At 62.5% G+C, this 56,352-nt stretch carries 48 protein-coding genes; 23 read left to right on the forward strand and 25 right to left on the reverse strand.

The window, feature by feature from the left end; genetic code table 11:
- Positions 1 to 128: 128 nt before the first annotated feature.
- Positions 129 to 956 (reverse strand): phosphonoacetaldehyde hydrolase, encoded by an 828-nt coding sequence (gene phnX / locus QYE47_RS13020; RefSeq protein WP_003250077.1) that lies wholly within the window; start codon positions 954 to 956, stop codon positions 129 to 131.
- A 34-nt stretch (positions 957 to 990) separates the two neighbouring features.
- Positions 991 to 2,097: a 2-aminoethylphosphonate--pyruvate transaminase gene (locus tag QYE47_RS13025; protein WP_070384146.1), complete on the reverse strand. Its 1,107-nt coding sequence runs from the start codon at positions 2,095 to 2,097 to the stop codon at positions 991 to 993.
- Between the two features lie 112 nt (positions 2,098 to 2,209).
- On the opposite strand from QYE47_RS13025, the gene QYE47_RS13030 reads away from it, so the two are divergent.
- The 9 genes from QYE47_RS13030 (at position 2,210) to QYE47_RS13070 (ending at position 16,134) form a co-directional block, all read left to right on the forward strand.
- Positions 2,210 to 3,073: a LysR substrate-binding domain-containing protein gene (locus QYE47_RS13030; RefSeq protein WP_070384145.1), complete on the forward strand. Its 864-nt coding sequence runs from the start codon at positions 2,210 to 2,212 to the stop codon at positions 3,071 to 3,073.
- A 200-nt stretch (positions 3,074 to 3,273) separates the two neighbouring features.
- Positions 3,274 to 4,296 carry an AraC family transcriptional regulator gene (locus QYE47_RS13035; RefSeq protein ID WP_070384144.1) on the forward strand — a complete coding sequence of 341 codons (1,023 nt, stop codon included), beginning with the start codon at positions 3,274 to 3,276 and terminating at the stop codon, positions 4,294 to 4,296.
- Positions 4,297 to 4,441: 145 nt separating this feature from the next.
- Positions 4,442 to 8,887 carry an NEL-type E3 ubiquitin ligase domain-containing protein gene (locus QYE47_RS13040; RefSeq protein WP_241792123.1) on the forward strand — a complete coding sequence of 1,482 codons (4,446 nt, stop codon included), beginning with the start codon at positions 4,442 to 4,444 and terminating at the stop codon, positions 8,885 to 8,887.
- Positions 8,888 to 9,009: 122 nt separating this feature from the next.
- Positions 9,010 to 10,656: an acyl-CoA synthetase gene (locus QYE47_RS13045; protein WP_020192116.1), complete on the forward strand. Its 1,647-nt coding sequence runs from the start codon at positions 9,010 to 9,012 to the stop codon at positions 10,654 to 10,656.
- A 13-nt stretch (positions 10,657 to 10,669) separates the two neighbouring features.
- Positions 10,670 to 11,437 carry an SDR family NAD(P)-dependent oxidoreductase gene (locus QYE47_RS13050; RefSeq protein WP_014591723.1) on the forward strand — a complete coding sequence of 256 codons (768 nt, stop codon included), beginning with the start codon at positions 10,670 to 10,672 and terminating at the stop codon, positions 11,435 to 11,437.
- 11 nt (positions 11,438 to 11,448) lie between these two features.
- Positions 11,449 to 12,642 carry an acetyl-CoA C-acyltransferase gene (locus tag QYE47_RS13055; RefSeq protein ID WP_019437598.1) on the forward strand — a complete coding sequence of 398 codons (1,194 nt, stop codon included), beginning with the start codon at positions 11,449 to 11,451 and terminating at the stop codon, positions 12,640 to 12,642.
- A gap of 8 nt (positions 12,643 to 12,650) precedes the next feature.
- Positions 12,651 to 13,778 carry an acyl-CoA dehydrogenase gene (locus tag QYE47_RS13060; RefSeq protein ID WP_070384142.1) on the forward strand — a complete coding sequence of 376 codons (1,128 nt, stop codon included), beginning with the start codon at positions 12,651 to 12,653 and terminating at the stop codon, positions 13,776 to 13,778.
- A gap of 13 nt (positions 13,779 to 13,791) precedes the next feature.
- Positions 13,792 to 14,565 carry an enoyl-CoA hydratase gene (locus QYE47_RS13065; protein WP_014591720.1) on the forward strand — a complete coding sequence of 258 codons (774 nt, stop codon included), beginning with the start codon at positions 13,792 to 13,794 and terminating at the stop codon, positions 14,563 to 14,565.
- 822 nt (positions 14,566 to 15,387) lie between these two features.
- Entirely contained in the window at positions 15,388 to 16,134 is a 747-nt protein-coding gene (locus QYE47_RS13070; protein WP_041167155.1) for an SDR family oxidoreductase, read from the forward strand.
- A 7-nt stretch (positions 16,135 to 16,141) separates the two neighbouring features.
- Here the strand turns inward: QYE47_RS13070 and QYE47_RS13075 are convergent, their stop codons facing one another.
- The 5 genes from QYE47_RS13075 to QYE47_RS13095 all read right to left on the reverse strand — a co-directional run bounded on the left by QYE47_RS13075 (position 16,142) and on the right by QYE47_RS13095 (position 23,213).
- The gene (locus QYE47_RS13075) at positions 16,142 to 18,208 is read right to left on the reverse strand and encodes a PAS domain-containing protein (RefSeq protein WP_019436977.1); all 2,067 of its coding nucleotides are present in this window, start codon (positions 18,206 to 18,208) and stop codon (positions 16,142 to 16,144) included.
- A gap of 61 nt (positions 18,209 to 18,269) precedes the next feature.
- Positions 18,270 to 19,931, reverse strand: coding sequence for a PAS domain-containing sensor histidine kinase (locus QYE47_RS13080; protein ID WP_070383974.1), 1,662 nt, complete (start codon positions 19,929 to 19,931; stop codon positions 18,270 to 18,272).
- 57 nt (positions 19,932 to 19,988) lie between these two features.
- Positions 19,989 to 21,398, reverse strand: a complete 1,410-nt coding sequence (gene mapR, locus QYE47_RS13085; RefSeq protein ID WP_003247831.1) for a GntR family transcriptional regulator MpaR — start codon at positions 21,396 to 21,398, stop codon at positions 19,989 to 19,991.
- Positions 21,399 to 21,448: 50 nt separating this feature from the next.
- A complete protein-coding gene (ccoG, locus tag QYE47_RS13090) occupies positions 21,449 to 22,852 on the reverse strand; it encodes a cytochrome c oxidase accessory protein CcoG (RefSeq protein WP_070383973.1) in 1,404 nt (467 codons plus the stop codon).
- Between the two features lie 121 nt (positions 22,853 to 22,973).
- Complete coding sequence (locus tag QYE47_RS13095) at positions 22,974 to 23,213, reverse strand: DUF3203 family protein (protein ID WP_014590732.1); 240 nt, start codon at positions 23,211 to 23,213, stop codon at positions 22,974 to 22,976.
- Positions 23,214 to 23,382: 169 nt separating this feature from the next.
- Between QYE47_RS13095 and QYE47_RS13100 the strand changes: the two genes are divergently transcribed.
- Positions 23,383 to 23,901, forward strand: coding sequence for an MgtC/SapB family protein (locus tag QYE47_RS13100; protein ID WP_014590733.1), 519 nt, complete (start codon positions 23,383 to 23,385; stop codon positions 23,899 to 23,901).
- Positions 23,902 to 24,434: 533 nt separating this feature from the next.
- On the opposite strand, the gene QYE47_RS13105 is transcribed toward QYE47_RS13100, so the two are convergent.
- From QYE47_RS13105 to QYE47_RS13115, 3 genes are all read right to left on the reverse strand, one after another.
- On the reverse strand, positions 24,435 to 25,334 hold the full coding sequence (locus QYE47_RS13105) for a hydroxymethylglutaryl-CoA lyase (protein ID WP_070383972.1): 900 nt from the start codon (positions 25,332 to 25,334) through the stop codon (positions 24,435 to 24,437).
- A gap of 19 nt (positions 25,335 to 25,353) precedes the next feature.
- A complete protein-coding gene (locus tag QYE47_RS13110; RefSeq protein ID WP_003247847.1) occupies positions 25,354 to 25,752 on the reverse strand; it encodes a MerR family DNA-binding transcriptional regulator in 399 nt (132 codons plus the stop codon).
- A gap of 75 nt (positions 25,753 to 25,827) precedes the next feature.
- A complete protein-coding gene (locus tag QYE47_RS13115) occupies positions 25,828 to 26,706 on the reverse strand; it encodes a helix-turn-helix domain-containing protein (protein ID WP_014590735.1) in 879 nt (292 codons plus the stop codon).
- A 172-nt stretch (positions 26,707 to 26,878) separates the two neighbouring features.
- Here QYE47_RS13115 and pobA point away from each other — a divergent pair, with 172 nt between their 5' ends.
- From pobA to QYE47_RS13130, 3 genes are all read left to right on the forward strand, one after another.
- Positions 26,879 to 28,066 carry a 4-hydroxybenzoate 3-monooxygenase gene (gene pobA / locus QYE47_RS13120; protein WP_019436982.1) on the forward strand — a complete coding sequence of 396 codons (1,188 nt, stop codon included), beginning with the start codon at positions 26,879 to 26,881 and terminating at the stop codon, positions 28,064 to 28,066.
- 150 nt (positions 28,067 to 28,216) lie between these two features.
- Positions 28,217 to 30,007: a gamma-glutamyltransferase gene (ggt, locus tag QYE47_RS13125; protein WP_070383971.1), complete on the forward strand. Its 1,791-nt coding sequence runs from the start codon at positions 28,217 to 28,219 to the stop codon at positions 30,005 to 30,007.
- A gap of 44 nt (positions 30,008 to 30,051) precedes the next feature.
- The gene (locus tag QYE47_RS13130; protein ID WP_014590738.1) at positions 30,052 to 30,933 is read left to right on the forward strand and encodes a LysR substrate-binding domain-containing protein; all 882 of its coding nucleotides are present in this window, start codon (positions 30,052 to 30,054) and stop codon (positions 30,931 to 30,933) included.
- 67 nt (positions 30,934 to 31,000) lie between these two features.
- Here the strand turns inward: QYE47_RS13130 and QYE47_RS13135 are convergent, their stop codons facing one another.
- Complete coding sequence (locus QYE47_RS13135; protein ID WP_070383970.1) at positions 31,001 to 32,053, reverse strand: ornithine cyclodeaminase; 1,053 nt, start codon at positions 32,051 to 32,053, stop codon at positions 31,001 to 31,003.
- Positions 32,054 to 32,240: 187 nt separating this feature from the next.
- Between QYE47_RS13135 and QYE47_RS13140 the strand changes: the two genes are divergently transcribed.
- Positions 32,241 to 32,663 carry an Lrp/AsnC family transcriptional regulator gene (locus QYE47_RS13140; RefSeq protein WP_010954389.1) on the forward strand — a complete coding sequence of 141 codons (423 nt, stop codon included), beginning with the start codon at positions 32,241 to 32,243 and terminating at the stop codon, positions 32,661 to 32,663.
- 82 nt (positions 32,664 to 32,745) lie between these two features.
- Here QYE47_RS13140 and QYE47_RS13145 read toward each other — a convergent pair whose 3' ends face one another.
- From QYE47_RS13145 to QYE47_RS13160, 4 genes are all read right to left on the reverse strand, one after another.
- On the reverse strand, positions 32,746 to 33,345 hold the full coding sequence (locus QYE47_RS13145; protein WP_014590740.1) for an START domain-containing protein: 600 nt from the start codon (positions 33,343 to 33,345) through the stop codon (positions 32,746 to 32,748).
- A gap of 89 nt (positions 33,346 to 33,434) precedes the next feature.
- Complete coding sequence (locus tag QYE47_RS13150; protein ID WP_003247865.1) at positions 33,435 to 34,271, reverse strand: bifunctional allantoicase/(S)-ureidoglycine aminohydrolase; 837 nt, start codon at positions 34,269 to 34,271, stop codon at positions 33,435 to 33,437.
- A 133-nt stretch (positions 34,272 to 34,404) separates the two neighbouring features.
- Positions 34,405 to 35,769 carry an LLM class flavin-dependent oxidoreductase gene (locus tag QYE47_RS13155; protein ID WP_070383969.1) on the reverse strand — a complete coding sequence of 455 codons (1,365 nt, stop codon included), beginning with the start codon at positions 35,767 to 35,769 and terminating at the stop codon, positions 34,405 to 34,407.
- A 16-nt stretch (positions 35,770 to 35,785) separates the two neighbouring features.
- Entirely contained in the window at positions 35,786 to 36,766 is a 981-nt protein-coding gene (locus tag QYE47_RS13160; RefSeq protein ID WP_019436987.1) for an aliphatic sulfonate ABC transporter substrate-binding protein, read from the reverse strand.
- 278 nt (positions 36,767 to 37,044) lie between these two features.
- Between QYE47_RS13160 and QYE47_RS13165 the strand changes: the two genes are divergently transcribed.
- Complete coding sequence (locus QYE47_RS13165) at positions 37,045 to 37,728, forward strand: TetR/AcrR family transcriptional regulator (protein ID WP_014590743.1); 684 nt, start codon at positions 37,045 to 37,047, stop codon at positions 37,726 to 37,728.
- A 36-nt stretch (positions 37,729 to 37,764) separates the two neighbouring features.
- Here the strand turns inward: QYE47_RS13165 and QYE47_RS13170 are convergent, their stop codons facing one another.
- The gene (locus QYE47_RS13170; RefSeq protein ID WP_014590744.1) at positions 37,765 to 38,772 is read right to left on the reverse strand and encodes a GlxA family transcriptional regulator; all 1,008 of its coding nucleotides are present in this window, start codon (positions 38,770 to 38,772) and stop codon (positions 37,765 to 37,767) included.
- 161 nt (positions 38,773 to 38,933) lie between these two features.
- Between QYE47_RS13170 and QYE47_RS13175 the strand changes: the two genes are divergently transcribed.
- Positions 38,934 to 39,404: a hypothetical protein gene (locus QYE47_RS13175; RefSeq protein WP_012052122.1), complete on the forward strand. Its 471-nt coding sequence runs from the start codon at positions 38,934 to 38,936 to the stop codon at positions 39,402 to 39,404.
- Positions 39,405 to 39,506: 102 nt separating this feature from the next.
- The gene (locus QYE47_RS13180) at positions 39,507 to 39,719 is read left to right on the forward strand and encodes a PLDc N-terminal domain-containing protein (protein ID WP_003247877.1); all 213 of its coding nucleotides are present in this window, start codon (positions 39,507 to 39,509) and stop codon (positions 39,717 to 39,719) included.
- Between the two features lie 44 nt (positions 39,720 to 39,763).
- On the opposite strand, the gene QYE47_RS13185 is transcribed toward QYE47_RS13180, so the two are convergent.
- Positions 39,764 to 40,090, reverse strand: coding sequence for a hypothetical protein (locus QYE47_RS13185; RefSeq protein ID WP_014590746.1), 327 nt, complete (start codon positions 40,088 to 40,090; stop codon positions 39,764 to 39,766).
- Positions 40,091 to 40,278: 188 nt separating this feature from the next.
- On the opposite strand from QYE47_RS13185, the gene QYE47_RS13190 reads away from it, so the two are divergent.
- The 3 genes from QYE47_RS13190 to QYE47_RS13200 all read left to right on the forward strand — a co-directional run bounded on the left by QYE47_RS13190 (position 40,279) and on the right by QYE47_RS13200 (position 43,081).
- Positions 40,279 to 40,701 (forward strand): RidA family protein, encoded by a 423-nt coding sequence (locus QYE47_RS13190; protein WP_014590747.1) that lies wholly within the window; start codon positions 40,279 to 40,281, stop codon positions 40,699 to 40,701.
- A gap of 144 nt (positions 40,702 to 40,845) precedes the next feature.
- Positions 40,846 to 41,880, forward strand: coding sequence for an RHS repeat-associated core domain-containing protein (locus QYE47_RS13195; RefSeq protein ID WP_080557789.1), 1,035 nt, complete (start codon positions 40,846 to 40,848; stop codon positions 41,878 to 41,880).
- A 328-nt stretch (positions 41,881 to 42,208) separates the two neighbouring features.
- Positions 42,209 to 43,081, forward strand: a complete 873-nt coding sequence (locus QYE47_RS13200) for a DMT family transporter (RefSeq protein ID WP_070383968.1) — start codon at positions 42,209 to 42,211, stop codon at positions 43,079 to 43,081.
- Here QYE47_RS13200 and QYE47_RS13205 read toward each other — a convergent pair.
- Both QYE47_RS13205 and QYE47_RS13210 read right to left on the reverse strand, forming a co-directional pair.
- Positions 43,078 to 43,797 carry a TorF family putative porin gene (locus tag QYE47_RS13205; protein WP_070383967.1) on the reverse strand — a complete coding sequence of 240 codons (720 nt, stop codon included), beginning with the start codon at positions 43,795 to 43,797 and terminating at the stop codon, positions 43,078 to 43,080. The two genes, QYE47_RS13200 and QYE47_RS13205, sit on opposite strands and share 4 nt — an antisense overlap.
- 81 nt (positions 43,798 to 43,878) lie before the next feature.
- Complete coding sequence (locus QYE47_RS13210) at positions 43,879 to 44,130, reverse strand: hypothetical protein (protein ID WP_014590750.1); 252 nt, start codon at positions 44,128 to 44,130, stop codon at positions 43,879 to 43,881.
- A 243-nt stretch (positions 44,131 to 44,373) separates the two neighbouring features.
- Between QYE47_RS13210 and QYE47_RS13215 the strand changes: the two genes are divergently transcribed.
- Both QYE47_RS13215 and QYE47_RS13220 read left to right on the forward strand, forming a co-directional pair.
- Positions 44,374 to 45,834, forward strand: coding sequence for a DUF3300 domain-containing protein (locus tag QYE47_RS13215; RefSeq protein ID WP_019436990.1), 1,461 nt, complete (start codon positions 44,374 to 44,376; stop codon positions 45,832 to 45,834).
- Positions 45,831 to 46,724, forward strand: a complete 894-nt coding sequence (locus QYE47_RS13220) for a DUF2950 domain-containing protein (protein ID WP_014590752.1) — start codon at positions 45,831 to 45,833, stop codon at positions 46,722 to 46,724. The genes QYE47_RS13215 and QYE47_RS13220 overlap by 4 nt, the downstream gene beginning before the upstream one ends.
- Before the next feature lie 60 nt (positions 46,725 to 46,784).
- Here the strand turns inward: QYE47_RS13220 and QYE47_RS13225 are convergent, their stop codons facing one another.
- The 4 genes from QYE47_RS13225 to QYE47_RS13240 all read right to left on the reverse strand — a co-directional run bounded on the left by QYE47_RS13225 (position 46,785) and on the right by QYE47_RS13240 (position 52,743).
- On the reverse strand, positions 46,785 to 47,741 hold the full coding sequence (locus QYE47_RS13225) for a helix-turn-helix domain-containing protein (RefSeq protein WP_014590753.1): 957 nt from the start codon (positions 47,739 to 47,741) through the stop codon (positions 46,785 to 46,787).
- Positions 47,742 to 47,889: 148 nt separating this feature from the next.
- Positions 47,890 to 49,974: a hydantoinase/oxoprolinase family protein gene (locus tag QYE47_RS13230; RefSeq protein WP_070383966.1), complete on the reverse strand. Its 2,085-nt coding sequence runs from the start codon at positions 49,972 to 49,974 to the stop codon at positions 47,890 to 47,892.
- Positions 49,975 to 49,987: 13 nt separating this feature from the next.
- Positions 49,988 to 51,733 (reverse strand): hydantoinase B/oxoprolinase family protein, encoded by a 1,746-nt coding sequence (locus tag QYE47_RS13235; RefSeq protein ID WP_070383965.1) that lies wholly within the window; start codon positions 51,731 to 51,733, stop codon positions 49,988 to 49,990.
- Positions 51,734 to 51,888: 155 nt separating this feature from the next.
- A complete protein-coding gene (locus tag QYE47_RS13240) occupies positions 51,889 to 52,743 on the reverse strand; it encodes a LysR family transcriptional regulator (protein WP_019436995.1) in 855 nt (284 codons plus the stop codon).
- A gap of 92 nt (positions 52,744 to 52,835) precedes the next feature.
- On the opposite strand from QYE47_RS13240, the gene QYE47_RS13245 reads away from it, so the two are divergent.
- Entirely contained in the window at positions 52,836 to 53,264 is a 429-nt protein-coding gene (locus QYE47_RS13245; protein WP_014590757.1) for a multidrug/biocide efflux PACE transporter, read from the forward strand.
- Between the two features lie 194 nt (positions 53,265 to 53,458).
- Here the strand turns inward: QYE47_RS13245 and QYE47_RS13250 are convergent, their stop codons facing one another.
- The gene (locus tag QYE47_RS13250; RefSeq protein ID WP_014590758.1) at positions 53,459 to 54,478 is read right to left on the reverse strand and encodes a branched-chain amino acid aminotransferase; all 1,020 of its coding nucleotides are present in this window, start codon (positions 54,476 to 54,478) and stop codon (positions 53,459 to 53,461) included.
- 136 nt (positions 54,479 to 54,614) lie between these two features.
- On the reverse strand, positions 54,615 to 56,192 hold the full coding sequence (locus QYE47_RS13255; RefSeq protein WP_070383964.1) for an ATP-binding cassette domain-containing protein: 1,578 nt from the start codon (positions 56,190 to 56,192) through the stop codon (positions 54,615 to 54,617).
- Between the last annotated feature and the right edge of the window lie 160 nt (positions 56,193 to 56,352).

A 56,352-nucleotide genomic window follows, 5' to 3' on the forward strand; every position in this document is an offset into this window, starting at 1 on the left:
CGCGAAGAGGCCGGCCCTGCTGGCCAATTTCCACCCGCCGTTCACCGTTGCTGCCGCCACCGTATTCGCGGGTAAACCCGCTCCTACACAGATTGGTGGCGGACACACATACAGCGCAACCGCAGGGGTCAGAAGGCTTGCGGCATCTCGCCCTTGGCCAGGCGCCGGTTGATGTCGGCAATTACTTCGGGCAGGTCGTTGATGGTGTCGATCAGGTAGTGCGGGCGGGAGCCGGCAAACAGTGCATGGATGCGCTGGCGCTCGCTTTCCAGTTTCTCGGCACTCAACGCCCGGAAGCCTTCCCAGGTCAGGCCCAAGGCATTACCCGAGCAGACCAGCGCCACGGTCCACATGCCGGCACGGCGGCCTTCAAGAATGCCAGGCACGGTGTCGTCCACCTTCACGCAGGCCGCTACATCGTCAATCCCCAGCGCAATCACGTTGGCCAAGGCCTGGGCCGGCCATGGGCGGCCGTTCGGGGTTTCATCGGTGGCCACTACATGGTCGGCTACGTAGCCGTTCTGCGCCGCCAGTTCCACCACCTTGTCCATCACCACTTTCGGGTAGCCCGAGCACGAGCCGATCTTCAGGCCGTCCTGGCGTAGACCGGTGAGGGTGTCCAGCGCACCGGGGATCAGTGCCGAGTGCACGGCGATCTTCTCGATCTGCAGCGGCATGAAGCGGTTGTAGATGGCGGTGACGTCATCATCGGTCGGGGTACGGCCGAACACCTTGCGGTAGCGCTCGGCAATTTCCGGTACGTCGCACAGGGTGCGGATATGGTCCCATTTGCCCATGCCCATCGGGCCTCGGGCTTCCTCGATCGACACCTGCACGTCGAACTCGGCAAAGGCCTCGACAAAGATCTGGGTGGGAGCGAATGAGCCGAAATCGACCACGGTGCCAGCCCAGTCGAGGATGGCGGCTTGCAATTGGGTGGGGTTGTTGTAGTTCATGTGCGCAAATTCCTGAGTTCGGGTGGGCAAAGCGTCAGATGTCCAGCACTTCCATTTCCCGCAGCACGTCGGCCACGGCATTCACGGCGGCCTGCATGCCGTCCGCCCCGACCACACCGATACAGCCGACGCGGAAGGTTTCGACCTGGGTCAACTTGCCCGGGTAGAGAATGAAACCCTTGGCCTTGACCCGCTCGTAGAAGTCCTTGAACTGGTAGCGGGCATCGGTGGGGGCGTGGAAGGTGACGATGATCGGCGCCTGGATCTCGGCAGGCAGGAAACTGCGCAGGCCGATGGCTGCCATGCCGTCGAGCAGCGTCTTGCAGTTGTCTGCGTAGCGCTGGTGGCGGGCGGGAAGGCCACCTTCCTCGTTGTATTGCTGCAGTGCTTCGTGCAGGGCCGCGACCACGTGGGTAGGCGGGGTGAAGCGCCATTGCCCGGTCTTGGCCATGTAGGCGTGCTGGTCGTGCAGGTCCATGGCCAGCGAGTGGGCATTGCCTTCGGCGGCCGCCAGGGCGCTTTTTTCGGCGAAGACGAAGCCCATGCCGGGTACGCCTTCCAGGCACTTTCCGGAGGCCGCGATCAGTGCTTCAAAGGGGATTTCGCGGGCATCGATCGGCAGCGCACCGAACGAGCTCATGGCATCGATGATCAGGCGCTTGCCATGGCGTTTGATCACCTGGGCGATCTCGGGCAGCGGGTTGAGGATGCCGGTGCTGGTTTCGCAGTGGATCAGCGCCACATGGGTGATGGCCGGGTCTTCGGCCAGCAGCCGGTCGACGTCGGCGGCGGTGGTCGGCTGGTCTTCGGCCGTTTCGAAGGTGCTGTAGGTGCGACCCAGCACTTTGCAGATCTTCGCCAGGCGCTGGCCGTACGCGCCGTTGATCAGTACCAGAACCTTGCCATCGCGTGGCACCAAGGTGCCGATGGCCGCTTCCACGGCGAAGGTACCGCTGCCTTGCAGGGGCACGCAGTGGTGGCTGCTGGCGCCGTCGATGATGGCCAGCAGTTGTTCGCAGACGCTGGCAGTCAATTGGTTGAAGTCACGGTCCCAGGAGCCCCAGTCCACCAGCATGGCTTGGCGGGTGCGGATTGATGTGGTCAGGGGACCTGGGGTCAGCAGAATCGGGGCATTGCTCATTCCGTTATTCCTCACAAGCGGTGGGCTGAAACTACGGGGCCTAGGTTGCAATTCGCGCTGCCATCAATCAAATTGTTTGTTGTTATCCCAGCTATAAGTCAGGCCGATGAATATGAATCTGTTCCAGCTACGCGCCTTCGACGCCGTGGCCCGTGAGGGCAGCTTTACCCGTGCTGCCGAGCGCCTGTTCATCAGCCAGCCGGCGGTGACCGGGCACGTCAAGGCCCTGGAGGAGCACTACCAGATCACCTTGTTGCGGCGTACTGCACGGCGCGTGGAATTGACCGAAGAGGGCACGCGCCTGGCGGCCATCACGCGCGCCATGTTCGGCCTGGCCGAAGAAGCGCAGGCCATGCTCGAGGCCAACCGTCAGTTGCTGACCGGGCGCCTGGAGGTAGCTGCCGACGGACCGCACCGGGTCATGCCGATGCTGGCGCTGCTGCGTGAACGATACCCAGGCGTCACCGTCAACTTGCGTCTGGGCAACGCACAGGAGACGTTGGCTGCGCTGCTCGGCGAGCATGCCGACGTGGCGGTGCTGACTGAAATCGAGCCGCGCAAAGGGCTGCATCTGCAAAATCTCTGTGAGTCGCGCCTGTGTGCGTTGTTACCCGTGGGGCACGCCTGGGCCAGCGCGCGGGAGGACTTGCCGTTGGCCGAGCTGCACCAGCAGATCATGGTGCTGCGCGAACCCAGCTCCACCACCCGGCGCACCTTCGACAAGGCCTGCATCAAGGCGGGCGTGCAACCGCGTGTATTGCTGGAGCTGGACAGCCGGGAGGCGGTAACCGAGGCAGTGGCCTCGCAGCTGGGGATTGGCGTTGTTTCTTCCACTGAAGTGGCCAATGATCCACGTGTGGTGGCACGCCCATTGGCCGGCGAGGGCCTTGTCAACCAACACGTAATCGGCTGCCTGGAGCGTCGTCGCGAACTGCGCCTGATTCAGGCATTCCTGAGCCTGGCAGCGGGGCTATGATGGCTGTTTGCTGCGGGGCACCCTAGGCTCTGTATGAAAAGCCTTGATACTCGGTGATGCTGCGTTGAAAACAGCCTCGGAATGCTCATTTACAACCCGTAAACTCCGCTTCCTCGGCTGTTTTCGCCTTGCCTGACCTTCGTCTCAAGGCTTTTCATACAGACCCTAATATGGCCGGCAATCAGCCGACAGGACCGTCGATGAGCGACAAAGACACCATTTCCATGCAGCTGGTGCGCGAAGCGCTGTTGCAGACCTGCCCTGCCGGTGAGCCTGACAGTGGCTTGCTGGCCAGGGCGGGCATCGCCGTTGAACAACTGCACCTGCCAGAGGCAAGGGTCAGTGCCGAGTCCTATGCCCGCCTGTGGCGCTTGCTGGCCCGGCGCTGCAACGACGAATTCTTCGCGATGGACCCGCGCGGTCTGTGCAGTGGCAGCCTGGCGTTCATGTGCCGTGCCAGCATGGGCCAACCGACCCTGGGCGCAGGCCTGGAAACCTCGCTGGCCTTTCTGTCGTTGATGCTTCAAGACATGCAGCCCAGCCTGGTGCGCCAGCAAGGGCTGGCCGAAATTGTCATCAATGAGCCGCGTGACGAACCGCGCCGCGCGTTCACCTATTTCACCTTCTGGATGATCGTGCATGGCGTGACCTGCTGGCTGGCCGGGCGGCGTATCCCGATTCTGAGCATTGATCTGCGTTGTGCCGAACCCCCCTTTTGCGACGACTACCGGGTCATGTTTTCGGAAAACCTGCATTTTGAGCGTCCACGCACACGCATGATCATTGCTTCGCAATGCCTCGACTTGCCTCTTCGGCGCAGCGAGGAGGAACTGCAGCGTTTTCTTGCCGAAGCGCCGGGCAATATCCTGGTCAAGTACCGTGACCCGGCCAGTCTCGGGCGGCGTATCCGCACCGACCTGTTGCGCCTGGCCCCTGCGCAATGGCCCGATGCTGACCGCCTGGCCCGACAGTTGTGCCTGTCGCCATCGACCCTGCGGCGGCGCCTGGCAGAAGAGGGGCAGAACTACCAGGGCTTGAAGGACAGCGTACGACGGGAGCTGGCGATCGCCTGGCTCAGCCAGGAAGACGTGGCCATGGGCGAGCTTGCCGAGCGTTTGGGGTTCGCCGACAGCAGCTCGTTCTATAAGGCATTTCGCAAGTGGTTCGGCTGCAACCCGGGGCATTATCGGGCATTGATCCAGGCGCGAGGGGCAGGGCACTGAAGGGCGAACGCTTCCCGCCGTAGTGCGTTACCGCGCGGGCCCAGAAGGCTTTCCGAGCAGGCGCCGATCGAACCCGTTCCCTCTGCATCCTGGTCCGGCATTTGAACAACATGGTTGGCTTCGTCAAATAGCTAGGGAACCCACCATGATCATCAACGCGACGGGCCATGACCCATTCATCGGTGCCCGATTACCTGAATGGCTCAAACGCGCGTCAAGGGGCCAGATCAACACTCTGCGCACCAGCCTGAACGCGCACCACGCCAGCCAGGCACGCTTGAGTGGCCTGACACTTGAGTTACTGCCGCTCCAGCAGTTTGCCGAGAAGCACCTGGCGGCTTTGCTGGATGCACCGTTGCCGGACGGGCAGGTATTTACCCAGCTCGAGTGGCTGCGGGTGGCGCCACACTTCGGCACACTGCCCGGTACCTTGCAACAGACATACGGGTACAGCCAGACGCGTGAGAACGGGTTACTGCGGCTGATGCGCAACTTTGCTGCGAATACCCGCTACTACGAGGGCACGGGGCTGGTTTTGCCAGGCAGCGACAAACCATTGAATGCATCGCTGGAAGCATTGATTACGGCCTGTCGCAATCTGGACGTTGGTCAGCGTTATCAGGACGCGTTGCAAAGGATCTTCCCGCCAGCTACCCAGGCGGTGCTGGCTGAAGACAAACGTTCGGGGTTGAAGCTGGCGACCGAGCTTGCGGCTTTGCAGGGAAGCATAAGCGTCGATGTGCAGCTTGCCTTGCGTGAAGTGCTGGACCCCGCTCAGGAGCGGCGACAACAAGGGCTCGAAGGCAAAGCCATGCTGTTGAGGGCAATAGGGAAACCTGTGGTCGATGGCTTGCTGATTCACCTGCATGACAAGGCGGGAAATGAACGGGGCATCGTACTTTACCTGCCTGGTGATCCCCGGCAGGCATTGCGGTTCTTCGACAATGCCGCCTCCATGAACAGTACCGTGGCGAGGTTGTTGCAAGATCCCGGTTACTGGCAGTACTTCACACAGCTCATCAGCCTTGAGCACCGTGCAGGTTTTGTCAGTACCCTCGGCAAGCGCCTGAAAGACAAGCTGCCGGACCTGGAGCTTGAGGGTGAAACACCTGGAGGAGGGGTTTTCACGCAACTGGCGACTCGGCAAGTGCAACGGGTCAAGGAAGATGCCCGGTTGCTGCTGGTACCGACCGCTGACGCTGATAGCCGGGCGGTAAGCGCCAGACACGCTGAGTGGAAAGCGGCAGGTCTGGATTTGGTAAACCTCGCCGGCTTGTTCATCCCGGCTGTGGGCGGCGTGCTGCTGGGTCAGGTGGTTGCACAGACGTGTGCTGACGTGTTCGAAGGGACACGGGATTGGTCGAGAGGGCACCAACACGAAGCGCTGCAGCATCTGCTGGGGGTTGCCGAAACCTTGGCGGCCACCGCGGCGACGGTGGCGGGTGTCAGTTTTGTGCGCAGTGCGTTTGTCGGGGGCCTGGAGCCGGTAAGCCTTGGGAATGGGCGCGGTCGCCTGTGGCAGTTCAACGCCAGGAATTATCGATCATTGTCGGGCCCTATCAATCTGCTCGAGGAGGAACGCAGTGGCGAGGCGGGCCGCCGATGGGTCCGTATCGATGGACGTTACTTCGAAGTGCATCAACCCGTCGCCGATGGCCCCTATCGCCTGCGCCATGTAACGAGTGAGGGCGGCTACGGGCCGGTCGTGTTGCACAATGGTGAGCGTGGCTGGCAGCTGATGCGTGAGCAACCACTAAGCTGGCAGGCGCCTGCGCGCATGCTGGATGCATTATGGCCACAGCATTCCCCTTTCGACGCGCATCAGGCCGAGCAGATCATGCGGGTGGCAGGTATCGATGCAGATTTGTTGCGCGGCGTTCTCGTGGAGAATCGCCCGGCGCCGGTGAGCCTTGGCCAAACCTTGGGCGCCTTCCAGGCGCATGCACGCATTCAAACGTTTTTCGAGCGTGTTCGGCTGAAGGCGTTGGTGCCATCGGACAGTGAACTGCTGGCCTGGTGTGAAGCAAGGCCAGACGTGGGCGCCGGACTGGAGCAGATCCGGGTGCATGAGGCCGGGTTGCGGCCGCAATTGTTTGCCCACCTGACAGAGCAGCCACTTGCAGCAGACCCACTGAGCATGTTGGTAAAGCGGGACTTCCCGGGTTTGCCTTCGGCCTACATAAATGAAGTAACCGGCCAAGCGCATGAGCTTGAGCACCAAATGGCGCGGGTCGAGCGGCGGCTGCCATTGCCGTGCGCGAAGAACGCCGGTTCGCTCTTGCGTCTGGCTCGGCTGAGCCGGGGGCTGGCGGGATTGTATCTGAGCTCAGCTTACAGTGACGTCACCGGCGAGTTGGCCCTTGCGTTACTGGATAGCTTCGGACTTGAACAAGTTGACCTCGACTTGCGTGACTCCGGGCTGGATGGGCGGTCTATCAGGCGTCTCGGTAGCGGCGGGCAAACCGAGGCAAAAAGAATAGTGGTCCGGCACGAAGGCAGGTTTCTGATCTACAACGGGTCAGGTGTGCCACACGTGCTTATCGCTGACGAGCCTGGATGTATCTTCGAGGCGCTTTTCATCGCACTAACGTCGGAGCAGCGCGCAGCGATGCAACTGGTGGGCAGTGCTGCGGCGAGCCAATTGCGTGAGAAACTTCTCGCGCGGTTACCCGCTTCCCATTGGGACATCGCGCGCATGCTCGGCTGGCCAGAGGAGCAGGCGTGGCTCAATCCAGGGCGTCGCATGGACGATGGGCGCGTGGGATACCCGCTCAGTGGCCGCCCTGGCGCTGCACCCAGGGATGAGCAGGCGATCATTCGTGACCAGCTACGGTCGCTTTATCCTGGCCTGGACGAGGCCGCGCTCGATGTGGAGCTGGCGCGTGTGCAACAAGGCCCGCAGCCAGTCTTCGAGCGCTTGGTAGAACTGCAGGAAGCACATGACCAGCTGGTGCTGTACCTGAATCGCTGGGTCGGTGCCGAGTTGCAGGAGGGTCGACGCGCCGCCCGCAGGTTGACGGCCGACAGCATCCTGCGAGCCTGGCGACTGCAGGGCGAGCCTGTTTCGGCCGGCGAGGGGCAAACACAGGGGCAGCGCTTGTCGATGAGCGGTTTGAGTTTGCGCACACTGCCGGCACTACCGCCGCACATCGATTTCCATCGCATTACCCTGCTGAGCGTGAACGACACCCTGATTACTGACATTCCGGCCGACTTCCTTCGCCCGTTTACTGCCTTGACGCACCTGAACCTCAACAACAACGCGTTGATGCGTCTACCAACAGGCATTGCCCATTTACCGAATCTTCAATCGCTTCGGTTGGCGCATAACGAGATACGCCTCGACGCCCAGGCGATCAGCGTTCTGCATGGTTTGTCCAACCTTGTGCATCTTGATCTCAGTCATAACCGGCTGGAAGCGCTCGACATGAGTTTCCACCAACTTTCTCGGCTGACAAGCCTGAACCTGCGTCATTGTCGGCTGGGCAGCTGGCCGCGTCGCCTGGAGCTCTGTGGTCTACTTGAACGTGCTGACTTGCGCAACAACCAACTCCGCGAAGTGCCCACCGAGATCCAGCTGATGCCTTATGCATTTCGACAGGCCATTCTGATGGAGGACAACCCCTTGTCGGTCATGCAGCAACGAAGGTTGTATGCCCTCGATGTGATCGAAGAACACCGGCACTCACCTGAGCAGTTGGGGTCAGTTGACCTGGCCAGGGCCCGTACGCGTTGGGTAGGCCATACGGATGCGACGGTTCAGGCCGAGCGTGAGGCCGTGTGGTTGCGGTTGCTGGCGCAAGCGGGTAGCAGCGGGTTGTTCAGGTTGTTGGCTCGCCTGGAGATGACTGCGGACTACAGCCAAGCGGGTGAAGGGCGGGATGCGCTGGTTGACGGGGTATGGACACTGCTGGCTACGCTGGACGGCGACCCGGTGCTGTGCCGGCGGATCTTTGAGCGGGCCGGCCTGCCGCTGTCATGTTCGGACGCCGTTGCCAGCCATTTCAGTGCATTGCAGGTATTGGTGAGGCAGGCGCAGGCCGAAGCCGCCGCAGTCAACCCTGAACGCAGGGGCGAGTTGCTTGAACTGGGCAGGCAACTGTTCCGGCTGGATCAACTGGAAGGGATTGCCTACCAGGATGGCCGGCAGCGTCTGGCTGCCAGTGAACATATTGACCAGTTGGCATTGGGGCTGGCTTACAGGGTGCAACTTCGTAGCCGGTTGCGGCTGCCCAACCAGCCATATGCCATGCGCTATCCCGATGCTGTCGCGCTGACACAGGCCCAGGTAGAGGATGCGTTCCTGCGGGTTACGCGCGCGCAGACCATCGAGGGCCTGACCGATAGCCTGAGCCAGCGCGCGTTCTGGCGCCGTTACCTGCGCCAGCAACATGACCAAATGTTCGATGCCCTCAGTGCGGATTACACTCGGCGCACGCTTGAGCTGCAGGCTCAACGTCCTGTCTTGGCGCCGGCGGCCTTCGAGCAGCAACTACGCCGGCTGCAGGAACAGCAGGTCCTCGATATCGAGCGCCTGGTCGCAGGGCTCACCCAGTCCTACCTGCGTGCAGCCGAGCGCGCAGAGGGGTGATTAGCGGCGGCCAAACCAGTCATCCAGATTGACAGCTTTGGCCATTGCCGCCGCGCATGAGCGGCGCGAACATCGTCGGACCGATGCTTCAACTCCAAAAACAAGAAACCAGGAGTCCGATGATGCGCGATTACGCCGAGGCCGCTCGTACGTTCGACCATGACCAGGCCGTTGTGACGGCATTGCACGGCAACCTTGAAGCCCTTAATGCCTGTGTCGAATGCTGTGACCGGCATGCCGGTGACGGCAAGCTGGCACTGATTCATGAGGACCGCGATGGTAACAGCGCGCGCTATAGCTTCGATCAGCTTCAGGTGCAGGCTGCCCGGTTCGCCAATGTGTTAAAGGCGCAGGGGGTAGGCGCCGGAGACCGGGTTGCCGGCTTGATGCCGCGTACCCCTGAACTGCTGGTGACCATCCTCGCTACCTGGCGCCTCGGGGCGGTTTACCAGCCCTTGTTCACCGCGTTCGGCCCCAAGGCCATCGAGCACCGGCTTGAGCAATCCCATGCCCGAGTGGTGGTCACCGATAGCCACAACCGCGCCAAGCTGGACGACGTGCATGCCTGCCCGACCATCATCACCGTCAAGGCCCGCAGTGGTGAGCTGGACTTCCAGCAATGCCTGGAGCGCGCAGCGGACGTATGTGAGCCGGTGATGCGCTCAGGCAACGATCCATTCCTGCTGATGTTCACTTCCGGAACCACTGGCCCGGCAAAACCCCTGGAAGTGCCACTGCGTGCGATCGTCGCGTTTCAGGGCTACATGCGTGATGCCATCGAGCTGCTGCCCGAGGACAACTTCTGGAACCTGGCCGACCCGGGTTGGGCTTACGGCTTGTATTACGCCGTTACCGGTCCGTTGTCGCTGGGGCACGCCACCACGTTCTACGATGGCCCGTTCAGTGTCGAGAGCTGCGCCCGGGTGATCGACAAGCTGGGTATCACCAACCTGGCCGGCTCGCCAACCGCGTATCGCTTGCTGATTGCGGCGGGCAAAGATTTCTCGGCACCGATCAAGGGCCGCCTGCGGGTGGTCAGCAGTGCCGGCGAACCGCTTAACCCCGAGGTGATCCGCTGGTTCGCCGACGAGCTGGGCGTGACCATTCACGATCACTACGGCCAGACCGAACTGGGCATGGTGCTGTGCAACCACCATGGCCTGCAGCACCCGGTGCACCTGGGTTCTGCCGGCTATGCCATCCCCGGCCACCGCATCGTGGTGGTGGACGAGCAGGGCAACGAACTGCCAGCCGGCCAGCCAGGCATCCTCGCCGTTGACCGTGAGCAGTCGCCGCTGTGCTGGTTCGGCGGTTACCACGGCCTGCCGACCAAAGCCTTCGTCGGCAAGTACTACCTCAGCGGCGACACTGTCGAGCTGAACCCGGATGGCAGCATCAGCTTCGTTGGCCGTAGCGACGACGTGATCACCACCTCCGGTTACCGGGTGGGGCCGTTCGATGTGGAAAGCGCGTTGATCGAGCACCCGGCGGTGATCGAGGCAGCGGTGATCGGCAAGCCCGACCCGGAGCGCACCGAGCTGATCAAGGCGTTCGTGGTATTGGCGAGCGGCTACGCTGGCAGCGTCGAGCTGGAAGAAACCTTGCGCCAGCACGTGCGCCAGCGCCTCTACGCGCATGCCTACCCCAGGGAAATCGAATTCGTCAGCGAGCTGCCCAAGACCCCGAGCGGCAAGCTGCAACGCTTCATCCTGCGCAACCAGGAAGTCGCCAAACAACAAGCGCAACAGGCCACCCCTGCCAGCGTCTGAAAGGAAAGTACTCATGCACATAGCCAATAAACATTTCATCGTCAGCGGCGCCGCTTCCGGGCTGGGTGCTGCGACTGCACAGATGCTGGTCGAGGCTGGCGCCAAGGTCATGCTGGTCGACCTCAATGCCCAGGCTGTCGAAGCCAAGGCCCGCGAACTGGGCGACAATGCCCGTTTCGCCGTGGCTGATATCAGTGACGAGCAGGCGGCCCAGTCGGCTGTCGATGCAGCTGTCAGCGCCTTTGGCAGCTTGCATGGGTTGGTCAATTGTGCCGGCATCGTCGGTGCCGAGAAGGTGCTGGGCAAGCAGGGCCCGCATGGCCTGGCCAGCTTCGCCAAGGTCATCAACGTCAACCTGATCGGCAGCTTCAACCTGTTGCGTCTGGCTGCGGCGGCCATGGCCGAAGGGGCTGCCGATGAGAGCGGCGAGCGTGGGGTCATCATCAACACGGCTTCCATTGCCGCCTATGACGGCCAGATTGGCCAGGCCGCCTACGCTGCCTCCAAGGGGGCCATTGCCAGCCTGACCTTGCCGGCCGCGCGCGAACTGGCACGCTTCGGCATCCGCGTGATGACCATCGCTCCGGGTATCTTTGAAACCCCTATGATGGCCGGCATGAGCGAAGAGGTACGTGCTTCGCTGGCTGCCGGCGTACCGTTCCCGCCCCGCTTGGGCCGCCCGCAGGAATACGCCGCGCTGGCCCGCCACATCATCGAGAACAGCATGCTCAACGGTGAGGTCATCCGCCTCGACGGTGCGCTGCGCATGGCTGCCAAGTAAGGAGAGCGAACATGACCCTCGCCAATGACCCCATCGTTATCGTCAGCGCCGTGCGCACGCCCATGGGCGGGTTGCAGGGCGACCTCAAGAGCCTGACTGCGCCGCAACTGGGCAGCGCCGCCATTCGTGCTGCCGTGGAACGTGCCAGCATCGATGCCGCCTGTGTCGAGCAGGTACTGTTCGGCTGCGTGCTGCCGGCCGGCCAGGGCCAGGCGCCGGCACGCCAGGCCGCGCTGGGCGCCGGGCTGGACAAACACACCACCTGCACCACCTTGAACAAGATGTGCGGCTCGGGTATGCAAGCCGCGATCATGGCCCATGACCTGCTGCTGGCCGGCACCGCAGACGTGGTAGTGGCGGGTGGCATGGAAAGCATGACCAACGCGCCGTACCTGCTGGACAAAGCCCGTGGCGGCTACCGCATGGGCCACGGCAAGATCATCGACCACATGTTCATGGACGGCCTCGAAGACGCCTACGACAAAGGCCGCCTGATGGGCACCTTTGCCGAGGACTGTGCCCAGGCCAATGCCTTCAGCCGCGAAGCCCAGGACCAGTTCGCCATCGCCTCGCTGACCCGAGCGCAGGATGCCATCAGCAGCGGTCGTTTTGCCGCCGAGATCGTGCCGGTGGAAGTCACCGAGGGCAAGGAAAAGCGCGTCATCAAGGATGACGAGCAGCCGCCCAAGGCGCGCCTGGACAAGATTGCGCAGCTCAAACCGGCGTTTCGTGAAGGCGGCACCGTGACGGCGGCCAACGCCAGTTCGATTTCCGACGGCGCTGCGGCGCTGGTACTGATGCGCCGCTCCGAGGCCGACAAACGTGGCCTCAAGCCATTGGCCGTCATCCACGGTCACGCCGCCTTTGCCGACACCCCGGCGTTGTTCCCGACCGCCCCGATCGGCGCGATCGACAAACTGATGAAGCGCACCGGCTGGAACCTGGCCGAAGTTGACCTGTTCGAAATCAACGAGGCCTTCGCCGTGGTCACCCTGGCGGCCATGAAACACCTCGATCTGCCACACGACAAGGTCAATATCCACGGCGGCGCTTGCGCCCTCGGCCACCCGATCGGCGCTTCTGGCGCACGTATTCTGGTCACCCTGTTGTCGGCCTTGCGCCAGAACAATCTGCGTCGGGGTGTGGCGGCCATCTGCATCGGCGGTGGCGAGGCCACGGCCATGGCTGTTGAATGCCTGTACTGAGGTGAACCATGCTGGTAAATGACGAGCAACAACAGATTGCCGACGCGGTACGTGCTTTCGCCCAGGAACGCCTGAAGCCGTTTGCCGAGCAATGGGACAAGGAACATCGCTTCCCGAAAGAGGCCATCGACGAAATGGCCGAACTGGGCCTGTTCGGCATGCTGGTGCCGGAGCAGTGGGGTGGTAGCGACACCGGTTATGTGGCTTATGCCATGGCCTTGGAGGAAATCGCTGCGGGCGATGGCGCCTGCTCGACCATCATGAGCGTGCACAACTCGGTGGGTTGCGTGCCGATCCTGCGCTTCGGCAACGAGCAGCAGAAAGAGCAGTTCCTCACCCCGCTGGCCACAGGTGCGATGCTCGGAGCTTTCGCCCTGACCGAGCCGCAGGCTGGCTCCGATGCAAGCAGCCTGAAGACCCGCGCCCGCCTGGAAGGCGACCACTACGTGCTCAATGGCAGCAAGCAGTTCATTACCTCGGGGCAGAACGCCGGCGTCGTGATCGTGTTTGCAGTCACCGACCCGGAGGCTGGCAAGCGAGGCATCAGCGCCTTCATCGTGCCGACCGATTCGCCGGGCTACCAGGTAGCGAGGGTGGAGGACAAACTCGGCCAGCACGCCTCCGACACCTGCCAGATCGTTTTCGACAATGTGCGCGTGCCAGTGGCCAACCGGCTGGGCGCGGAGGGTGAAGGCTACAAGATCGCCCTGGCCAACCTTGAAGGCGGCCGTATCGGCATCGCCTCGCAAGCGGTGGGTATGGCCCGCGCGGCGTTCGAAGTGGCGCGGGACTATGCCAACGAGCGCCAGAGCTTTGGCAAAGCGCTGATCGAGCACCAGGCCGTGGCGTTTCGCCTGGCCGACATGGCAACGAAAATTTCCGTTGCCCGGCAGATGGTATTGCACGCCGCCGCCCTTCGTGATGCGGGGCGACCGGCGCTGGTGGAAGCGTCGATGGCCAAGCTGTTTGCCTCGGAAATGGCCGAAAAGGTCTGTTCGGATGCCTTGCAGACCCTGGGCGGTTATGGCTATCTGAGTGACTTCCCGCTGGAGCGGATCTACCGCGACGTTCGGGTTTGCCAGATCTACGAAGGCACCAGCGACATTCAGCGCATGGTCATTGCGCGCAATCTTTGAAGGAGCAGACTGCATGGCATTCGAAACCATCCTGTTGGACATCCACGGCAAGGTCGGCCTGATCACCCTCAACCGGCCGCAGGCGCTCAATGCGCTGAACGCGCAGATTGTCGGCGAAATCAACCAGGCTCTGGACCAGCTCGAGCGCGACCCGAACATCGGCTGCGTGGTGCTGACAGGCTCGGCCAAAGCCTTTGCCGCTGGCGCCGACATCAAGGAAATGGCCGAGCTGCAATACCCGCAGATTTACGTCGACGACTTGTTCAGCGACGCCGACCGCATTGCCAATCGCCGTAAGCCGATCATTGCTGCCGTGTCTGGATTTGCCCTGGGCGGCGGCTGTGAGCTGGCGATGATGTGCGACTTTATCCTCGCTGCGGACAATGCCAAATTTGGTCAACCGGAAATCAACCTGGGCGTTCTGCCGGGCATGGGCGGCACCCAGCGCCTGACGCGTGCGGTGGGCAAGGCCAAGGCCATGGAGCTTTGCCTGACCGGCCGCCTGATGGGGGCGGAAGAAGCCGAGCGTGCAGGTCTGGTGGCGCGGATCGTGCCGCAAGCAGAGCTGGTGGAAGAGGCGCTGAAGGTGGCCGCGGCCATTGCCAGCAAGTCGATTCCGGTGAGCATGATGGTCAAGGAGAGCGTCAACCGAGCATTTGAAGTCACCCTCAGCGAGGGGGTTCGCTTTGAGCGTCGGGTCTTCCATGCGGCTTTCGCCACCGAAGACCAGAAAGAAGGCATGGCCGCATTCATCGCCAAGCGTGAGGCACAGTTCAAGGACCGTTGATCAGACTCGGTTCGTTGCCGTTGCCGTTGCCGTTGCCGTGGCTTTTGCTTCTAAGTGCGCGATAGTTCAGGCGACGCAGATTGCGACTTCAGGAGGCCGAGCGTAGGGCTTGCGAAGGGAGGTGACGGGCATGGATGCCCGTCAAGCGCTGAGGCCCCATGGATGGGGCCTGCAGCGCGTACTCCCGGGAGCAAGACCGTAGCGAGGGGACCCCGGAGCGTAGCGCAGGGGCCGGATGATAGGAGCCAGCGTTTTTTGGTTACTTTTTGTCGCGTTTGACAAAAAGTGACCCGCCGTAAGGGCGGAAAGGTGACTATGCGCCACCTACGTGAATGAATACCTACTCGATGTGAATGCCCACATCCAAGAAGCAAGAAGCAAGAAGCGAACTCGTCTGTTTTGGCTCAGCGAACAGTCCATTTGCGATGGCGACGCTGACTCACCTTTTCGCCCTTACGGCGAGTCACTTTTTGTCAAACGCGACAAAAAGTAACCAAAAAACGCTGCGCTCCCATCATCCGGCCCCTGCGCTGCGCTCCGGGGTCCCCTCACTCCGGCCTTGCTCCCGGCAGGACCGCGCCGAAGGCCCCATCCTGGGGCCTCAGCGCTTGACGGGCATCCATGCCCGTCACCTGCCTCCGCAAGGCCTGCGTTCGGCCTCCTGAAGTCGCGAAGATCAAGATCAAGATCAAGATCAAGATCAAGATCAAGATCAAAAGCTAGATCAACAGCAGAGGGTTGGCTGTGCTGATCTTCGTCATTCCAACGCAGCGCCATTTCGCCTATTGTCGATGCTCCCTTCCCAAAACCATTGGCAAATCCATGGAGAACGTCATTGTCATCACCGGCGGCAGCCGCGGTATCGGCGCCGCCACTGCGCTGCTGGCCGCCCGCCAGGGCTACCGCATCTGCATCAACTATCACGCCGATGACCAGGCCGCCGAAGCCATCCTCAGCCAGGTCCGCGCCCTGGGCGCCGAGGCCATCGCGGTGCGCGCCGACGTCAGCGTCGAAGATGAAATCATCCAGCTGTTCCTGCGCGTCGACGATGAGCTCGGCCCGGTCACCGCACTGGTCAACAACGCCGGCACCATCGGCCAGCAGAGCAGGGTCGAGGACATGTCCGAGTTCCGTCTGCTGAACGTCATGAAGACCAACGTCGTCGGCCCCATGCTCTGCGCCAAGCACGCCCTGCTGCGCATGGCACGCCGGCATGGCGGGCAAGGCGGGGCCATCGTCAACGTATCATCGGTCGCCGCACGCCTGGGTTCGCCCAACGAATATGTCGACTATGCCGCCTCCAAGGGCGCGCTCGACACCTTCACCATCGGCCTGGCCAAAGAAGTGGCAGGCGAGGGCGTGCGCGTCAATGGCGTACGACCAGGCTATATCCATACCGGTTTCCATGCGCTTTCGGGCGACCCGGACCGCGTCAGCAAGCTTGAACCTGGCTTGCCCATGGGCCGAGGAGGGTATCCCGAGGAAGTGGCCCAGGCCATCCTCTGGTTGCTTTCGGACAAAGCCTCCTATGCCACCGGCAGCTTTATCGACCTGGGCGGCGGGCGCTGAGCGCCCGTCAAGGTTCCAGCAGCTCGCGAACCCGCTCTGCCAGTGCTTCCAGTTCGAACGGCTTGGTCAACACCAACGTACCTTGCAGCGGTTGGCCGTCGCTGAGCGCCGCGCTCTCATCGTAGCCGGTGATCAACAGCACCTTGAGGTCCGGGTAGCGCTCACGGCAGCGTTCGGCTAACTGGCGGCCATTCAGGCCGCCAGGCAGGCCGACATCGCTCAGCAGCAAGTCTGGCCGTTCGCCGCCTTGCAGGTGGGTGAGGGCAGACGGACCGTTCTCGAAGGCGTCCACCCGATAGCCCAGCTCTTCCAACACTTCGCCAATCACCAGACGCAAGGCAGTCTGGTCTTCAACCAACAGAATGCGTTTTGCACTCTCGCTGCTTCTTCGCAAGGGCGCGCGCGGAGCTTTGCTGATTGGCGCCTGGGCTTGCTCGTGGTGGCGGGGTAACAGCAGCTCGATGCGGGTACCCTCGCCAGGCACCGACAGCACCCGTAATTGCCCACCCGACTGGCGCACGAAGCCATAGGTCATGGACAGACCCAGGCCGGTGCCCTGGCCCATCGGCTTGGTGGTGAAGAACGGCTCGACAGCGCGCTCGACAACTTCGGCCGACATGCCGCTACCGTTGTCGACGACGCTCAGCCGCACGAACTCGCTGGCCGGCAGTTCCAGTGCCACGGCCTGCTTGTCGTCAAGCTGCAGGTTGTCGCCAATGATCTCGATCACACCACCGGCAGGCATGGCATCGCGCGCGTTGATGCATAAGTTGAGCAAGGCGCTTTCCAGTTGGGGAGGGTCGATGAAGGTCGGCCACAGCTGGCTGGCGAAGCGGCTGCTCAGGGTAATCGCCGGGCCGATGGTGCGGCGCAGCAGGTCTTCCATGCCGGCCACCAAGGTGGCCACTTGCGTGGAGCAGGGTTGCAGGGTCTGCTGGCGGGAGAACGCCAGCAGCCGGTGCACCAGCGAAGAGGCCCGCTGCGCCGCGCTGCTGGACAGCTCCAGCAAAGGCGCCAGGGCGTCGAAGCGTGACTGCTCCAGGCGTTGCCGCATCAGCTCCTGGGCGCCCAAGATGCCGCCCAGCAAATTGTTGAAGTCGTGGGCTATGCCGCCACTGAGCTGGCCTACGGCTTCCATCTTCTGTGCCTGGCGCAGCGCCGCTTCTGCCTTGGCCAAGCGTTCCTGCTCTTGTACTCGCTCACTGATGTCATAGGCGAACAGAAACGCGCCATGTACCTCGCCTTCTGGGTCGCGCAAGGCGTTGAAGCGCAACTCATAATGGCGCAGCGCGGGGGGCTTGCCGAAGGTGCCGATCTCGATGAACTGCTCGCCTGCCAGGGCGCGCTGCCACATCGGCAGAACAGGCGTCTGGCCGGCGGCGCCATCCTCGAACAATCCGGGCAGGTAGTCGCCGATTTCGGGTGTCCTCCCGTACAGCAGGTGGAAGTCATGCCTGGCTTGGCGATTGACAGCCAGCCAGCGCAGGTCCTTGTCGACCACATGCACATTGACCACACTGTGATCGACCAGCTCGGCAAACAAGCGGCGCTCCGCCAGCGCTGCATTCACCCTTTGTTCAAGCTCTTCGTTCAGGCGCTGCAGAGCCTGCTCTGCACGCCGGCGTTCGGTGACATCCTTGAACAGTACCGCTACCTGACGTTTCTCGGCAGGTTCTATGCGAAACGTGGTCACCGACAGCACGTGGCCCGTGGCAATCAGTTCCTGCTCGAAGTGCAGCGGTTCGCCGGTGCGAAGCACCGCGCCATAGCGGGCCACCCAGTCATCCGCCTCATCGGGCACCATCTCGCGCAGTTTTTGCCCGACCACGTTAGGGATGCCGGCGTGTTTGGCATAGGCTGCGTTGGCCAGCACATGCACGTAGTCACTCAGGGGGCCATGAGGGCCATCGAAGAACTCGATGATGCAGAAGCCTTCGTCCATGGTGTCGAACAGTGAGCGATAGAAGTCCTGGTCGTGCGCCTGGTTGCTTGCAAGCCGTTGCTCCAGCAGTGTGTTCTGTCGCTGGAGGTCTTCGACTTGTTGGCGCAGTGAGTTCAGATCACTAGAAGACATGCCTGCGTCCGGCAAATGAAAGTGATGACTTTAACGTGTTCACCTGTAGGCGAATAGCCGCTCAGTGCGACTGGGCGGTGCTCCCCAGCAGCCGTTCAAGCGCCTGGGCAAGTGTTTGAAGATCGAATGGCTTGGCCAGCAGTTCTGTGCGCCGGTCGGGCCGCGCTTTTGCCGTACTGTGCGCAGCGTCAGGGCCGGTAATCAGCAGCACCGCTGCATGTGGTGCAATACTTCGACAGGCTTGCGCGAGTCGGTGGCCATCGATACCCCCTGGCAGGCAGACATCGGTGATCAGCAAGTCCGGCGCTGGGGCTTCCTGCAAGGCCTTGAAGGCCTGGCGGCCATCTTCGAATGCCTGAACTTCATGGCCCTGATCTATCAATACCTCCAGCATGACCAGGCGCAGGGCCGGCTCGTCTTCCACCAGCATCACCTTGCACACGCGCCGCTGATGTGAGACCGCAGGGGCAGGCCCCTCGACGTCGGGGCTGGGTGAAGCGGCGTCTATGCTTTCATCGTGGGGGAGATACAGGTTGATGACCGTACCCTGGCCAGGCGCGCTATCGATGACCAGCTGGCCACCGGATTGCCGCACAAAGCCGTAGACCATGGACAACCCAAGGCCAGTGCCCTGGCCGAGCGGCTTGGTGGTGAAGAAGGGCTCAAGGGCGCGCTGCATCACTGCTTTGGACATGCCCATGCCGGTGTCTTCAACGCGGATACGCAGAAACCGGCCAGCGGTCAGGTCCAGTTGTCTGGCTTCGGCGCCTTGCACTTCGACATTGGCACAACCGATGCTCAAGGTGCCGCCAAGCGGCATGGCGTCACGGGCGTTGATGCACAGGTTGAGCAGCGCGTTTTCCAGTTGCTGTGCGTCTATTCGGATAGGCCATAGTCCGGCATGTGTCTGGTCGTGGTAGTCGACATAGGGGCCGGTGGAGCTGCTGATCAGGTCGTGCATACCGGCCACCAGTTGCTGCACATCGACCCGTTGCGGGACCAGCGTCTGCTGCCGTGAGAATGCCAGCAAGCGCTGCACCAAGGCTGCGGCGCGTTGCGCATTATGCCGGCTGATTTCAAGCAGCTGCGCAGTATCCGTCAGCTGTTGCTGCACCAGACGTTGCCCGGCCAGTTCCAGGGCGCCAAGGATGCTGGCCAGCAGGTTGTTGAAATCATGGGCAATCCCGCCGGTCAACTGGCCGACCGCCTCCATTTTCTGCGCCTGGCGCAGTGCTTCTTCGGCCTGCTGCAGGCGCTCCTGTTCGGTCACGCGCTGCGTGATGTCATAGGCGAACAGGTAGCCGCCCTGAATTCGCTGCTGAGCATCGAGCCACGGGTGGTAGCGAATTTCGTAGTGGCGTGGTGCGTCGTCCAGCCCGAAGGTGACGGTGTCGATGAACGCTTCCCCTGCCAGTATGCGCGGCCATATCGGGGCCAGGCGGCCCATGATGTCGGGTTGATCGGTCAGGAACTGGGGTACGTAGTCGCCAATCTGCGGTACGAAGCCTCGGTAACGTTTGAAGGTTTCGCGCGCCGTGCGATTGATGGCCAACAGGCGCATCCTGCGGTCGGCAGCAAACACGTTGGCCACGCTGTTGTCGAGCAGTTCTCCAAGCAGCCTGTCATGCGCCTGAACGCTATCTTCGCGCTCTGCCAGGCGTGCTTCCAGTTCTGCGACACGCGCCTGCAACTGGGCAAAGGACGCAAGCGTATCTGGCGACATGACGAGGGCCTGATGATCGGATCGAGCAACTATAGTCGCCCCTCGGGCCCCCGGCTATCAGAACGAGCGAATGATCCGCCCGAGGGTTTCCATGGCCTGTTCGGCGCCGTCATGCCAGGGGCTGCCGTAGTTCAGGCGGATGCAATTGCCAAAGCGTCGGGTGGGCGAAAAGATTGGCCCAGGGGCGATGCTGATGCCTTGGGCCAGGGCCATGTGGAACAGCTTGAGGGCGTCCATCTGCTCGGGCAGTTCCAGCCACAGGAAGTAGCCGCCGGAGGGCTGGCTGACCCGTGTCTGCGCCGGGAAGTGGCGGGCGATGGCTGCCAGCATGTTGGCTTGCTGGCCCTCCAGCGCGTAGCGCAGCTTGCGCAGGTGGCGGTCGTAGCCGCCGTGTTGCAGGTAGTCGGCGATGGCCGCCTGGGCCGGCATGGAGGCACAAAGTGAGGTCATCAGTTTCAACCGCTCGATCTTCTGCGCAAAGCGCCCGGCGGCCACCCAGCCAATGCGATAGCCCGGTGCCAGGCTTTTGGCGAACGAGCCGCAGTGCATGACCAGGCCCTGGGTGTCGAAGGCCTTGGCGGGTTTGGGCGCCTGTTGCGAGTAGTACAGCTCGGCGTACACGTCGTCTTCGATCAACGGCACCTGATGGCGCGCCAGCAACTCCACCAGGGCCTGTTTCTTGGCCTCCGGCATGCTTGCACCTACCGGGTTCTGGAAGTTGGTCATGCACCACACGGCCTTTACCGGGTGCTTTTCCAGGGTCTGCGCCAGCACCCCCAGGTCCATGCCCTCACGCGGATGCACGGGGATTTCCACGGCCTTGAGTTTGAGCCGCTCCAGCACCTGCAGGCAGGCATAGAAAGCCGGGGCCTCGATGGCGACCAGGTCGCCCGGCTGGGTCACGGCCTGCAGGCACAGGTTCAGGGCCTCCAGTGCGCCGTTGGTGATCAACAGCTCTTCCATCGGCAGCATCAGCCCACCGACCATGTAGCGCAGGGCGATCTGCCGGCGCAGCTGCGGGTTGCCGGGGGACAGATCGGTCACCACCATGCGCGGGTCCATGCTGCGGCTGGCACTGGCCAGTGAGCGTGACAGGCGTTGCAGCGGGAACAGCTCAGGGCTGGGAAAGGCTGAGCCGAAGGCAATGGTGTTGGGGTCCTTGATCGAGTCGAGGATCGAAAATACCAAGGCGCTAACGTCGACATCGGTAGACTCGCTCACCGGCTGCAGCGCCTGCGGCTCGCTGAACTGGCGCGGGACGTGGGCATTGACGAAATACCCGGAGCGCGGCCGGGCGCGGATCAGCCCGCGCCGTTCCAGCAAGTAATAGGCCTGGAAAACGGTGGACGGGCTGACCCCATGGGTCTGGCTGGCGTAGCGCACGGACGGTACGCGCTGGCCGGGGCCCAGCACCCCGGAGCGGATCAGTTCGGCAATGTCATCGGCGAAGCGTTCGTAGCGTTTCATTCTGGCCTTCTGTCCAAGCCTGGCAGGCACGGTGGCGTGAGTGTAAGGGATCAGCGGTTCATGGGGGCGACGAAGCGACTGTGCGCGACGCTGCGGATAGCGGGGTCGTCTCGCTCGCTGATTTCAAAGCTCAGCGTCTGCGAGCTGCTGGTCGGGCGCTCGGCGAGCATCGCCACCGACACCGGCAGTTCGCTCATTTCGCCAGCAGGGATGACCAGTGCGTTATTGCCCTGCAGGGAGAAACCGTCAGCGTCCAGCAGGCGCAATTGATAGTGCTGGGTACGTTCGGTCTTGTTGATGACCTTGAGCAGGTAAATGTTCTCGATCTGGCCTTGGGCGTTTTCGCGGAACAGGCCGCGGTCCTTGATCACATCCAGCGATACCATCGGGCGCATCTGCAGGGCCACCACCAGTGCCCCGATCATGACCAGCAGAGCGGCAGCGTAGCCCAACAGGCGCGGGCGCAGCCAGTGAGTGGTACCGCCTTGCAGGCTGTGCTCGGACTTGTAGCCAATCAGGCCGCGGGCGTAACCCATCTTGTCCATTACCCCATCACAGGCGTCGATGCACGCGGCGCAGCCGATGCAAGCCATCTGCAAGCCATCACGGATGTCGATGCCGGTGGGGCACACCTGCACGCACAGGGTGCAATCGATGCAGTTGCCCAGTCCCTGGGCACCGACGTCACTGCCTTTCTTGCGCGGACCACGGGCCTCGCCACGACGCGGGTCGTAAGCGACCGCCAGGGTGTCCTTGTCGAACATCACGCTCTGGAAGCGCGCATACGGGCACATGTGCAGGCACACCGCTTCACGCAGCAGGCCGGCGTTGATGTAGGTAGCGGCCGTGAAGAACAGCACCCAGAACAGTGCCACACCGCCCAGTTGCAAGGTGAGCAATTCTGCGGCCAGTGGCCGGATCGGGGTGAAGTAGCCGACGAAGGTCAGGCCCGTGAGCACGCCAATGGCCAACCACAGGCTGTGCTTGAGCGTGCGACGGGCCAGTTTGTTCAGGCTCCAGGGCGCCGCGGCCAGCTTGATGCGCTGGTTGCGGTCCCCCTCGGTAACCTTTTCGCACCACATGAATAGCCAGGTCCAGGTACTTTGTGGGCAACTGTAACCGCACCAGACGCGCCCGGCGTAGACGGTGATGGCGAACAGGCCAAAGGCACAGATGATCAGCAGCGCCGACAGCAGGATGAAATCCTGTGGCCAGAAGGTGGCGCCGAAGATGTGGAACTTGCTGTTGCCCAGGTCCCACAGTACGGCCTGGCGGCCGTTCCAGTTCAGCCAGGCCGTGCCGAAGAACAGCACGAACAGGGCGCCGGCAAAGCCGAGGCGCAGGTTACGGTAAAGCCCGGTAAAGCTGCGAGTATGGATGCCGCTGTCGGTGCGTCGCGCTTGGATGCTGGCTGGGGCGGTGGCGATCTCTGTAAAAGGGATTCTATCGTTCATGGTTCGGTGCTCATCAGGCCTCGATCAGGCATGAGCACTATGGCGCTGAAGCTGTTATCAGCACAGGTTCAGGTTTTACGATAAAAACCATATCAGATTTGCCGCATGCCCCCGCCAGGCCTCATATCACCGAGCCTGGCGCGCTGGCCTTCAGATGCCTGCGGCTATCCACCGCACCCGCCACGGTCAGTGCATCGGCCTCGGTTTCGGTAATGGGCACGCGTTGGCCGGCCAGTATGGCCACCGACATGCGCAACTGCTCGTCGGTGATGATCTCGATGTCCGGGCCTTCGCCCTCGATGCGCAGGTCTTCACCGATCAGCGTGCAGCGGCGGGTGGTTTCGTCGATTTCAATGGGCATGGTGGGGGCCTCCCGGGGTGATTACAGGGTGGACCACGGCCAGGGGCCAGTTGCTGCATCAGCAAGCTGAGCGGCACTTTGCAGTACGTGTGACGGTCAACCTTGCATAGGGCAGGCCTGCCGACGTGGCAGGCGGATTCATAAAGCTCAAGCAAGGGAAACAACTGCGATGGACGTCATCTGGCAAGCAATCCAGGCGGAATTCGCCGATGTCACCGATGAGCGCGAGGTCACGCAAATCCTTGTGCGCTTGCTGATGGCTGCTGTGCTCGGCGCAGTACTGGGCTTCGAGCGCGAACACAAGGGCAAGTCTGCCGGGGTGCGTACCCATATGCTGGTGTCGCTGGGGGCCGCCCTGTTCGTTCTGTCGCCCAGTATGGCGGGGTCCGACGAACAGGCACTCAGTCGGGTGATCCAAGGCATCGTTGCCGGTATCGGTTTTCTCGGTGCGGGTACCATTCTGAAGGGTAACGGCCAGGACACCAGCCATGTGAAGGGCCTGACGACCGCTGCCGGGCTATGGATGACAGCTGCCATCGGTACGGCGGCTGGCATGGGGCGCGAAGCCACGGCGTTGATCAGCACGGTACTGGCCCTGCTGGTACTGGGCACGATGCCGTTGCTGGTGGAGAAGGTCGAAGGGCAGGATGAGGAGAAGCAGAAGGAGGAAGAGGGCAGGAAGCACTGAGGGGAGCCGAAGCTCCCCTCAAAGCGTTGTTGCCTGCTCTTTTTTTATTATTGGGACCGGCCTATTGTTGTTTTTGTCGGCTTGTCCTGGTGTTGCGGGCGACCCCCATGCGGGGTCAAGAGCAAACGTATTTTTTTGAGCGCTGACCTGCTTTCATCATTGCTGATCCGAACCTGGCTGCCGCTACCTTGAGGTAGTTTTTATTGTTCTGTGCCAGACCGCGGGGCGAACCCCTGAAAAGCGTGTCGACTCCAAAAAAATCTGCTTGCTACGCCTCTGCCGTGTTGTTCTTGTTATGTCAGAGCCGTTACCTGTTGTTTTTATTGGGTATCGCGTTTTTTTTGTTGTTGTACCAGAGATATAGCAGGGTGCGTGCCAACTTTTGAAAACCCTTTAAAATCAATGAGTTAAGAATTTTGGTCGACACCACCCAGCCTGAAATTCTGCCGATTTGTTTCCCTGTTACCCGATTTTTTGCTGTGAAATGTGCGGGAGGTAACACTTCACCCACACCAATGTGACACCCGTGTGACCTATCGTGCGCTGAACGCCCGTGCTACCCGCGACCCGTTGTCGCGGCCCAGCACGTCGCTGATGCGCTGGCCGGCGGCTATCAGCCGGCCCAGGTCGATGCCGGTTTCAATGCCGAGCCCCTGCAGCAGGTACACAACATCCTCGGTGGCGATATTGCCAGTAGCCCCCTTGGCGTAAGGGCAGCCGCCCAGCCCGGCTACCGAGCTGTCGAATACGCTGATGCCTTCGAGCAGGCTGGCATAGACGTTGGCCAAGGCCTGGCCGTAAGTGTCATGGAAGTGTCCGGCCAACTGCTCGCGCGGTACCTGGGCCGACACCACCTCGAACAGGCGTCGGGTGTCGCCTGCGGTACCGGTGCCGATGGTGTCACCCAGCGAGACCTCGTAGCAGCCCATGTCGTGCAGGGCGCGGGCTACCGGGGCCACCTGCTCGGCGCTGACCTTGCCCTCGTAAGGGCAGCCAAGCACACACGACACATACCCGCGCACGCGCACGCCGTGGCTGCGCGCAGCGTCCATGATTGGTTCGAAGCGCTTGAGGCTTTCGCTGATCGAGCAATTGATATTGCGTTGCGAGAACGCTTCGGAGGCTGCAGCGAACACCGCTACTTCCTTCACCCCGGCAGCCAGGGCGTCCTCGAAGCCACGCAGGTTCGGCGCCAGTGCGGCATAAGTCACGCCGGGGCGCTGCTGGATGCCGGCGAATACCTCGGCAGAGCCGGCCATCTGTGGCACCCACTTGGGTGACACGAAACTGCCCACTTCTATATAGGTCAGGCCCGCTTCGGTGAGGTCGTTGACCAGGCGTACCTTGTCGGCGACGCTGATGGGCTGGGCTTCGTTCTGCAGGCCGTCGCGGGGGCCGACTTCGACCAGGCGGACGTGTTTGGGCAAGGACATGGCGGGTTTCCTGTGGCGTTCAGCGGTTGTCTTTGTTGTTCAGGGTGGCGGCCAGGGCTTGTTCGCAGCGTTCCTGGGCGGTGTCCAGTTCCAGTTGCATCTGGTGAATGTCCAGCATCTGCTGCTCCAACTGGGCGCGGCGCTCGGCGATCTTCGCCAGCATGCTGTTGAGCTGTTTGAGGTTGCCGCTGGTGGGGTCGTACAGTTCGATCAGCTCGCGGCACTCGGCCAGGGAAAAGCCGATGCGCTTGCCGCGCAGGATGAGCTTCAGGCTGACCTTGTCGCGCGGTGAGTAGATACGTTCCAAGCCACGACGCTCAGGGCTGAGCAGGCCCTGTTCTTCGTAGAAGCGGATAGCGCGGGTGGTGATGTCCAGTTCGCGGGACAGGTCGGAGATGCTGTAGGTCTGAGTGCTCATGCTCGGGCTCGGCGTGGGGTGTGCGGATATCCTGAGGGCAGGTTGACGTATACGTCAAGAAGAGGCCGCCAAGGATTATTCCGACAACCCTGATCTGCGATACCCATTGGGCGTTTGCCCACTCAAGCGCTTGAACCACCGGGCGAAGTAGGTCGGGTCGGTAAACCCCAGGCTATCCGACAACTGCCCGATGCTCATCCGCGTGTAGATCAGGTTGCGCCGCGCCTCCAGCAACAACCGCTGGTGCACCACCTGCAACGCAGTCTGGCCACTCAGCGCCCGGCACAGCTGGTTCAGTTGCAAGCTCGGAACGTTAAGCCGCGCGGCAAAGTCTTCAACCGACAGATGTTCGCGGTAATGCGCTTCGACCAAGCGCAAGTATTGCCCCAGCAACTGCCGGTCACGTTCATCACGGTTACGCGGTGCCTGCCCTTGCTGCTGACGGCGGCTGATCCACACCATCAGCGCGGTCACCAACGCTTCCAGCATCGCTGCGCGTGCCGGGGCGTTGCCTTGGTACTCCCGCTGCAAGGTGTCGACCAGGCTGCGCAGGTGCACGCGGTCAGGGCCCAACGGATAACACGCAGGTTGTGCCAGCACCGTCAGTGGCGCGCCCAACCGCTGTTCCAGGTTTGCTACTAGGGCAGTACCAAAGGTCAGGACATAGCCCTGGATATCGGCGCTGAAGCGAAAGCCATGCACGGTCATCGGTGGCACGACCTGGATCGCCGCTTCGCCGATGGCACTGCGCACCCCCTCGATCGCCACCTGGGCCTGGCCACGCTGTACATACAGCAGCTGGAACAGCTCGGCATGCTGGTGCGGCTTGATCTCCCAGTGATGCAGGCGGCTGCGTGCCGGGATCGATTCGCAGTGCAGCAGGTCGGTGCCGGGCCAGGCCTGATTTTCGCCATACAGCTTGAACAACGGGACGCCGGGGAGGGTGGATTTCATCAGGGCTGACCTGTCCGTTAATCGAACGCTTTTCGTAAAAGTGCAGGTTTTTTATGGAATAGCACACTTAAGCGGCGTTTTCTGCCAGTAAAAATGCAATGGCAAACCCTAACAGTAGATGCCGCCCCGCTGCCAGTCCTGGGCCGGTATCGTCCGAACAGAGACAACAACAATGAAAACTCAGGTTGCAATTATTGGTGCAGGTCCGTCTGGCCTGCTGCTGGGCCAACTGCTGCACAAGGCCGGTATCGATAACATCATCGTCGAACGCCAGACCGCCGAGTACGTACTAGGCCGCATCCGCGCCGGCGTGCTGGAGCAAGGCACGGTCGACCTGCTGCGCGAGGCCGGCGTGGCCGAGCGCATGGACCGTGAAGGCCTGGTGCACGAGGGGGTCGAGCTGCTGGTTGGCGGGCGCCGTCAACGCCTGGACCTCAAGGCGCTGACCGGTGGCAAGACGGTGATGGTCTACGGCCAGACCGAAGTCACCCGTGACCTGATGCAGGCCCGCGAAGCCAGTGGTGCGCCGATCATTTATTCAGCCGCCAACGTTCAGCCGCATGAATTGAAAGGCGAGAAGCCCTACCTGACGTTCGAAAAGGATGGCCGGGTGCAGCGGGTTGACTGCGACTATATCGCCGGCTGCGACGGCTTCCACGGCATCTCGCGGCAGAGCATTCCGGAGGGCGTGCTGAAGCAGTATGAGCGGGTTTACCCGTTTGGCTGGCTGGGCCTGCTGTCGGACACACCGCCGGTCAATCACGAGCTGATCTACGCCCACCATGCGCGCGGTTTCGCGCTGTGTAGCCAACGCTCGCAAACACGCAGCCGCTACTACCTGCAGGTACCTTTGCAGGATCGTGTCGAGGAGTGGTCTGACGAGCGTTTCTGGGACGAACTGAAAGCCCGTTTGCCCGCCGAGGTGGCGGCGGACCTGGTCACAGGCCCCGCGTTGGAAAAAAGCATTGCGCCGCTGCGTAGCCTGGTGGTCGAACCCATGCAGTATGGTCACCTGTTCCTGGTGGGTGACGCGGCGCACATCGTTCCCCCTACCGGTGCCAAAGGCCTTAACCTGGCGGCCTCGGACGTCAACTACCTGTACCGCATTCTGGTCAAGGTGTACCACGAAGGGCGCGTCGACCTGCTTGCGCAATACTCGCCGCTGGCCCTGCGCCGCGTGTGGAAGGGCGAGCGCTTCAGCTGGTTCATGACCCAACTGCTGCATGACTTCGGAAGCCACAAGGATGCCTGGGACCAGAAGATGCAGGAAGCGGACCGCGAGTACTTCCTGACCTCGCCGGCGGGCCTGGCGAACATTGCCGAGAACTATGTGGGGCTGCCGTTCGAAGAAGTGACCTGATCTGTCATTGCGCAAACCTGGCACTCACGCAGAGAGCAAGGGCTGCATTGGTCAGCGAATGGCTTGCCGGTAATTACACCAAGGCTTGAAGTCGAGACTGCGTATGACCGACAGTGCTTCGCTGAACAGGTGATGGCAGGATGCATGACGATGAAATACCCCACCCCGCTGATCGGCGCTCTGTGCCTGCTGGTTACCAGTAACTGGGCCGGTGCCGACCAGGTATTGCCCGCCCCACCGGAACTGGCCTCCGGCTACCGCAGCGGTTTGCAGCCGGTGCCCGCCAGCCGGCACATGGTCGCCGCAGCCAACCCGTTGGCCAGTGAAGCGGGGCGGGCGATGTTGCGTGCCGGCGGCAGTGCGATTGACGCCGCCATCGCCATGCAAATGGTGTTGACACTGGTCGAGCCGCAGTCCAGTGGCATCGGTGGCGGGGCGTTCATCCTGTACTGGGATGGCAAGCGCGTGCAGGCATTCGACGGGCGTGAGGCCGCACCTGCGGCGGTGACGGAAAAACTGTTCCTGCAAGCCGATGGCACACCCATGCCGTTCCGGGTGGCGCAGATCGGTGGGCGTTCGGTGGGTGTGCCCGGGGTGCTGCGTGCCCTGAAACAGGCCCACGAGCAGCACGGCAAGTTGCCCTGGCACACCCTGTTCGCCCCGGCCATCGCCCTGGCACGCAACGGCTTCGCGGTTTCCGAGCGCCTGCACACGCTACTGGCCGGGGACCCCTATATTGCCCGCTCACCCGCAATGGCCCGTTACTTCCTGGATGAACAGGGTAGGCCGCTGGCCGTGGGTACGATCCTGCGCAACCCTGAGCTGGCACATACCTTGGAGCAGATCGCCGCTCAGGGGCCCGAGGTGTTCTACAGCGGTGAAATTGCCGAAGCCATCGTCGCCAAGGTGCGTGGCCATGCCAATGCCGGGTATCTGTCGTTGCAGGACTTGCAGCAGTACCAGGCCAAGGAGCGCGAGCCGTTGTGCGGCCCCTACAAGGCTTGGCAAATATGCGGCATGCCGCCACCGTCTTCGGGTGGGGTGACCGTGCTGCAGACCTTGGGCCTGCTCGAAGCCGTGCAGCGCACCGCGCCGCAACGCGACCTGGCAGCGCTGCGACCGTTGGCCACCTCGTCCCCCGCCCGCCTGGAGGCCCCGCCGTTGGCCGTGCACCTGATCGCCGAGGCCGAGCGCCTGGCCTACGCCGACCGCGCTCAGTACCTGGCCGACAGCGACTACGTGCCCGTCCCGGTCAAGGCCCTGACCGATTCTGCTTATCTGGCCAGCCGCGCGGCGCTGATCGGCGAGCACAGCATGAAGCGCGTCCACCCGGGTCAGCCGCAAGGAGCGGACCTGGCGCTTGCGCCCGACCGCTCGCCACTGCGCATCTCCACCTCTCACCTCAGTGCGGTGGATGACAGCGGCCAGGCCCTGGCCATGACCACCTCGGTGGAGGCCGCATTTGGTTCGCACCTGATGGTCAAGGGCTTCCTGCTCAACAATCAGCTGACCGACTTCTCGTTCATCCCCCACGAGCACGGCAAGCCGGTGGCCAATCGGGTGCAGCCGGGCAAACGGCCGCTGTCGGCCATGGCGCCAACATTGGTGTTCTCGCGTGCCACGGGCGAGTTTGTCGCGAGCCTCGGTTCGCCGGGTGGTTCGCAGATCATCGGTTACGTGAACAAGGCACTGGTCGGCCTGCTGGATTGGCAGCTCGACCCCCAGCAGGCCGCCGGTCTGCCCAACTTCGGCAGCCGCAATGCCGGCACCGAAGTGGAAGCAGGGCTGAGCAGCCCGGCGCTGATCCGCCAGTTGGCAGCCTGGGGCCATGAGGTGACACCGATGACCATGACCAGCGGCATGCAGATCATCCAGCGCAGCGGCGAGGGTTGGTCAGGCGGTGCCGATCCTCGGCGGGAAGGAGTGGCCCTCGGTGACTAGCCGTGATAGAACGCAGACTTGCCATTCAGTAGTTGAATACCAAGATGTCTATCAGCGTTAAATCGAATAGGGCTCTGTTCGACCTCGACCTGCTGCGCGCCATTGTCGTGGTGGCAGACTGCGGCAGCTTTACCACCGCTGCCGCGCGGCTGCATTCGACCCAGTCGACGATCAGCCAGAAGGTGCGCCGCCTGGAAGACATGGTCGGCCACCGCCTGCTGGTGCGGGGCAACCGTGACGTGCTGCCGACCGACGCCGGGCAGACCTTGCTCGGCTATGCCCGGCACATGCTGGCCCTGAACGACCAGATGCTTGAAGCCCTGGCCGGGGCGATGGTGGGCACCACGGTACGCCTTGGCGTGCCCGAGGACTTCGTTGGCGGGCGTACCACCAATGCGCTGTCGGCATTCAGCCGGCTGCACCCACAGGTGAAGCTCGAAGTGACCAGTGGCTTGTGCCGTGACCTGAGCCAGGCCTACGACAATGGCGAACTTGACCTGGTGCTGCTCAAGCAGCGGCGCAACAGCCGTGAGGGCGTGGCCTGTTGGCCAGAGCGACTGCAGTGGATCGACAGCGCGCGCACGCCCGCCTTCGAGCTGGACCCGATCCCATTGGTCACCTTTCCGCCGCGCGGCCTGTACCGCGAGGACATGATCAACGCCATCGAAGGCATGGGGCGGCGCTGGCGCATCAGCTTTACCAGCTCCAGCCTCAGTGGCATCCAGGCTGCGGTCGCCGATGGCATGGGTATCAGCCTGCTGCCACCCAGGGCGGCCACCGGCGAGCACAGGGTGCTGGGGGGCGGGCAAGGGCTGCCGGAGGTCGACAGCTATGAGATCGTCATCGTGCATCGGCCGACGGCGGATGTGATGGTCAAGGCGTTGGCTGAGGTGATGACGCAGTTGCTGGCGGGCGGTGGGATCTGACGATCTGTGGGCGATGCGCTTGCACATGAAACAAAGCCCACACACTTTCGTCCAACCCGATTCAATGTCAGGCAACCCGTCGGATGCGCCTTTTGCCAGCGCGGCCTCGGGTGTGGCTGAACAGGTCTTTCGGGTCGTCCTCAACCCACGGCACCAGGTCGATCCTGGCACCCATCCCGCGCTTTTCGGCTTGCTGTAGTACGTACTGTAGTACAGTGTAGTCTTCGAGGGCGAAGCCCACCGAATCGAACACAGTGACCTGGCTGTCGCTTTGGCGGCCCTCCGTTTCTCCGCAGAGTACGCGCCACAGGTCGACCACCGGAAAGTCCGCTGGCAGCTGCTGGATCTCACCTTCGATACGGGTTTGTGGTTCGTACTCGACGAACACCCGCGCGTTGCGCAGCACATCGGCGTGCAGCTCGGTCTTGCCTGGGCAGTCACCACCCACGGCGTTCAGGTGCATACCGGGCTCCAGCATGTCGGGGGTAATGATGGTGGCGTAGGCCTTGTCGGCCGTCACCGTGGTGATGATGTCCACGCCTTTCACTGCTTCGGCTACCGAGCTGGCCCGGCGGATGGTCAAGCCGCTGTATTCCTTGAGGTTGGCGATAAGCTTTGCGGTGGCCAGCGGGTCGGTGTCGAAGGCGACGATTTCTTCGATGCCCAGATGCTTGTGGAAGGCCAGGGCCTGGAATTCACTTTGCGCACCGTTGCCGATCAGCGCCATCTTGCGCGCGTTCGGGCGGGCCAGTGCCTGGGCTGCCATCAGCGAAGTCGCTGCGGTGCGCAGGGCGGTGGCGATGGTCAGTTCGGACAGCAGCACCGGGTAACCGGTGTCGACATCGGCCAGCACACCGAAGGCCATCACCGTATGCAGGTTGCGTGCAGTATTGGCCGGGTGGCCGTTGACGTATTTGAAGGCATAGCGGCTTTTGTCGGCGACCGGCATCAGTTCGATCACGCCCACCTCCGAGTGGCTGGCAACGCGCGCGGACTTGTCAAACGCCTGCCAGCGTTTGAAATCGTCCCGCAGGGCAGCGGCAAGCTCGCCAATAAACGGCGCTACGCCAATGTCATGCACCAAGTCCGACATGGTTGGAACATCAATGAAATACGTCATGCTCTTGCACCTTGTTATTGTGCGCTTGCCCAGCAGTGCGGGGTAAGCGCTTGGGATTATCGAAGTGAAGCCGCATGAACATTTTGATGACAGGTTGCGTCAATCGGAAGCATGCAGGTTGTCTGTTTCGTCAGGCTTCTGGACAATCTGCTAACCCAACGTAGCAATCTGATTATTTGGCAGGCTTATGGACACGATCGATCGGGAACTGATTGCACTGTTGCGGGACAACGCACGTACCCCTGTGCTGACCCTGGCGAAGAAGCTGAAGGTGGCCAGGGCAACGGTGCACAACCGCATTACCCGGCTTGAAGAACAGGGTGTGATCATCGGTTACACGGTACGTTTGCGCTCCGATGCGCTGGACCAGGGGGTGCGGGCAATCACCAGCATCGGCATCAGCGGCCACCATGCCGCAGAGGTCAAGCACGCGCTGCGCGGGCATCCCAATGTAGTGGCCATCCACACCACCAATGGCCGCTGGGACCTGATGGCAGAGCTGCGCGCCGACACCCTCGAAGCGTTCGACCGGGCGCTGAACGCCATCCGCTCGATCCCGCATATCGAGAACACCGAGACCAGCATCCTGCTGTCGACCTACAAGATGTGACCGCTGAGCCAGGCCTTTTGCCAGGTGTACTGCATAAAAGGCTGCCGGCCCTGCTGCAGTCGGTCTGCGGCCTGCCGGCACTTCAAGGTTGGCGCTCAGCCACCGCGCGCAACGTACGCAGCGTGACCACCGCTGTATCCACCATGAACCGGTTGGCCAGCCAACTCGGCACATCCCCGGCAGGGGCGGCCTGCAACTGGTAGGTCACCTCGGTCACCCGTTCACCCAGCGGCTTCATCCGCCACTTGCCACTCAGGTGCTGTACCCGGATCAGTCCGTCAACGTTGGGGATCCTGTCGGGCTCGGCGCTCAGGTGACGCACCAGGGTACCGTCGGCCAGGCGTTCGCTGGTCACTTTCAGCACGATGTCCCGCGGCCTCGTCGGCCATGGTGGGTTGGTGGTCAGGTATATCCAGGTGCTGTCACCTTCCACATCCAGCAGCCGCATCTGGTCACAGGCGTACAGCCACTTGCAGGCTACGCGCAGGTTATCCTGCAGGCCAGTGAGCGTGCGCACGCTGGCTTTCATGGTGCTGACACCACGAAACTGCTGGTAGGGCGAGGCGCTTGGGTCTTTCAGGTACACGCGAATGCCTTCGCGGTCGTAGGCCAGATTCCAGCCATTGGTGGCCAGGGCAGAGGTGCACAGCAGCAAGGTCGCAATCAGCAGGCAGCGGTTCATGGCCGGTACCCTGCAAGGGTGGGTATTTCAGTATGCGCGGCAAACAGAAAGCCCGCCAGGTTGGCGGGCTTGCGGGCATCAGCCTGGGCTTAGCGCTTGGGGTTCAGCGTCAGGTGTACGTGACGGTTCACGTCCTTGTACAGCAGGTAGCTGAAGTTGCCTGGGCCGCCGGCGTAGCAGGCTTGCGGGCAGAAGGCGCGCAGCCACATGAAGTCGCCGGCTTCCACTTCGACCCAGTCCTGGTTCAGGCGGTACACCGCCTTGCCTTCCAGCACATACAGGCCATGTTCCATCACGTGGGTTTCTGCGAACGGAATCACACCGCCCGGCTGGAAGGTGACGATGTTCACGTGCATGTCGTGGCGCATGTCGGCCATGTCGACAAAACGGGTGGTTTTCCAGCGGCCTTCGGTACCCGGCATCTCGATGACGGTGGCGTTGTCGCGGTGGGTGACGAAGGATTCCGGTACGTCCAGGCCTTCAACCTTCTGGTAGTGCTTGCGCAGCCAGTGGAAAGTGACGTTGGACTTGCTGTTGTTACGCAGGCTCCACTCGGCGCCCGGGGCCAGGAAGGCGTAGCCGCCAGGTACCAGGGTGTGGTGTTTGCCTTCGACGGTGATGTCCAGTTCGCCTTCGACGATGAACACCACGGCTTCCGCATCGGCGTCCAGCTCAGGGCGCTCGCTGCCGCCTTCCGGGGCCAGTTCGACGATGTACTGAGAGAACGTTTCGGCAAAACCGGTCAGCGGGCGGGCGATGACCCACATGCGCATCTTGTCCCAAAAGGGCAGGTGGCTGGTGACGATGTCACGCATCACGCCTTTGGGGATGACGGCATAGGCTTCGGTGAACATGGCACGGTCAGTCAGCAGCTCGGTTTGAGCCGGGTGCCCACCGTGGGGGGCGAAGTACGAATGGTTCGACATGGACGATCTCGACTTGTTGTTCTCTCCCCATGCCTTGAACCGCACCGGCCGGTGCGGCGCAGGGGATGTGGCCACAGAATAGGGTCGAGTGCGTGCCATCCACAAATTAAATGTTGGAATACCCGGTATTTGATCACTGAATGCTGACCTGGCGCCCAACGTGCCGTTCGGGCAGTTGGCCGCCGCGGCCGAACAGCTTGTGGCGCAGGGGGCCCTCGGTGTAGCTCAGCGGGTAGCGGCCGCGCCGTTGCAGCTCGGGCACCAGCAGGTCGACTACATTGGCCAGGTCGTCCGGTTGCACGGCGTAGGTCAGGTTGAAACCGTCGATGCCGGTATGGTCCAGCCAGGTTTCCAGCTGGTCGGCCACCTCGCTGGCAGCGCCGATCAGCACGGGGCCGCGACCGCCCAGGCCAACGAACTCGGCGGCTTCGCGTACGGTCCAGCGGCGAGTGGGGTCGGCGGCGGTAAAGGCTGCCAGCGCAGCACGGCCAGCATCGTTCTCGACGTACTCGATCGGTGCATCAGGGTCGAGGCCGGCAAAGTCGATACCGGTCCAGCCTGACAGCAGCGCCAGGGCAGCGTCCAGGTCGACATAGCGGCGATAGTCGTTAAAGCGGGCCTCGGCCTCTTCCCGCGTGGGGGCGATGATCAACAGCGCCTGGGCGTAGATCAGCACTTCGTCACGGCCACGCCCGGCCGCTTCGCAGGCCTGGCGGATGCCGTCGGCGTAGCGGCGCAGCACCGTCGGCGTTGGCCCGCTGATGAACACGCATTCGGCATGCCGTGCGGCAAACTGCTGACCGCGTGCCGACGCCCCGGCCTGGAACAACACCGGGGTGCGTTGCGGCGACGGCTGGCACAGGTGCATGCCGGGCACCTGGAAGTGCTCGCCCACATGGTTGATCGGGTGTACCCGCGAGGGTTCGATATAGCGCCCGCTTGCACGCTCTAGCAGCACGGCGTCGTCGTCCCAGCTTTTCTCCCACAGCTTGTACAGCACCTGCAGGTATTCCTCGGCCAGGTCGTAGCGTTGGTCGTGGCCCAGTTGACGCGCCAGGCCGAGGTTGCGCGCAGCGCTGTCCAGATACCCGGTGACGATGTTCCAGCCGACCCGGCCATTGCTCAGGTGGTCGAGCGTGGACATGCGCCGGGCGAAGGGGTAGGGGTGTTCGTAGGTCAGCGAAAAGGTGACACCAAAACCCAGGTGCTCGGTCACCCCGGCCATCGCCGGCACCAGCAGCAGCGGATCATTGACCGGCACCTGCACGCCACCGCGCAGGGCGGCTTGCGGGCTGCCTTGATAGACGTCGTAGATACCCAGCACATCGGCGATGAACAGGGCGTCGAACAGGCCGCGTTCGAGCAGGCGGGCCAGTTCGGTCCAGTAGCTCAGCCGGTTGAACGCCACACTGGTGTTGCGCGGATGGCGCCACAGCCCAGGGGACTGGTGGCTGGCAGCGTTCATGCTGAAGGCGTTGAAGCGGATCGGGCGAGGCATGGTCAGCGCGCTCCGTTCAAGGCAACACGGAAGCCGGGTAGACCGCTTCGGCCACCTGTAGCTTGCGTGGAATCAGGCCCAGGCCCTGGAAGGTGTCCGCCAGCTTCTGTTGTTCGGCAACGATCTGCGGGGTGATAGCGACGGCGTTGTAGTTGCGCCGCTCGCTGGCCACTTCCAGCACCTGGGTGCTGATCCCCAGCTGCGGTGCCAGCAGCGCGGCAACTTCGGCGGGCTTGGCGTTGGCCCACTGGCTGACTTTGCCCAGCTCGGCAAAGAAGGTTTTCAGCAGTGCACGGTGCTGGTCGGCATAGCGGGCTGTGGACAGGTAGAAGGTGCGGTTGTTGGACAGACCGCTGCCGTCGCGCAGGTTCTTCAACCCTGGCTGGCTTTCTGCGGCGGCGAGGAACGGGTCCCAAAGGGTCACGGCCTGCACACTGCCCGATTGCAGGGCGGCCACGGCATCGGCGGCATTGTTGACGTAGGCGGGGGTAATGTCCTTGTAACTGAGGCCAGCCTGCTGCAGGGCTACGGCCAGCAGGTATTGGGCATTCCAGCCGCGGCCGGTGGCCACGCGCTTGCCTTTCAGGTCCTGCACACTGGCCAGGTGGTCCTGCTCGCGCACGACCAGGCCAATGCCGCGTGGGTAGGGTTGTTCGGCGGCCAGGTAGACCACAGGCTTGCCTGCGGCCTGGGCGAACACCGAGGGCGCATCGGCTGCGTGGCCAAGGTCGATGGCGCCGGTGCTCAGTGCCTCCAGGAGCTGGGGGCCTGCGGCGAACTCATGCCAGCTGACCTTCACACCTTGCGGTGCCAGGGCCTTCTCCAGGGCGCCGCTGCCTTTGAGGATGTTGATGCTGTTGAATTTCTGGTAGCCGATGCGCAGTGTCCTGGCGTCGTCGGCAATGGCTTCGGACCAGGGCAGCAGGGCGCTGGCGACGCTGGCCAGTAAACCGCCGATCAGCAGACGGCGTAGTGGGGAGAAGGCATGTTTGGGCATGGGCATTGCTCCTTGAATCGGGTGAGAGGCGATCTGCCCAGACTAAGGAGGTGGCGTTTGGCTTTCAATTTATATATTCCTATTTGTTAGATTGATTTGTTATTTTTATATCCTTTTGTTTTTTGGGCTTGGCGTCTATCGTTGCAGGAGGGGTTATGGGGCGCGAAAGGCTTGCCAATGGCCAAGGCATGATGGCTACCCGACCAACAGCGTGCTTCCCTGCATGGCCGCGCTAACGGATAATCCCCCGCATTCCAATAAACAGCCTGTGAGTGGGTATGAGTGATTCCGTAGTCGGCCTCGGCCAGCCTGAAACCGAAGGGGTGCGCAAAACGCGCAAGAACAACCCTGAGAAAACACGCGAGGACATCCTCCAGGCCGCCATCAGCGAGTTCGTTCAGCAGGGGCTGGCCGGCGCCCGCGTCGACGCCATTGCCGAACGCACCGCCACTTCCAAGCGCATGATCTACTACTATTTCGGCAGCAAGGAGCAGCTGTATTGCGAGTGCCTGGTGAAGTTGTACGGGGATATCCGCAAGACCGAGCAGAGCCTGGACCTGGAGTCGTTGCCGGCTGAGCAGGCGATCCGCCGGCTGGTGGAGTTCACCTTCGATCACCATGACCGCAACGTCGATTTCGTGCGCATCATCTGCACCGAAAACATCCACTATGGTGAGTACGTCAAGCAGTCGCCGGCCATTCGCGAAATGAGCAGCCTGGTGCTGGAGGCCTTGGGCAACACTCTGCGCCGTGGCGTTCAGGAAGGCGTGTTCCGCGCCGGCATCGAGGTCATCGACCTGCACATGCTGATGAGCTCGTTCTGCTTCTACCGGGTGTCGAACCGCCATACGTTTGGCGAGATCTTCCAGATCGACCTGTCTGATGAGCAAATAAAGCTGCGCCACAAAGCCATGATCTGTGATGCGGTGTTGCGGTATATCCAGCTCGAGCCCCGTACCTGAGATTGCTCGAGCGCCTGGGCTGACTCGAAGCCTGGGTCACTCGCCCAGCCGTTGCTCGCGCGACGGCGGGTAGCCGAAATACGCCGCATAGCACTTGCTGAAGTGCGACACCGAGACAAACCCGCAGGCCACCGCCACTTCCATCACCGACAGGTCGGAGTACTGCAGCAGCCGGCGGCTCTTGGTGATGCGCAGCTCCATGTAATAGCGCCGGGGCGACGTGCCCAGCTGGGCCTGGAACAGGCGGTCGATCTGTCGCCGCGAGCGCCCGCTGTAGGCGGCCAACTGGTCGAGGCTGAGGGTTTCCTCGAGGTTGTTCTCCATCAGCTCGACAATGGTGCGCAGGTGCAGGCTCATGGACTTCTTCGCCCCAGGACCCACCTGGCGGTAGCGCGCACCGGAGAATGACAGGATTTCCTCGACGCCTTCGGCCAGGCCATCACCGTACAGCCGGCGCACCAGGCCCAGCATCAGCTCCATGGCGCCATTGGGGCTGGCGGCGCTGAGGCGGTCACGGTCGAGGGTAAAGCTGGCCGGGGTGATGCGGGTTTGCGGGCTGCGCTCCGACAGGCTGGCACGTTGCTCGGGGTGGATGCTGCAACCGTAGTCGTCCAGCACCCCGGCACGGCCAAGGAACCAGGCGCCGTTCCACAAGCCGCCCAAGGCCATGCCGTGGGCAGCGCAATCGTTCAGCAGGCGATCGAGTTCCGGGTACTTGAGTGGTGTGCGCAAGCCGCCACAGACCACCAACAGGTCCAGTTCCTTCAGCGCCGCAGCGGACAGCTCGGTGGCTACCAGTTCCAGTCCCAGGTCGCTGAGCACCCGGTCGCCGTCCAGCGACAGCGGGGTGAACCGGAAGCTGTCGGCACGTAGCAGGTTGGCCGTGACCAGTACGTCCATGGCCACCGTGAAACTGGCCATCGAGAAGTGTTCGAGCAGGATAAAGTCGACCCGATAGGGCGCCTGGGCATTGGCGCTGCTTGTTTTGAGCCGTAGCATGTTGCTGGTGCTGGTCTTTTGGCTGAACTGGCGTGGCGTGGGCACTCTGAACTCCGCTTCCTGGCTGGCTCGCAGAGTGTGGACGGTGCCCGGAGGAAAGACAATCTCCCGGGTGGCTGTGTCGTATTACAGGTCGTGTTCAGGCAAACCAGCCTGTCCTGGTGCCATACCGCTATGCTGACGTTCCGTCATTGAGGATGCCCCTGATGAGATATGCCGCTGTAGTGTTGCTCAGCCTGTTGCCGTTGCTGGCCAACGCCCTGGAGCAGGGCGACAAGCTCGCCCCGTTCACGCTGCTCGACCAGTACGACCAGGCCTACAGCCTTGCTGCCGACACGCAGATTCTGCTGGTGGCGCGCGATATGGACGGTGCCAAGCTGGTCAAGGCGGCACTGGCCGAGCAGCCCAAGGGCTACCTGGAAGCACGGGCCGCTGTATTCGTGGCCGACATTCAGCGCATGCCTGCGCTGATCAGCAAACTGTTCGCGGTCCCGGCCATGCGCGATTACAGCTACCGGGTGCTGCTCGACCGTGATGGGCGAGTGGCCAGCCGTTACCCCGGGCAGGAGGGCCAGGTGCAGTGGTTGCAACTGCAGCAGGGCGTGCTGGTCAGCCAACGGGCGTTCACCGATGCAGCAGCGTTGAAGGCTGCACTGGAGAATGCACCACGGCAATGAGGCCTATCGCCGCGTCTGCAAAGAGGCGCGGTGAGTCAAATCAATCTGAACCCTCAGCGCTTGCAGCAACCCAACCCAATACATGCCATTGGGAGAGCGCTCATGGAAATCGGTACGATCTGGATCATCATCGCGGCCTTGGTCATTCTGCTGGAGATCTGGGCCATCTGGCACATCATCGGCAGTGAACGGCGCGCCGAGCGCAAGATGCTGTGGATCGTCTTCGTGGTCTACGCACCATTCCCAGGTTTGCTGTTCTGGGCCTGGCGCGGGCCGCGGGCGGTGAAGGGCAGGGCGGTGTTGCAGGAAAAATGACGGTTTGCGGCCTCGGGCGCGGGGGCGCCTGAGGCCGTCGAGGGTCATTTGGGCAGGATGTCGAAACGCATGGCAGGACCCAGCCCGTCCACCATCAGGCAGCCGTAGAACTTCACGGTAGACAGTACGCGCAGTTCCTTGAGCGCGTCATGGATGTAATCACGGACCAGCTTTTCAGCTTCCCGCTTGCGGTCAGCGCGGGTGGGGCCATTGAGCGTGATCATGCCAAGCAGCGTGGTCTCAATGTGCTCAACGGTGTCCAGACCGAGCTTTTCCCGCAGGTGCAGACGTGCCTGTGCCGCATCGGTTTCATCGTATGCAGGGTTGTGTGGCTTGATGGTGTAAGCCAGCTGAAAATCAAATTTGCTCATCGGTATTCCCCGTTGGTTACAGGCCTCCATGCCGGGCTTTGCAATCTACGGCCTGACAGCCACGGCGCAAACACACGCGTGGTTCTGGCATGACGATGCTTTGTACGAAATGTCCTACTTTGCGCTTGACCTCGAGTTAACTTAAGGTCCGATACTCCTGCGCTCTTCCCACCGAGCGAGGGCTTGTCATGACCCCATCAAACGCATTCCAGCTAAGCAACCCCGAAGGCCTCTACGACCCCAGTGGCAATGCCTACTCCCATGTCGCCGAAGTGCGCGCTGACAGCCGTCTGCTGTTCATCGCCGGTCAGGGTGGGGAGGATAGCCAGGGCCAGTTGTCACCCGTGTTCGCCGAACAGGCCCGCCAGGCGCTGGCCAACCTGGAACTGGCCCTGGCGTCGAAAGGTGCCAGCCTGGCCCAGGTGTTCAAGCTGACCCTGCTGATTGTCGAACACTCCGAAGCACGGCTGCACCAATGGGTGGCCGAAGCCGACAGGGCCTGGGGGGCGCACATGAAACCGACCTGCACGCTGATACCGGTGCCCCGGCTGGCACTGGACGGCATGCTGGTGGAGATCGAAGCAGTAGCCGCTGTCTTGCTCAAAACCTGAAAAGCCAGCGCGGTCGCCCGTAGGAGCGGGTTTACCCGCGAACACCGGCGTAGCCGGTGCCATAAGGCAGTGCCCTGTTAGTTTTACCAGTTGTTTTATCTGTATCAGCGCCTAAGATTCAGAGCGACATGCGGGAGCTAACAGATGGTCGACTTTGACAAAGTTACGCACTTTTTCTTACAACAGGATAAAGTTCATACAGCTTTATCGGGTACATCAGCCATGGTGTGCGTTAGAGCGCAACCTGAGGTATTAGCCGAAACGCGGCTAGAGCAAGAATCTACACGCACGGCGTTATTGGCTACAGACGGAGTGCAGACAGTGGTCGTGGTCAAGTCTCAGGCGCAGCGTGAGTCGGTTGCCTACAATGCTTATGGCTATCACACCCCCCATGACATTCCTCCGCACCGGCCAGCGTTCAATGGGCACTTGCTGGTGAACAGCCAGTATTTACTCGGTAATGGCTATCGCAGCTATAACCCTGCCTTGATGCGTTTTTACAGTCCGGACAGTTTCTGCCCCTTTGGCGCAGGTGGATTGAACTGTTACGCCTACTGTATGAACGATCCGGTCAACGTCAGTGACCCCGATGGGCATTCACCAAGATTGAGGTCAAACAGCCTGCCTGGGCTCAAGTCAGAGGCGAAGATGAATCGCATTGTGTCGGGGAGGGTTGAAAAAAGGCCAAGACGTAGTAGCGAAGGCTTTTACATGTCGTCATCGCTCATGGATGAAACAGTGCAAGACATATTGAATGGGCAGCCGGGTTGGAACACCTCAGGCGCACCTGTACAAGGTAGCCTGCAGCGTGGTCAGGCATCAAGCTCTGGTCAGGTAACGTCATCCTCGATGGCTGGTATGAGAGCAGGAAAAGGTACGGTGGCTTCGGACTGCTGGATCTATAGGCGCCAGAAGCTTGATAACACCGATATTGAAGAACTTAGGAGCTTCAATGCTAAGAGTAGGTATGTTTTTTGGGGTTTGGATCTAGAGAAGTCTCGTGAGCTGCGAACCATTACGATCGATGCTATGGCTGCTGGTATTAATGTGCGGGGAGCGCTTAGGGGTAGTAAACTTCAGCCGGCGCATTCAACGGCTGACAGGGTTGCAGATAATATTTCACGTGCACTCCGCAGAATTCGTGATAAGAGGGGGGCTACCAGTTGGCGTTCTGATTGATTTGTAGTGGTCAGCGGGTCTGGGTACTCTATTGCAGCAGGTGGGGGCGAGTATATTACGTTTAGTCAGGTTTCAGATAGCTCATAGAGCGAATTTGTGTGTTGGGGCATGCATAGAATCGCGAAAGTTTTAGGTACGCGCTGCACCGGTGGAAGCAACTGTCTTGCTTAAAACCTGAAAAGCCGGCGCGGTCGCACGTAGGCGCGGGTTTACCCGCGAACACCGGCGTAGCCGGTGCCATCCTCACGGTGGATTCTTCCTTGTATATCGGTGCCGGTCCTGACTAAATGCCGCTATAACAACAATCCCACTCAGAGGTGACCACACCATGAGTTCAGGCACGACCACGCTTACCGACCGCAAGACCAGGGCCTGGCTTTGGCCTGCTCTGTTCAGCCTGGTGGCGTTTGCCGCCAACTCGGTGTTCTGCCGGCTGGCGCTGAAGGACGGGGCGATCGACCCGGTGTCCTTCACCGTGGTACGCCTGGCCAGTGGTGCGCTGTTTCTGCTGTTGCTGATTCGCCTGCGCAGGCCGGTGCATACCATGGGCGGCAGTTGGTGGGGCGGTCTGGCCCTGTTCCTGTACGCGTTCCTGTTTTCTGCGGCGTACCTGCAACTGGGGGCAGGGGTGGGGGCGTTGTTGCTGTTCGGTGCCGTGCAGATCACCATGTTCGGCTTCGCGTGGTACAGGGGCGAACACATCACTGTACGCATGCTGCTGGGTATGCTGATTGCCTTTGCCGGCCTGCTGGTGCTGCTGTTGCCCGGCGTTTCCGCGCCGCCGTTGGCCAGTGCCTTGCTGATGGCCCTGTCCGGTGTGGCCTGGGGGGGATATACGCTACTGGGCAAAGGCTCGCCCAGGCCGCTGGCCGACACTGCCGGCAATTTTGCCCGTAGCTTGCCGTGCCTGGTGCTGCTGCTACCGATGCTGTTGCTGGGGGCCGACCCGCACTTCACGCCACTTGGCTTGTTGTATGCCTTGGGTTCCGGTGTGCTGGCTTCTGGCGCAGGCTATGCCGTTTGGTATGGCGTGGTCAGGCAGATCAGTGCGCAACAGGCGGCGACCCTGCAGCTCAGCGTGCCAGTGATTGCTGCACTGGGCGGGGTTGCCCTGATCGGCGAGTCGGTGTCGTTGCGTTTGTTGATCGCCTGTGTGGTGGTGTTGGGCGGTATTGCCCTGGCGTTGGCGCCGCGCCGTTAAAAAAAGCTGCGCTGGGCCTTGAGTGTGACCACGCTGTCGCAATAGGTATTGATGCCCGCATAGGCATCGCAGCTCGCGCCACTCAGGCTGGAGTTGCTGTAGATCAGGTTCAGGTCGATGCCCAGCCAGGGCCGCGACAGCTCCAGTGACCAATCGGAAAAGGTATTCACCTGGCTGCCATCGCCAATGGTGAACGGCGTGCCCAGGCGGTGGTGGGCGAGCTTGACGGTAAAGTCGACGTCGAACATCGGCAGATGGCCGAAGTCGGCGAACAGCGTGCCCGTGCGGTTGTCGGGGTTGTCGCGCAGCGCCCCGCCGAGGCGGCTGCCCAGCACCGAAATCCCCCCATACAGGGCGTAGCTGTCGGGGCCTGCGATATTGGGCTGACTGTAATGGATCAACCCTACCTCGTAGCCCAGGCTGCTGTCGAAATGGTGCTTGTAGCCCAGGTAGCTGTCCAGGCGCAGGGTCGAGTTGGGGGTGACGCCCATGCTTGGGGCGTACTGGCCCAGGTACCAACCACTGGGGTGGCTGAGGTCGAGCCCGCCATGGAACGCGCCGACGGCGCTGGGGGAGATAAGCCCTTGCGCCATGCTGCGCGAGGGAGTGGTGCCGAGTGTGAAGTCGAAATCGCCCAGCTGGCGTTTCATCTGCTGGGCTGGTAACACGGGGCTGAAAAGCAGTGCAGCACTCAGCAACAGAAGGGGCCTGATCATGGTCTCCGTCCTGGAAGGCTTGCGGTTGAGCGGTAGAGAATACCTGCGCAAGTGGAGGGAGGGAACCGCCGGCTAGCCCGTTCAGCCTTTGGTCGAACGTTCAGCGTCGGCGGTCTCGGTCACTACAGGCAGCTTGTCGGCACGCAGGATCACCCGCCGTTGCTGCTCGTAATTGTCCAGCGACAGGCCGCGGCGCTGTAAGGCTTCCAGTTGCAACTGGCGGGTTTCTTCTGCGGTGTACGGGCGCAGTTCAGGGTGGCTGGCACAGCCGCTGATCACGGCGATGGCAAAAACGACAAGGGTGGCGGACAGCTGGCGGGCCAAGGTATTCATCGGTTAGCTCCAGGGCGGTCTAGGAGGTAGCGTGGGGATGGCGCTAGGTTATGCGGCCACAGTGCTCGGTAGAAATTGCCCTGCTCGATAGTGACTATCGACGGTTCCGGCGAAGCCCACCTAGACTCAAACGCATCAACCATCCCACCGTTGAAGCGCGAAAAGTTTGCGTCCCCTCGTCTGGTCAACGGCACCGCCATTGCTACCCTTAACCCACGCGGTCTGACCTTGTGGGGATAAGCGATGCGCATGCCATTGTTTGCTGTCCTGTCGGCACTGCTTTGCCTGAGCGCTGCTCCGGGCCTGGTGCTGGCCGAAGACGTGCCCGCGCCGGATCCGGCGCCATCCGCTGCCACGCCCGTGGCCAAGGACCCGGTGTTCTCCCAGGAGCAACTGGACCAGATGCTGGCCCCCATTGCCTTGTACCCTGATCAGCTGCTGGCTCAGGTGCTGATGGCGTCAACCTACCCGGGGCAGGTCAATGAAGCCGTGACCTGGTCCAAGGCCAACCCCAAGGCCACCGGCGACGATGCAGTCAGGCAAGTGGCCAAGCAGCCTTGGGACCCTAGCGTACAGGCACTGGTGGCCTTCCCGCAGGTGCTGGCAACACTTGGCCAGGACCCGGTCTGGGTGCAGCGCCTGGGCGATGCTTTCCTCGCCCAGCCCGATGATGTCATGGGCAGCGTGCAGCGTTTGCGCCACCAGGCGCAGGCCGCCGGCAATCTGCAGAGCAGCCAGTACCAGAACGTAACCGTGCAGACCGCACCTGCGCCAGCCGCCAGCGGCAGTAGCACCCAAGGGGCAGCGGCCAGCAGCCCGCCCACCACCATCGTCATCGAACCGGCCGACCCGCAAGTGGTGTATGTGCCCAGCTATAACCCGACCACCACCTATGGCACCTGGGCCTACCCGGCCTCGCCGCCGGTGTATTATCCGCCGCCGCCCATGTACTACCCCGGTTCCGCGCTGGTGGCCGGCCTGGCCTTCGGTACCGGCGTGGCGATCGTTGCCTCGTTGTGGGGCGATTGCGACTGGGACAACAATGACATCGACATTGACGTCAACCGCTACAACAACCTCAACGTCAACAACCGCATCACCAACAACCAGAACAAATGGCAGCACAATGCCGCCAACCGGGACGGGGTGCCATACCGCGATTCTCGCAGCCGTCAGCAGTATGGCCGCCAGCTGGACGGTGCGACTCAGCGCACCGCGTTCCGTGGCGACGACGCCCAACGGGCCCAGGCCCGAGACAAAGCCAGGGCATCGATGGACCGCGCAGGTATCGAACGGCCGGCTACCAGTAACCGTCAGGCCCGCGAACAAATGCGCGAGGTCAAGGCAGGCAATCCTGGCGGCAACCGCATGCCGTCCCGTGATGATGGCGCGCGGGCTACTGACCGTCGGCAGGAAACCCGCAATGACCAAGGCCGCCAGCAGAACGGCAACCTGGCCAATCAACGCCGGCAGGGCGACGGCCAGGCGCGGCAGCCGGCGCAGAGCCGTCCTGCCAATACGGCAGGCCGTGCCCGCAACAATGCTTTCGACGGCGTGCGCTCACCGTCGCGCACCAGCGCGCAGGCCAACCGCGGCCGTACCAGCCAGTCGTTCGCTCAGCGGCCTGGTGCGTCGCGTGCCGCCGGGCACCCGATCTCCCGGCCCAGTGCGCCCGCACGTCGCGGCGCAGGAGGCCGTCGATGAAGCGCCCAACACTCGCTGCATTGCTGCTGACGGCAGGTCTGGCCTGGTCGTTCATGGCCGCTGCCCAGCAAGCCTTCTCAACGCCGGAGAAGGCCGTGGAAGCCTTTGTCGCGGCGCTGGGCCAGGAAAAACCTGATGAAGCCCGCCTGGCCCAGTTGCTGGGCGATGACTGGCGCACCTACATACCGCGCGGTGGTGTGCAACGCAGCGATGTGGATACCTTCCTCGAGCAGTATCGCGCACAGCACAGCATCGACATGTCAGGCGAGGGCAAGGCCATCCTGGCGGTGGGCACCGGTCACTGGACCTTGCCCATACCGCTGACCAGAACCAGCCAGGGCTGGCGCTTCGACCTCAAGGCGGGCAGTGCCGAAATCCGCGCCCGTCGTATCGGGCGCAACGAGCTGGGTGTTCTGCAGTCGCTGCTGGCCTATCACGATGCGCAAATGGACTACGCCACCCAGGACCATAACGGCAATGGTGCGCTGGAGTACGCACAGAAGATTTTCAGCGAGCCGGGCAAGCATGACGGGCTGTATTGGGATGACGATGGCGACGGTGACGTCAGCCCGTTGGGCCCGCTGTTCGGCCAGGATGTGGTCGGTGACGCCTGGTATGGCTACCACTTCCGCATCCTGGATGCACAGGGCCCGTCCGCCCCGGGCGGTGCCTACAGCTACCTGATCGGTAACCAGATGAGCCGTGGCTTCGCCATGGTCGCCTGGCCGGCCAAATACGACGACACCGGGGTGATGAGCTTCATGATCAGCCATGACGGCCAAGTGTTCGAAAAAGACCTCGGGCCGAATGGCGACAGGCTGGCGAAGGAGATGAAACGCTTCGACCCGGATGACAGCTGGAAAGTGGTGGATGTGGCGGCGGGGGATTGAGCCCGCACAGCCAACGCAGCTGCGGCCCCTGTGGAAGCGGGCACGTTTCCGTTGCTTTTATCAGTGCGTACGCGTAGCCCGCACTTCGCTCGCCGTGCACCCATACTGCTGGCGAAACGCGCGGGTGAATTGCGCCTGGTCGGCAAAACCCCAGCGAAATGCCAGTTCGCCGATGGCCAGGTGGCAATGCGGGTCGCGCAGTTGCCGGTGCACGGCCTCCAGGCGTTGAAGGCGTACCCATTCGTTAAGGGTGTAAGGCGTGATCGCGAACAGCTTGTGCAGATAACGCAGTGACAGCCCACAGGCGCTGGCGATGGTTTGTGGCGACAGTTCGGGGTCACCCAGGTTTTGCTGCACGTACTGCTCGACCCGCGTCAGGTGCAGGGTGCTGAGGTTGCTGCCTTCGCTGCCCAGCACGCGCTCATCCTGTTGCAAGGCCAGCAGCAGGGTGGCAGAAGCCTGTTCCAGCAGTAAATGCCGGGCTGCCGCGGGGCTGGTGTCGAAATGGCGGGCACACAGGTCGAGTTGCTCGACGAAGATGCGCCCCAGGCCCTGACGGGCATCGAAGCAATGCCGGGTATAGCGCTTGTGCCCCAGCAGGTTGGCTTTGAGCGCACGCTCGGGCAGCTTGAGCACCCACAAGTCGTTCTGCGTGCCGTAGTGGAAGCGGTAGGGTGCATCGCCGCGCTCGACGATGAAACCGCCCGGGCTGCAACTGATCTGGTGGCCGTCCTGTTCGAAGTGCACTTCGCTGCCATGCGGCACGGTCACCAGGTAGAACGCTTCATGGTCCTGGCCGATATGCGCTTTGCTGCGCGAGTAACCCAGCTGGCTGGACCGCAAGCGCGACAGGCTCAGTGGCGTGCTCGGCGTACTCCAGCGCTGCAGGTGGCCATCGAACGGCTGTCCGGCAGCAAATTCAAGGCTCAAGGGGAAATAGGTGTCACTGATGGCTTCGGCCCAGCGTGCCTGGCGTTCCGGTTGTGGCCAGCCGTGGGTCGAGAGTTCTGTGGGCATGGTTGGTCCTTTTTCAAAGAGGGCAGCATTGAAAAAAGGAACTGCAGGCAAGCTACTCAAGCAGCTCTTGTTATTGTACGAACCGCCCGGCAGCGCAAAACTGCCGGGCGGTTATCAGGCCCATGATCGGCGCGCGCCGACCGCAAGATCAACCCCCGCGTGTCACCCAGTAGGTGGCCGAAGGCTCCAGGCGAGCCTGCCAGCCGGGTGGCAGGACAATGTTGGTGGTGTCTTCCTCGATCACACAGGGGCCATGCACGGTCTGCCCTGGCAACAGGTGGTTACCGTTGAACACCGGTGTGGGCTGCCATTCACCGTCGGCACTGAACAGCATCGGGCGGACGGTTTGCGCGGTGGGGGCGGGGGGCTCGGCCGGCCCCAGCAGCTCGGGTTGCGGCGGGCGTGGCAGGTGGCCGATCACCGAGCACTCCAGGTTCACCAGCTCCACCGGGCTGTCGGGTTCGCTGTACGAGTACAGCGTCTGGTGGCGGCTGTGGAAGCGGCTGATCAGCGCGGCCAGTCCTGCCTCGTCCAGGCTGTGCTGCTGCAGGTCCACACTGCATTCGTGAACTTGCCCCAGGTAGCGCATCTCCAAGGTGTAGTGGCAGCTGCTGGCCTGGTCGCCAAAGCCGTCTTCGCGCAGGTTGGCCAGGCCTTGCTGACGCAGCTCGGCAAGGGTGTGGTTGAGTTGCGCCAGGTCCACGTGCCCGGCGTCCAGGCGCATCGACAGGCTGGTGAGCTGGTCGTAACGCACGTCGGACAGGATCTGGCCGAACGCACACAAGCCCGAGGCTACCTTGGGGATCAGCACGGTGTGCATGCCGATTTCTTCGGCCAGGCGCACCACGTGCATGCCCGCCGCACCGCCTGCGCCGATCAGGGCGAAGTCACGCGGGTCGTGACCGCGCTCGATCGATACGCGGCGGATGCCGTTGACCATGTTCAGGTTGACCAGGGTGGTGATGCCAAATGCCGCGCGTTCCACACTGATGCCCAACGGTTCGGCGATATTGCTCTGGATGGCGTCCAGCGCGGCCTGGCGGTTCAGGCGGATACTGCCGCCCAGCAGTGCGCCGTCGGGCAGGTAGCCAAGTGCCAGGTTGGCGTCGGTGACCGTGGGTTCGTGGCCACCCTTGCCGTAACACACCGGCCCAGGCATGGCGCCGGCGCTGCGCGGTCCGACCTGGAGCATGCCAAATTCGTCCAGGTGGGCGATGGAGCCACCGCCGGCACCCAGGGTCTCCACCTGGATCATCGGCACGCCGATGCGCTGGCGCAGGAAGTCCACGTCCTTGCTGAAGTTGGTGCGTCCGGCGTTGGTCAGGGTGATATCGAATGAGGTGCCGCCCATGTCCACGGTAATGACGTTGTCGATACCGAACGGCTTGGCTACTGCCAGCCCGGCTTGTGGCGCTGAGGCCGGACCGGAGTTGATCGCGTTGACGGCGCGCTCACGCATCAGGTGCCCGGGCGCCAACCCGCCGTTGGACTGGAAGTAGCGTACCGGCTGCTGTGCGCCAAGTTCCTGGAACAGGCTGTCGATGCGCGCCACGTAACGTGCCATTACCGGGCTGAGGTAGGCGTTGACCACGGTGGTGGAGGTGCGGGTGTATTCGCGAATCTGCGGGAACACCTCGCAGCCGGTGCAGACGAACACCTCGGGCAGGGCAGCCCGTACCAGCTCGGCGGCCCGCTGTTCGTGGCTGGGGTTGCGTACCGCCCACAGGAAGGAAATGGCCACGGCCTGCACGCCTTCGGCACGGAAGTAGTCGATGGCGGCATGGATGGCGGCTTCGTCCAGCGGGCTGTGCTCCCGGCCATCGCCAAGGATACGGCCACCGATCGGGCGGCGCAGGTGGCGTGGGGCAAGCATGTGTGCCGGCGGGTAATGGGCGTCGTAGCGGTGGCCTTCTTCCTTGTGGCCCAGGCGGATTTCCAGGCTGTCCTCGTGCCCCTCGGTGCACAGCAGGCCTACCTTGACCCCGGTGCGTTCGATCAGCGCGTTGAGGGCCACGGTGGTGCCATTGATGCACAGGTCACAGTTGGCGATGAGTTCGGCCGGGCTGCGCCCGGTGGCGTCAGCGATCTGTGCCAGGCCGGCGCGAATGGCCAGGGTGCCATCCTGCGGCGTGGACGGGGCCTTGAACAGCTGCACGCCGCCGTCGCGGTCGGCCAGGATGAAATCGGTGAAAGTGCCGCCAGCGTCTATGCCCAGGCGATATTGGTTACGCATGATGGTTCTCCGGTTAGCGCGGGGCGCGGGCAAGGCGGGTGGCTGTTTCGTCCAGTTGGCCATCGGCATCGAGGACCACGCCATATTCCAGGGCTGCGCCTTGTGGCGAGACCAGGCCGTTGCGCACGTCCTCCAGTACTGCTGCGACCGGGCGGCGCAGCGGGTCGCCGTAGCCACCACCACCGGGGTTGATGTTGATGATGCGTTCGCCGGGCTGCAGGGTGAGCATGGGGTTCTGCGTGTAGTGGTCTTCGCGGCCATCGGCGTGGCGATGGATCAGCCGGCCCAGTTTGGGCTCAAGCAGGGCATTGCGAGCCCCGGCGGCACCGGCGGTGGGCAACTGGCGGCCCTCGCCGAAGCCGACTACGGTCATGGCGTGGTCCAGCGGTTCGATCTCCAGGCGGGTGCCCGAACCTCCGCGCAACTCACCGGCGCCACCACTGTCGGCCATCAGGCTGTAGCGGTGGATCAGCACCGGATAAGCGTGTTCGAGCAGCTCGATGTCACCGCTCATCAGCGCTCCGAAGCAGCACAGCGGGCCGCAGGCGTGCCAGCCATCCATCACCTGGTTGGCACCGGCACCGGAAATGATCGAGGCCAGCACCATCGTCACGTACTCGCTGTTGCCGTTGCGCGGGTCGTGGCCGGCGATGTTGATGCCGCTGGTGTGCCCCCAGGAGGCCGTTACCCGCTGTGGCGAGGCCTGTTCCAGCGCCGTGCGCACGGCATCGGCGAGGGTTTCCATCGGCGTGGTGGTGCAATTGACGTGGGGCGCGGGTTCCTCGGCATTGCACAGCGTGCCCCTGGGGCCGACATCGACCGTTACGCAGCGATACAGGCCTTCGTTGTAAGGCGGCGCCACCTGGGCGAACATCATCAGCCCCAGGTATACCCCGGATACCGAGTTGCCCTCATAGGAATTGATGAAGTACGGCACCTGCGGCGGGCTTTCGATGCGTACATGGGCCTGGTCGCCACGGATCCGCACATGGGCGGTGATGGCCAGTTCACCCAGGCCGTGGCCGGCATCTTCAAGAACGGCGGTGCCGCTGTAGTCACCGTCCGGCACATCGCGCAACAGCGCCCGCATGTGTCGGTCGGCCATGTTCTTCAGCTCGGCAATGCAGGCACGCACTTGGGCCACGCCGTACTTGTCCAGCAGCTCCAGCAAGTGCCGCTCGCCGACCTTGCAGGCGCCGTACTGGGCATTAAGGTCGCCTTCCTGATAGGGGCGGGCGCGCATGTTGGTGAGCATGAAGTTGATCACGTCTTCGCGGCGCTTGCCCTTTTCCCACAGCTTGACCGGTGGAATGCGCAGCCCTTCGGCGTAGATTTCCTTGGCGTCGGGGTTGTAACCGGCGGGTACAGGGCCGCCGATGTCGGTCAGGTGGCCCTTGCACACGGTCCAGAACACCAGTTCGCCCTGGTAGTACACCGGCTTGTACATGCAGCAGTCGAGAATATGGCTGCCCTTGTAGGCGGGGTCGTTGTGGTAGATCACGTCGCCTTCGGCGATGTCGTCGCCGAAGAACTCGGCCACGCACTTCATGGCCGGGATCAGCGAGCCCAGGTGGATGGGAATGTCCTGGCCCTGCAGGATCATTTCCGGCAAGTGGTCGAACAGCGAGTTGGAATAGTCGTGGGCCAGGTTGAACACACTGGAGCGCCCGGTCTTTTCCAGGGTCAGGGTCATTTCGCGTTGCGCTGTCTCCAGCGCACCCCGGACAACCGCAAGGGTGATCGGATCTACTGTCTGCATAGGTCACCAACGTTTGTTCTTGTGCTTTTTTGGGTGCGTGCCGCAGCGGGGCGGCGCGTGGTGACAGGCTAAGGGGCGGGGTGGGGGGAAGGCTTGTCGCTGGGTGTACCGGTTGTTGTGTCTGGGCGCACTTCAAGTTCGGGCAGGCGACACAACTATTGGCCCAACATCTGTCGCACCAGCCATTGCCCGGCCGGCCCCAAGGCACGCCGGCTCGACCAGGCCACATCCATATCCACCCGCCGGGGGTAGCCCGCTATCTGCAACTCCACCAGCTCGTTGCCAAACCGTTTTACCAGCGCCCTGGGCAGCTCGGCCCAGCCAAACCCGCGCACGGCGAACTCAAGCAGGGTCAGGTAATCCGGTGCCGACCACGCTTGGCCACGGCCATGGTGCAGGCTGGGGGCATAGGTCTTGATATACAGCTGTCGTGCGTTCTCCAGGTGCTGCGCCTTTACCTGCGCCAGGCTCGCCAGCGGATGCTCGCTGGCGACATACACGCCGAACTCTGCCTGCTCCGGCAAGCGCGCCACGGCCACGTCGGCGGGGTAGCCGGGCTGTGTGGCAAGGATGCCGACATGGGCCAGGCCCTGTTGGATCATCTCGATCACATCAGCGTCCTCCGCCGGGCCGCAGCGTAGCTCGGTATGAGGGTAGTGCTGGGCGAAACGAGTCATCACCGCCCCCTGGAACGTTACGCTGTAGCTGTCCGACATCACCACAGATACCAGCGCCTCGACATTTTGCGCCAGTCGCACTGCCAGCGCATCGAGCTGGGCGCTGGCGTCGAGAATTGCTTCGACATGGCTCAGCACCTGCCTGCCCGCCTCATTGAGCGTGGGGTGTCGGCCACTGCGGTCAAACAGCTGGCAGCCGATATCGGCCTCGAAATTGGCGATGGCGATGCTGACAGTGGACTGGCTTTTGTGCAGCTTGCGCGCCGCCGCAGAAAACGAACCTAGCGAGGCGGCTTCAGTAAAGGCGACCAGAGCTTCGGGAGAGTAACGCATAGTATTGATAAAACCGATGGTAGCTATGTCGCGAGTATCAGTTCTATCAAAGAAAATGGGAAGTACGACTCCCGCAATGGATGGAATTTGCAATGAAAAACGTGTCTTTCACCGAACGCCTGGTCCACGCCGTTGGCTATGAAGTTTTTGCGGTACTGCTGTGTGCGCCGCTGCTGTCCTGGATCATGGGCAAGTCGTTGGCAACGGCGGGCGCGCTGGCGGTGACCCTGTCGGTGATCGCCATGCTGTGGAACATGGTCTACAACGCACTGGTCGATCGCTGGGTGCAAACCGAACGCATCAACTGGAAGGCCAGTACGCGTTTCGTGCACGGTCTTGGCTTCGAAGCCGGCCTGGTGGTGTGGTGCCTGCCGGTGGCGGCTTGGATGCTGGAGATTTCGCTGCTGCAGGCGTTCATGGTGGAGCTGGGCTTCTTCGTGATCATCCTGCCCTACACGGTGCTGTACAACTGGGCGTTCGACAAAGCCCGGCATCTGCTCATGCAGCGTCGCGTGGCATGAGTAGCCGGCCCCAATTGCGAATGCTCACGCGTTCCCTGTGGGAGCGGGCAAGCCCGCGAAGCAGGCGACACGGTGGATGGCACCTGCTGCGCCGGTGTTCGCGGGCACGCCCGCTCCCACAGGGTCATCAACTCTGTCAAAAAAACGGGGCATGCCATCGCTGGCATGCCCCGTTTTCATACATCTGATGCGCCTCAGTCGACCTTGACGATCCAGCCTGCCGGTGCTTCAACATCGCCGCTCTGGATGCCGGTCAGCTCGTTGTAGAGCTTCTGGGTAACCGGGCCAACCTTTTCCAGGTCGTGGAACACGTGCAGCTTGCCGTTGTACTCGATACCGCCGATCGGGGTGATCACCGCAGCAGTACCGCAAGCGCCGGCTTCGATGAAGCGGTCCAGCTTGCTGATTTCGACGTCGCCTTCGATCACGGTCAGGCCCAGGCGTGATTGCGCCAGTTCCATCAGCGACAGGCGGGTGATGCCTGGCAGTACCGAGGCCGATTTCGGGGTGACGAACTCGTTGTTGGCGGTGATGCCGAAGAAGTTGGCCGAACCGACTTCCTCGATCTTGGTGTGGGTCAGCGGGTCGAGGTAGATGGCGTCGGCGAAGTTGGCCTTCTTCGCTTCAGCACCCGGCTGCAGGCTGGCAGCGTAGTTGCCGCCGACCTTGGCCGCGCCGGTGCCCTGTGGGGCAGCACGGTCGAAGCTGGAAATCTGGAAGTTGTGCGGCTTCATGCCGCCCTTGAAGTACGAACCAACCGGGATGGCGAACACCGAGAAGATGAACTCGGGGGCGGTGCGCACGCCAATGTTGTCGCCGGTGCCGATCACGAACGGGCGCAGGTACAGGGCGCCTTTGCCGTGCGGTGGTACGAACTTTTCGTTGGCCTTGACCACTTGCTTGCACGCTTCGATGAACACATCGGTCGGCACGTGCGGCATCAGCAGGCGTGCGCAGCTGCGCTGCATGCGGGCGGCGTTCTGGTCCGGGCGGAACAGGTTGATCGAGCCGTCCTTGCAACGGTAGGCCTTCAGGCCTTCGAAGCACTGCTGGCCATAGTGCAAGGCCGTGGAGCCTTCACTGATGTGCAGTACGTTGTCTTCGGTCAGGGTGCCCTTGTCCCACTCGCCATTGCGCCATACGGACAGGTAGCGTTTGTCAGTCTTGATATAGTCGAAACCCAGCTTGTCCCAATTAATGCTTTCGTTGCTCATGACACCCTCATTGTCTTGCAAGTGCCCGATCGCTCGGGCTGCTGTTGTATGCGCACCATGCCACCTTAATACATCCCACGCGGATCGGGAACGGCCAGTCACGAATTGATAGGCTGCGATGCTTTTTTTTCGGTTTCTACAACAGCAAGTACTCATCCAGCGCCAGGTTTTCCAGCAATACTGCATCATGGGACGCCACTATCAGCGCCCCGCGAAACTGCCCGAGCATACGTTCCAGGGCTGTCAGCGATGGCAGGTCCAGGTGGTTGCCGGGTTCGTCCAGCAGCAACAGGTCGAGCGGCCGTTCGCGGTACAGCACGGCGGCCAGCGCCGCCTTCATACGCTCGCCGCCGCTAAGCAGGCTACTGGGCAGTTCGATACGGGCCGCATCCAGGCCCAGTTGCGCCAGGCGGCTGCGCAATTTCCCCTGGGCCAGCGTCGGGTTGGCTTGGCGTAGGTGTTCGAGCACGCTGCGGTTGCCTGCCAGTGTGCTGCAGTGCTGGTCGAGCAGGGCGGTCTCACCACTGAGGTGCACATTGTCGGGCGATGCCGGCAATTCCCCATTCAGCAGCCTGAGCAGGGTGGACTTGCCACTGCCATTGGCGCCGATCAGCCCTACGCGCTGGCCCAGGCACAAGCGCAGGTCAAGCGCTTTGCGGGTTCCATGGGGCAAGCAAAGTGCCTGCAAGGCCAAGACCTCTCGGCCCGGATGGCGCTGAGGTGCGGGCGCGTGCAAGGTAATGGCGCTGTCTTGCTCCACCTCGCGGGCGGCGTCACGCACTTTGCCCAGTAGCGTTTGCCGAGCATCGCGATGGTCGCGGCGCTGCTTGCCAGCAGTGGCCTGGCTGCGCTTCTGCTTGCGGTCGACCAGAATCTTGGCCTGGTTGGCGTGCTTGGCTTGGCGCCCGGCCCGGGCCTGATGGCGCTCCAGGTCTTCGCGTTGGCGCTGCAGTTCACGGGCCTGGCGTTGCTGCTCCTGCTTCAGCCGGGCAAGTTGCTGCTGCGCCTGCGCCGTCTGGTTGGCTTTTTGCGCACTATAGAGGCTGTAGTTGCCACCGTAGGCCTGCAAGCCCAGGCTGGATAATTCGACAATGCGTGCCATGTGCGCCAGCAGGCTGCGGTCGTGGCTAATCACCAGCAAGCCACGGTCCCATTCTTCGATCATGCTCAGCAACTGGGCGCGGGCGTTGCTGTCCAGGTGATTGCTTGGCTCGTCGAGGATCAGGTAATCGGCATCGCTGAGCCACGCGCCAATCAGCGCCACGCGCATGGCTTGGCCACCGCTCAGGGTTCGTGCGGGCTGGCGCCAGTCGAGTTGACCCAGCCCGTGGCCCTGAAGCTGCAGCTGCAATTGCTCGCGCATATCCCAGCGCTCACCAACGGTGTCGAAATCCTGGGGTTTGATGCTGCCTTGCTCGATGCGCTCCAGCGCCGCAATCACCGGCCCCACTTGGGCCAGGTCGGCCAGCGTGGCGCTGCGCGCGATGACTTGCTGGTCCAGCAAATGGACAAGCCCGAGGCGCCGACAATGGCCGCTGCTCGGTTCACGCCGGCCGGCAAGAATCTGCCCTAGCAGGCTTTTGCCCACGCCATTGCGCCCGACCAGGCCGGTGCGGCGTTGGTCGAAGGTTTCGTTGAGGTTGCTAAACAGCGGCCTGCCATCAGGCAAGGCCAAGGAGACGCTGTCCAGCGTCAGAATCGACGTGTTCGTCATGCACAACTCCACAAATGCCGCGACATCTCCGGAACGAACCGGAGGCTGAAGACTGGCCGTCGAACGGACGGCGGCATCAATGGCGCATTGGACGAACACCTCGTAATTTAGAGAATGCGTAGCCTAACGGACCGTCTGGGGCCGGGTAAAGCACCGGCTG

It is taken from the genome of Pseudomonas sp. 2,4-D (genome assembly GCF_030418155.1).
GTDB lineage: Bacteria > Pseudomonadota > Gammaproteobacteria > Pseudomonadales > Pseudomonadaceae > Aquipseudomonas > Aquipseudomonas alloputida.

What these genes read in the sequence shown, in the direction of transcription:
- phnX (WP_003250077.1), bottom strand. Translation starts at nt 956, where the DNA reads ATGAACTACAACAACCCCACCCAATTGCAAGCCGCCATCCTCGACTGG.
- QYE47_RS13025 (WP_070384146.1), bottom strand. Translation starts at nt 2,097, where the DNA reads ATGAGCAATGCCCCGATTCTGCTGACCCCAGGTCCCCTGACCACATCA.
- QYE47_RS13030 (WP_070384145.1), top strand. Translation starts at nt 2,210, where the DNA reads ATGAATCTGTTCCAGCTACGCGCCTTCGACGCCGTGGCCCGTGAGGGC.
- QYE47_RS13035 (WP_070384144.1), top strand. Translation starts at nt 3,274, where the DNA reads ATGAGCGACAAAGACACCATTTCCATGCAGCTGGTGCGCGAAGCGCTG.
- QYE47_RS13040 (WP_241792123.1), top strand. Translation starts at nt 4,442, where the DNA reads ATGATCATCAACGCGACGGGCCATGACCCATTCATCGGTGCCCGATTA.
- QYE47_RS13045 (WP_020192116.1), top strand. Translation starts at nt 9,010, where the DNA reads ATGCGCGATTACGCCGAGGCCGCTCGTACGTTCGACCATGACCAGGCC.
- QYE47_RS13050 (WP_014591723.1), top strand. Translation starts at nt 10,670, where the DNA reads ATGCACATAGCCAATAAACATTTCATCGTCAGCGGCGCCGCTTCCGGG.
- QYE47_RS13055 (WP_019437598.1), top strand. Translation starts at nt 11,449, where the DNA reads ATGACCCTCGCCAATGACCCCATCGTTATCGTCAGCGCCGTGCGCACG.
- QYE47_RS13060 (WP_070384142.1), top strand. Translation starts at nt 12,651, where the DNA reads ATGCTGGTAAATGACGAGCAACAACAGATTGCCGACGCGGTACGTGCT.
- QYE47_RS13065 (WP_014591720.1), top strand. Translation starts at nt 13,792, where the DNA reads ATGGCATTCGAAACCATCCTGTTGGACATCCACGGCAAGGTCGGCCTG.
- QYE47_RS13070 (WP_041167155.1), top strand. Translation starts at nt 15,388, where the DNA reads ATGGAGAACGTCATTGTCATCACCGGCGGCAGCCGCGGTATCGGCGCC.
- QYE47_RS13075 (WP_019436977.1), bottom strand. Translation starts at nt 18,208, where the DNA reads ATGTCTTCTAGTGATCTGAACTCACTGCGCCAACAAGTCGAAGACCTC.
- QYE47_RS13080 (WP_070383974.1), bottom strand. Translation starts at nt 19,931, where the DNA reads ATGTCGCCAGATACGCTTGCGTCCTTTGCCCAGTTGCAGGCGCGTGTC.
- mapR (WP_003247831.1), bottom strand. Translation starts at nt 21,398, where the DNA reads ATGAAACGCTACGAACGCTTCGCCGATGACATTGCCGAACTGATCCGC.
- ccoG (WP_070383973.1), bottom strand. Translation starts at nt 22,852, where the DNA reads ATGAACGATAGAATCCCTTTTACAGAGATCGCCACCGCCCCAGCCAGC.
- QYE47_RS13095 (WP_014590732.1), bottom strand. Translation starts at nt 23,213, where the DNA reads ATGCCCATTGAAATCGACGAAACCACCCGCCGCTGCACGCTGATCGGT.
- QYE47_RS13100 (WP_014590733.1), top strand. Translation starts at nt 23,383, where the DNA reads ATGGACGTCATCTGGCAAGCAATCCAGGCGGAATTCGCCGATGTCACC.
- QYE47_RS13105 (WP_070383972.1), bottom strand. Translation starts at nt 25,334, where the DNA reads ATGTCCTTGCCCAAACACGTCCGCCTGGTCGAAGTCGGCCCCCGCGAC.
- QYE47_RS13110 (WP_003247847.1), bottom strand. Translation starts at nt 25,752, where the DNA reads ATGAGCACTCAGACCTACAGCATCTCCGACCTGTCCCGCGAACTGGAC.
- QYE47_RS13115 (WP_014590735.1), bottom strand. Translation starts at nt 26,706, where the DNA reads ATGAAATCCACCCTCCCCGGCGTCCCGTTGTTCAAGCTGTATGGCGAA.
- pobA (WP_019436982.1), top strand. Translation starts at nt 26,879, where the DNA reads ATGAAAACTCAGGTTGCAATTATTGGTGCAGGTCCGTCTGGCCTGCTG.
- ggt (WP_070383971.1), top strand. Translation starts at nt 28,217, where the DNA reads ATGAAATACCCCACCCCGCTGATCGGCGCTCTGTGCCTGCTGGTTACC.
- QYE47_RS13130 (WP_014590738.1), top strand. Translation starts at nt 30,052, where the DNA reads ATGTCTATCAGCGTTAAATCGAATAGGGCTCTGTTCGACCTCGACCTG.
- QYE47_RS13135 (WP_070383970.1), bottom strand. Translation starts at nt 32,053, where the DNA reads ATGACGTATTTCATTGATGTTCCAACCATGTCGGACTTGGTGCATGAC.
- QYE47_RS13140 (WP_010954389.1), top strand. Translation starts at nt 32,241, where the DNA reads ATGGACACGATCGATCGGGAACTGATTGCACTGTTGCGGGACAACGCA.
- QYE47_RS13145 (WP_014590740.1), bottom strand. Translation starts at nt 33,345, where the DNA reads ATGAACCGCTGCCTGCTGATTGCGACCTTGCTGCTGTGCACCTCTGCC.
- QYE47_RS13150 (WP_003247865.1), bottom strand. Translation starts at nt 34,271, where the DNA reads ATGTCGAACCATTCGTACTTCGCCCCCCACGGTGGGCACCCGGCTCAA.
- QYE47_RS13155 (WP_070383969.1), bottom strand. Translation starts at nt 35,769, where the DNA reads ATGCCTCGCCCGATCCGCTTCAACGCCTTCAGCATGAACGCTGCCAGC.
- QYE47_RS13160 (WP_019436987.1), bottom strand. Translation starts at nt 36,766, where the DNA reads ATGCCCAAACATGCCTTCTCCCCACTACGCCGTCTGCTGATCGGCGGT.
- QYE47_RS13165 (WP_014590743.1), top strand. Translation starts at nt 37,045, where the DNA reads ATGAGTGATTCCGTAGTCGGCCTCGGCCAGCCTGAAACCGAAGGGGTG.
- QYE47_RS13175 (WP_012052122.1), top strand. Translation starts at nt 38,934, where the DNA reads ATGAGATATGCCGCTGTAGTGTTGCTCAGCCTGTTGCCGTTGCTGGCC.
- QYE47_RS13180 (WP_003247877.1), top strand. Translation starts at nt 39,507, where the DNA reads ATGGAAATCGGTACGATCTGGATCATCATCGCGGCCTTGGTCATTCTG.
- QYE47_RS13185 (WP_014590746.1), bottom strand. Translation starts at nt 40,090, where the DNA reads ATGAGCAAATTTGATTTTCAGCTGGCTTACACCATCAAGCCACACAAC.
- QYE47_RS13190 (WP_014590747.1), top strand. Translation starts at nt 40,279, where the DNA reads ATGACCCCATCAAACGCATTCCAGCTAAGCAACCCCGAAGGCCTCTAC.
- QYE47_RS13195 (WP_080557789.1), top strand. Translation starts at nt 40,846, where the DNA reads ATGGTCGACTTTGACAAAGTTACGCACTTTTTCTTACAACAGGATAAA.
- QYE47_RS13200 (WP_070383968.1), top strand. Translation starts at nt 42,209, where the DNA reads ATGAGTTCAGGCACGACCACGCTTACCGACCGCAAGACCAGGGCCTGG.
- QYE47_RS13205 (WP_070383967.1), bottom strand. Translation starts at nt 43,797, where the DNA reads ATGATCAGGCCCCTTCTGTTGCTGAGTGCTGCACTGCTTTTCAGCCCC.
- QYE47_RS13210 (WP_014590750.1), bottom strand. Translation starts at nt 44,130, where the DNA reads ATGAATACCTTGGCCCGCCAGCTGTCCGCCACCCTTGTCGTTTTTGCC.
- QYE47_RS13215 (WP_019436990.1), top strand. Translation starts at nt 44,374, where the DNA reads ATGCGCATGCCATTGTTTGCTGTCCTGTCGGCACTGCTTTGCCTGAGC.
- QYE47_RS13220 (WP_014590752.1), top strand. Translation starts at nt 45,831, where the DNA reads ATGAAGCGCCCAACACTCGCTGCATTGCTGCTGACGGCAGGTCTGGCC.
- QYE47_RS13225 (WP_014590753.1), bottom strand. Translation starts at nt 47,741, where the DNA reads ATGCCCACAGAACTCTCGACCCACGGCTGGCCACAACCGGAACGCCAG.
- QYE47_RS13230 (WP_070383966.1), bottom strand. Translation starts at nt 49,974, where the DNA reads ATGCGTAACCAATATCGCCTGGGCATAGACGCTGGCGGCACTTTCACC.
- QYE47_RS13235 (WP_070383965.1), bottom strand. Translation starts at nt 51,733, where the DNA reads ATGCAGACAGTAGATCCGATCACCCTTGCGGTTGTCCGGGGTGCGCTG.
- QYE47_RS13240 (WP_019436995.1), bottom strand. Translation starts at nt 52,743, where the DNA reads ATGCGTTACTCTCCCGAAGCTCTGGTCGCCTTTACTGAAGCCGCCTCG.
- QYE47_RS13245 (WP_014590757.1), top strand. Translation starts at nt 52,836, where the DNA reads ATGAAAAACGTGTCTTTCACCGAACGCCTGGTCCACGCCGTTGGCTAT.
- QYE47_RS13250 (WP_014590758.1), bottom strand. Translation starts at nt 54,478, where the DNA reads ATGAGCAACGAAAGCATTAATTGGGACAAGCTGGGTTTCGACTATATC.
- QYE47_RS13255 (WP_070383964.1), bottom strand. Translation starts at nt 56,192, where the DNA reads ATGACGAACACGTCGATTCTGACGCTGGACAGCGTCTCCTTGGCCTTG.